The sequence below is a fragment of the Glycomyces sp. NPDC046736 genome (assembly GCF_040645615.1).
Classification (GTDB): Bacteria; Actinomycetota; Actinomycetes; order Mycobacteriales; family Micromonosporaceae; genus Glycomyces.
Genome location: NZ_JBEYYO010000013.1, coordinates 54,265 through 111,030, shown reverse-complemented (window position 1 = coordinate 111,030; position 56,766 = coordinate 54,265). Strand labels below are relative to the sequence as shown.

Sequence of the window (56,766 nt, the reverse complement as noted above, 5' to 3'; positions counted from 1 at the left end):
GCTCATGTCGGCGCTGGCCGAGGCCGCCCCGGCGGGTCTGATCGACACCACGCCCGGCGTGCGGTCCCTCCATTTGCACGTCGACCCCGACGTACTCCCGATCCGGGCGCTCACGGGCCTGTTGGTGGAGTTGGAGGCGGATCTGCCCGACATCGAGGACATGGTGGTGCCCTCGCGTCAGGTGCGGTTGCCGATCTCGTGGAACGACGCGGTCGTCGATGAGGCGATCGCCCGCTATACGACCAATGTGCGCGACGACGCGCTGTTCAATCCTTCGAACATCGAGTTCATCCGCCGCATCAACGGGCTCGACCGGATCGAGGACGTCGCCGAGCTGGCCACGGCCGCCGAGTGGCTCGTGCTGGGCTTGGGCGATGTGTATCTGGGCGCTCCGGCGGCGGTGCCGATCGATCCGAGGCACCGCCTGGTCACCACGAAGTACAACCCGGCGAGGACATGGACGGCCGAGGGGACCGTAGGTATCGGCGGGTCGTACATGTGCATCTACGGAATGGATTCACCCGGCGGGTACCAGCTGGTGGGGCGGACGGCGCCGATCTGGTCAGGGCTGCGGGACCTGCCCTCGTTCAAAGACGACCTTCCGTGGCTGCTGCGGTTCTTCGACCGGGTGGTGTTCGAGCGCGTCACCGAGGACGAGCTGGCCGAGCGGCGCCGCGAGCTCGCGGCCGGGCGGGCCGAGATCGACATCCGCGAGGGCGAGTTCGCGTTCGCCGACTACCGGCGGCTGCTGCGCGACAACGCGTCCGAGATCGAGGCGTTCCGTACCCGCCAAGCCGCCGCGTTCGAGGCCGAACGCGCCCGCTGGGCCGCGGCCGGGGAGTTCGACCGCGACCACACCGAACCGGCCCCGCACGGCGACGCCACGGTCCCGCTCGCTCCCGGTGAGGTACTGGTGGAGGCGCCGATGGCCGCGAGCGTGTGGCGCCTGGACGTCAGCGAAGGCGACACGGTCACCGCCGGGGACACGGTGGTGGTCTTGGAGGCGATGAAACTGGAGATGCCGGTAGCCTGCCCTGCGTCCGGGACGGTGGCGCGCGTGCTCGCCGCGCCCGGCGACCAGGTCGCCCCCGGCGCGCCGCTGCTGGTCATCGGCGGCACCAAGTGAACGAGGCGAGGAGCACTGTGAGCGCAGCATCCATACGGACCCGAGTCGAGGCCGCCTATGCGCGGATCGCCGAAGTGGCCCGGCCGGAGATCTGGATCGCCCTGCGCGACAAGACACATGTCCTGGCCGAGGCGGGCCGCACCGATCCGAGCCTGCCGCTCGCGGGGCTGCTGTTCGCCGTCAAGGACAACATCGACCTCGGCCCCAGCCCGGAGGGGGAGCGGTTCGCGACCACGGCGGCCTGCCCCTCCTACGCGTACACCCCCGAAAGCAGCGCCTCAGCGGTCGTCCGGCTCCAGGAAGCGGGCGCGATCTGCATCGGGAAGACCAACCTCGACCAGTTCGCGACCGGCTTGGTCGGCACCCGCAGCCCCTACGGGGCCGTCCGGTCCGCCGCCGACCCCGACCTGATCTCCGGCGGGTCCTCATCCGGTTCGGCCGTGGCCGTCGCCTTGGGGATCGTGGACTTCGCGCTCGGCACCGACACCGCCGGGTCGGGACGCGTTCCCGCGGCCCTGGGCGGCATCGTGGGATTGAAAGCGACCCTCGGGGTGATCCCGGTCGACGGGGTCGTGCCCGCCTCGCCTTCCTACGACTGCCTGACCGTGTTCGCGCCCGACCTCGCGCTCGCGGCCGAGACGATGCGCGTCATGTCCCCACCGACCTCAGCAGACCCGGCCTGGCGGCCCTGGCCCGCCCACCTCCACCTCGCCGCGCCGCCGCGCCCGCGCCTGGCCGTCCCGATCGAGGCGAACCTGGCCGCCCTCGACCCCGACTTCACACCACTGTGGACCAAAGCGCTGGAAGCGTTCGCCGCCGCCGGCGCCGACCTCGTCCCCTTCGATGCCAGGCCGCTCCTGGACGCCGCACTCCTGCTCTACGAGGGCGCGCTCCTGGCCGAACGCTACGCCGCGTTCGGCGCCCACCTCGACACCCTCCCGGCCGACGCCGACCCCACCGTCGCCGCGATCGTCAGAGCCGCAGGCAAATTCAGCGGCGCCGACCTCGCCTTCGACCAGCAGCGCCTGCGCGCAGCCCGCACCAAAGCGGCCGCACTCCTGGCCGACTTCGACGCCCTGGTGCTCCCCACCGCGCCCCGCCACCCCACGATCGCCGAAGTCGGGGCCGACCCGATCGGCCTCAACGCCCTCATGGGCACCTACACCAACTTCGTGAACCTCCTCGACATGGCCGCCGTCGCCGTCCCCGCCGGACGAGCGGGCACCAAGCACTTCGGCGTCTCGGTCATCACCCCCGCCTTCGCCGACCAAGTCGCGATCGACCTCGCCGCCCGCTACCTCGGCGTCCCCGCCCCCCTGTTCGCCCCCGCCGATACCGAACTGGTCGTCTTCGGCGCCCACATGAAAGGCATGCCCCTCAACCGCCAACTCACCGACCTCGGCGCCCGCTACGACGGCGAGATCACCACCGCGGCGGCCTACCGCATGTACGCCCTCGACACCACCGTCCCCAAACCCTTCCTCGTCCGCGACGAACGCGGCACGAACCTGCCCGGCGAACGCTGGCTCCTCTCCCGGGCCGCCCTCGGCACCTTCCTCCATGCGCTCCCCGCCCCCATGACCCTCGGCCCCCTCGAACTGGCCGACGGCACCTGGACCACCGGCTTCACCGCCAACACACCGACCGGAGTCGACATCACCGAGGAAGGCGGCTGGCGGGCCCACGTGGGGTGAGCGTCGGGGGTGCGTGGCAGGATCGCGGCATGGATTTCCCCGTGTTGCACTCGCATCTGGTCGCTGAGGCCGCCCGTTTCAAGTCCGCCGTATTGGCCGCCGATCCGAAGGCGGTGGTGCCGTGCTGCCCGGATTGGGACGTGACGGGTCTGGTCGACCATGTGGTGGAGGTGTACGACGACAAGGTGGCGTCGATGCGGCTGTTGCGGGAACCGGTCGAAGCGGATCTGCCGGTGCGCCAGGGAGATGTCGAGGCGCGTTTCGATGACGCCCTGGCCGAGCTGCTCGGCGAGTTCGCGGCCCGGGGTCCGGAGACGCTGTCGTACACGTGGTACGGGCCGGATCAGACGACCGGTTTCTGGATTCGTCGCATGGCGCAGGAGACATTGATCCACCGAGTGGACGCCGAGCAAGCCGCCGGACTGCCGGTGACGGTCGCGGATGGGGCGCTGGCCGCCGATGGCGTGGACGAGTTCTTCGAAGTCATGATGGCCTGGGGGAGTCGGGCCTACCGCGAATGGGTGGGCGGGGTCCTGGAAGCCAACGACGGCCTGTCGATCGGATTTGCGACCGAGGGCCGGGCATGGACCGTGTCAGTGACCCCTGAAGGCATTGATGTGACCGACGGCCTCACTTCGAAGGCGCGGGCGACCGTGTCTGGTTCGGCGCATGAGGTGCTGCTTTGGTTGTGGCGGCGGACCTCGGTCGAGGCGGTGACCGTCGAGGGCGACAAGGCTGCGGCCGTAGCGTTCTACGACATGGCCGACACCTTCGCCCAATAGCAGGCGACGAGTTCGGGCCCGCAGCACAGCTGCGGGCCCGGACTCGTTGTGCGCCTAGGCGATGCGGATGGTGTTCCAGCTCATCGGCGGCAACTCGACCGTGATGAGACCTTCCTTCACCGTCACTTCCTTGTTGACGGCGGGGGTGACGCGCTCGGGCTCGGCGAGGGTGTTCTTCGCGTGCGGGTCGGCGTCGGTCAATGTCGAGACCGCCACATCGGTGAACGCGGGCAGCGTCGCCGCGTCGATCTCCAGCGAAAGCGGGGATTCGAGGTCGCGGTTGACCGCGAACACCGTGATCGTGCCGTCCTCGTTCGCCACGGCCACCGAGTGCAGCGCCGGCACCTCCCCGTACTTCGCGGTGTCCAGCACCGGAGCGTCCGCGTTGACGCCCAGGACGGTCCCGCGGCCGTGCGCCGAGGCCTCGGCGAAGGGATAGAACGTGGTCTGGCGCCAAGCCGGGCCGCCCGGTTCGGTCATGATCGGGGCGATCACGTTGACCAATTGGGCGAGGCAGGCGGCGGTGACCCGGTCGCAGCGGCGCAGCAGCGTGATCAGCAGCGACCCGAACACCACGGCGTCCATCGCCGAGTAGACGTCTTCGAGCTGGCGGGGTGCGACCGGCCACGGCTCAGCCTGCTCCGGTGCGGGCGCGTCCTGATACCAGACGTTCCACTCGTCGAAGGCGATGTTGATCTTCTTGTCGCTCTTGAGCTTCGCGCCCACGGCGTCGGCGGTGGCGATCACGCCGTCGATGAACAGCTCCATGTCCTGGGCGCTGGCCATGAACGAGGCCAGGTCGCCGCCGTGGGGCTGGTAGTAGGCGTGGGCGGAGATGTAGTCGACCGATTCGTAGGACTGGGCGAGGACTTCGGCCTCCCAGGCACCGAAGGTGGGCATGGCGCGGGAAGAGGAGCCGCAGGCGACGAGGTCGAGGCCGGGGTCGATCATGCGCATGGCGCGGGCCGTCTGGTCGGCGATGCGGCCGTACTCGGTGGCGGTGCGCTGGCCGATCTGCCAGGGGCCGTCCATCTCGTTGCCCAGGCACCACAGCTTGATGTCGAAGGGCTCGGCGTGGCCGTGGGAGCGGCGCAGGTCCGACCAATGGGTGCCGCCGGGGTGGTTGGCGTATTCGAGGAGGTCGAGGGCCTCTTCGAGGCCTCGGGTTCCGAGGTTGAGGGCCATGTTGGGTTCGACGCCGACGGTGCGGCAGAAGGTGATGAACTCGCCGAGTCCGAACTGGTTGGTCTCGGTGGTGCGCCAGGCGAGGTCGAGGCGGCGGGGACGGTCCTGTTTGGGGCCGATGCCGTCTTCCCAGCGGTGCCCGGAGACGTAGTTGCCGCCGGGGTAGCGGATCATCGTGGGGCCGAGTTCGGCGATGAGGTCGAGGACGTCGCCGCGCAGGCCCTCGGGGGTGGCGGTGGGGTGGTCGGGTTCGTAGATGCCGGTGTAGACGCAGCGGCCGAGGTGTTCGACGAAGGAGCCGAAGAGGCGGTCGGGGACTTCGGCGACAGTGAAGCGGGGGTCGAATTCGATGCGTGCGCGGTGGTGGTCGGCCATGATCGCCTCCGGAAAAACTCGATGTGAACGGTCACTTGAGCCCTCGTGGGCCCGGTGCGCGCTGACGCTACCAGAGCCCTCCGCGGCTCCCACCAGGGGACTTTACCGTTACAGTGATCGGTGTATCAAGCGGTCGACGCCCGCGCCACCAGCTCGGGCTGGAACACCACGTTGCGATGCGTGTGCCCCTGGCCCTCACTGATCTCATCGAACAGCAGCTGCGCGGCCGTGCGGCCCAGTTGCGCCCGGGGCTGGCGCACCGACGACAGCGGCACCGCCGCCGCGGCGGCGAAGTCGATGTCGTCGTAACCGACGATCGCGCATTCCTGGGGCACCTTCACCCCGTGCATCGTCAGCCCTTGCAGCGCGCCAAGGGCCACCAGATCGTTCGCGCAGAACACCGCCGTAGGCCGCTCGGGGCGCGCCAGCATCGCCTCGACCGCCTCCCGGCCGGCCGCCACGTTCAGCCCCGGGGTCGCCAGCACCTCCAGGTCCACACCGGACTCCTCGCAGACCTGTCGGCACCCGGCCAGACGATCGGCCACCTGCGGAATCGACGCCGGACCCCCCACGAAAGCGATCCGCCGATGCCCGCGCTCAGCCAGATGCGCGGCCGCCAGGCGCCCGCCGTGCACGTCGTCCACCGCCACCGAGCAGTACGGGTGCCGTCCCGCCCCCCGGTCGACCAGCACCACCGGAATGTCATGCCCGGCAAGGCGTTCGATCCACGACGCCGACGAATCGTCCACCGGCGTGATCAACAGGCCCAGCACCCGCTGCTCCTCCAGGATCTCCAGATGCCGCCGCTCGCGGCCCACATCCTCACCCGAATCGCACACGGTCACCACGCCCCCGGCCGATTCGATCAGCGGCTCGGCCCCGCGCACCACATCGGTGAAGAACGGGTTCGCCACGTCCAGCACCACCACCGCGACGTTGCGCGAACGCCCCGCCCGCAACTGCCGCGCCGAATCATTGCGCACATACCCCAACTCGGCGATCGCGGCCAGCACCCGCGCCCGCGTCTCCTCGGCCACCGCATCGGGCCGATTGAGCACATTCGAGACCGTGCCCACCGACACGCCCGCCGCGCGGGCCACATCCTTCATGCTGGTAGTGCTCATCGTCACCTCACGAAGTCTATCGGGAACACCAGGGGCGGTGGGGCCCTCCGAAATCGGTTTGAAACGGTTCAACACCGGAGGGCGAACCAGAGGAGCATATACCGAACCGTGTTCGAAAAAGATGGTGGCCGCACCTTGACAACCGCGTACTCCACGTTCTAACTTATCGAAACCTACTCATGAAACGATTCAAAAACGTGGTGGCAACACACCGCGTCCCCGCCTCAGGAGGCACCTACGTGACGACGGCACCACAGGCAGGACCGCCGCACACCCGCGTGTGCTTCACGCTCCGCGTCAAACCCGAACGCATCGCCGAATACCGCGAGCGGCACGCCCAGGTCTGGCCCGACATGCTCACCGCCCTCCAGGACGCCGGATGGCGCAACTACTCGCTGTTCCTGGCAGACGACGGCCTCCTCGTCGGCTACCTGGAGACCGACGACTTCGACGCCGCCCGCGCCCGCATGGCCGATACCGAGGTCAACACCCGCTGGCAAGCGGAGATGGCGCCGTTCTTCGAAGACGAGACGTCCGCCGACGATGCGTTCCGCGTCCTGCCCGAAGTGTTCAACCTGGAGACCCAACTGGCCGCCGCTGCCGAAGGAGCCCGCCGATGAGCGCCACCCACGTCAAGCGCGTCCTCGCCGCACAGAGCATCGAACTGCCCTCCTGGGCGTTCGGCAACTCCGGCACCCGCTTCAAGGTCTTCCCCCAGCCCGGCGTCCCCCGCGACCCCTTCGAGAAACTCGCCGACGCCGCCCAAGTCCACCGCCACACCGGCGCCGCCGGCACCGTCGCCCTCCACATCCCCTGGGACAAGGTCGACGACTACGCCGCCCTCACCTCCCGCGCCGAGGACCTCGGCATCGGCATCGGCACCATCAACGCCAACACCTTCCAAGACGACGACTACCGGCTCGGGTCCGTGTGCCACCCCGACCCGGCCGTGCGGCGCAAAGCCACCGACCACCTGCTCGAATGCGTCGACATCATGGACGCCACCGGCTCTGCCGACCTCAAACTCTGGTTCGCCGACGGCACCAACTACCCCGGCCAAGACTCCATCACCGCCCGCCAGGACCGCCTCGCCGCCGTCCTCGACGAGGTCTACGCCCGCCTGGGCGAGGGCCAGAGGCTCCTTTTGGAGTACAAGCTGTTCGAGCCGGCGTTCTACACCACCGACGTCCCCGACTGGGGCACCGCCTACGCCCACACCCTCCGCTTGGGCCCCAAGGCAAAGGTCGTCATCGACACCGGCCACCACGCGCCGGGCACCAACATCGAGTTCATCGTCGCGGTCCTCCTGCGGGAAGGGAAACTCGGCGGGTTCGACTTCAACTCGCGGTTCTACGCCGACGACGACCTCATGGTCGGCGCCGCCGACCCGTTCCAACTCTTCCGCATCCTCTGCGAACTCGCCTCCCACGACGCGCTCGAGCCAGGTTCAGGCATCGCCTACATGCTCGACCAGTGCCACAACATCGAAGCGAAGATCCCCGGCCAGATCAGGTCGGTCATGAACGTCCAAGAAGCCACCGCCAAAGCACTCCTGGTCGACCGCGACGCCCTCGCCAAGGCCCAAGCCGCAGGCGACGTGCTCGGCGCGAACGCCGTCCTCATGGACGCCTACAACACCGACGTCCGCCCCCTCCTGGCCGAACTGCGCGAAGAACAAGGACTCGATCCCGACCCGATGCGCGCCTACGCGGCCTCGGGCTACACCGAACACGTCACCGCCGACCGCCTGGGCGGCACCGCCGCCGGATGGGGGGCCTAGATGACCAGCGCCGAACTCATCGCCCGGTCCAACCGGCTCGGTGCCGACAAGCGGAACACGAACTTCGCCGGCGGGAACACCTCCGCCAAAGGCACCGGCACCGATCCGGTGACCGGCGAGGACGTCGAACTGTTGTGGGTCAAGGGCTCCGGCGGGGACCTGGGGACGCTCACCGAGCAAGGCTTGGCGGTGCTGCGCCTGGACCGGTTGCGGGCCATGGCCGGCGCCTATCCGGGGGTCGATACCGAAGACGAGATGGTCGGCCGGTTCGACTACTGCCTGCACGGGCGGGGCGGGGCCGCGCCGTCGATCGATACGGCCATGCACGGCCTGGTCGAGGCGGCGCATGTGGATCATCTGCATCCGGATTCGGGGATCGCGTTCGCGACCGCGGCTGATGGGCCGGCGTTGACTGAAGCGTGTTTCGCAGGCCGGGTGGTGTGGGTGGATTGGCGCCGTCCCGGATTCCAGTTGGGGTTGGACATCGCGGCGGTACAGGCGGCGAACCCGCAGGCCATCGGGTGCATTCTCGGCGGTCACGGGATCACCGCATGGGGTGCGACGTCTGATGAGTGCGAGGCGAACTCGCTGGAGATCATCCGTGGCTGTGCGGCGTATATCGCCGAGCATGGGAAGGCGGCGCCGTTCGGTGCTGCCGTCGCCGAGCAGGCCCCGCTCGATGCGGGGGATCGGGTCGCGCGTGCGGCGGCGCTGGGGCCGGTGATCCGGGGGCTGGCGTCGACCGATCGGCGCCAGGTCGGGCACTTCACCGATGACCCTGCGGTGCTTGAGTTTCTGTCCTCGGAGCGGTTGTTCGATCTGGCCGCGTTGGGCACGTCGTGTCCCGATCATTTCCTGCGCACCAAGGTCCGGCCTCTTGTCGTGCGTACGTCGCCTGGGGCGCCATTGCCGGAGGTTATCGCTCACCTCAAGGAGGCGCACGCGGCCTACCGGGCCGACTATCAGGCCTATTACGAGCGCTACGCCGAGGCCGATTCGCCGGCGATGCGCGGCGCCGACCCGGCGATCGTCCTCGTCCCCGGGGTCGGGATGTTCTCCTTCGGGCAGAACAAGCAGACCGCGCGCGTCGCGGGCGAGTTCTATGTGAACGCGATCAACGTGATGCGCGGCGCCGAGGCGCTCTCGACCTATACGCCGATCGACGAGTCCGAGAAGTTCCGCATCGAGTACTGGTCCCTTGAAGAGGCGAAACTCCAACGCATGCCGGCGCCGAAGGCCCTGGCCGGGCGCATCGCGTTCGTGACCGGCGCGGCTGGTGGGATCGGGAAGGCGACTGCCGCGCGGCTGGCGAGCGAGGGCGCGTGTGTGGTGATCGCCGACCTCGACGAGGCGAAAGCCGAGGCGGCTGCGGCGGAGATCGGCGGGGCCGATGTGGCGCTCGGGGTGGCGTGTGATGTCACCGATGAGGCTTCGATCAAGGAAGCGTTGGCGGCGGCGGTGGTGGCCTTCGGCGGCGTCGACCTGGTGGTGAACAACGCGGGGTTGTCGTTGTCGAAGCCGCTCTTGGAGACCACGGCCGCGGATTGGGATCTCCAGCATGACGTGATGGCGAAGGGTTCGTTCCTGGTCTCGCGTGAGGCCGCGCAGGTCATGGTCGATCAGGGCCTGGGTGGGGACATCGTCTACATCGCTTCGAAGAACTCGGTGTTCGCCGGTCCGAACAACATCGCGTACTCGGCGACGAAGGCCGATCAGGCGCATCAGGTGCGCCTGCTCGCCGCTGAGCTCGGGGCGCACGGGATTCGTGTCAACGGCGTGAACCCGGACGGGGTGGTGCGCGGGTCGGGGATCTTCGCCGGTGGCTGGGGCGCTGAGAGGGCCGCCGTCTACGGGGTCGAGGAGTCCGAGCTGGGTCGGTATTACGCGGGCCGGACGCTCCTGGGACGCGAGGTGCTGCCCTCGTCGGTCGCCGATGCGGTGTTCGCGCTGGTCGGCCCGGATCTGGGGCTGACCACCGGGGTGCACATTCCGGTGGATTCGGGCAATCCTCAGGGGTTCTTGCGATGAGTGTGGTGGCTGCGGTCGATCTGGGGGCGTCGTCGGGACGGGTCATGGCCGCGCGCGTCCACGACGGCCGCGTTGATCTGGTGCAGGTGGCGCGGTTTGCGAACCGGGCGGTGCCGGTACGGGGGCGCTTGTACTGGGACGTGCTCGGCCTATGGTCAGGCATCCTCGACGGCTTGCGGGCCGTGGGGGATGCGGTGTCGGTCGGGGTGGATTCGTGGGCGGTCGACTACGGGCTCCTCGACGCCGAAGGGCACCTGATCGCCAACCCGGTGTCCTACCGGGACGCCCGCAACAGCGCCGCGCGCAAGGAGTTCCTGGCCGAGCATGACGAACAGGCGTTGTTCGCGCGCACCGGGATCCAGTCGCAGCCGTTCAACACCGTGTTCCAACTCGCCGCCGAAAGTCCCGAGACTCTCACGGCGGCGAAGCGTCTGCTGCTGATGCCGGACCTGTGCTCCTACTGGCTGTCGGGAGTCATGGCCTGGGAGGCCACCAACGCCTCCACCACCGGCCTGGTCGACCTCCAGACGCACACGTGGATACCCGGCCTCGCCCCCGACCTGCTCGGGCCGATCACGGCCACCGGTGCCATCCTCGGCCCGGTCCTGCCCGAGATCACCGCCGCCACCGGCCTGGCCCCGAACACGAACGTCGTCGCGACGGCCAGCCACGACACCGCCGCCGCCATCGCCGCCATTCCCTACCAGCACACCGCCAGCGCGTTCATCTCCTGTGGGACTTGGTCGCTGGTCGGTATCGAACGCGATACGCCGGTCACCGGTGAGGCGGCGCGTGAGGCGGGGTATACGAATGAGCGTGGCGCTGACGGGTCGGTGCGGTTTCTGCGGAACGTGGCCGGGCTGTGGCTGCTGAGTGAATCGTTCAATGCCTGGCGGGCCCAGGGTCTGGACGTGGATTTGGGGGAGGTGCTCGACCGGGCTGCGAAGCTGCCGCCTTTGGTGTCGGTGGTCGATCCCGATGACGCCCGGTTCGCGGGGCCGGGGGACATGCCCGAGCGCATTCGCGGCTTCTGCGTCGAGACCGGTCAGCCGGTTCCTGAAAGTCCGGTCGAGGTCGCGGCGTGCGTGGTGGATTCGCTCGCTTTGGCGCATCGGCGGGCGATCGAAGGCCTTGAGCGTCTCACCGACATCGCGGTTTCGGCGGTGCATCTGGTCGGTGGGGGAGCGAACAACCACTTGTTGTGCCAGCGCACCGCTGATGCGACTGGCCTGTCGGTTTGGGCTGGGCCCGATGAGGCCACGGCGCTGGGCAATGCGCTGGTTCAGGCCCAGGCGGTCGGGCTCGTCGCGCCAGGGAGCGAGGCCCGGCATGCGGTGGCGCGGGCTTCGGCGCGGCCGAGACTTCACACTCCCCAAGGGTCTCAGGGCCCGTGGGTTGCGGCCGCTGCGCGGTTGCATTCGAACTGAATCGCATATATCCAGCCCGCTTCGGTGGGACCCCTCAATCAAGAAGGAGCAATCAACGATGATCCGCCACTCTTCCGGTTTCCGGCGACGTTCCCTCCTCGCCGGTGCCTCCGGCGCCGCCGTCATGGCGGCCGCTGCCGCGTGCGGGGGCGACGGTCCCGCGGGCACGGCCGACGACCCGATCGAGATCAGTTTCGAATGGTGGGGCGACGGGGCGCGCGCCGAGATCACTCAGCAGGCCGTCGACTTGTTCGAGGAGAAGAATGTGGGTGTGAAGGTCCGCACGAACTTCGCGGACTTCCCGACCTACTGGGAGTCGATGACCACGCGCATGGCCGCGAAGGACCTGCCCGACGTGCTCAACATGGACTACTCGCGGCTGCTGCAGTTCGGTGGCAACGGGCTGCTGCTGCCGCTCGAAGGGGTGGTCGACACCTCTGACTTCATCGAGGGTTTCCTCGACACGGGGCATGTGAACGGTGAGCTCGTGGCCGTGCCGATCGCGGGCAACACGCTCGGGCTGATCCATCGCGACGACTGGTGGGGCGATGCCGGCGTCACCCTCGAGGCCGGTTACACGTGGGAGGACTACCACCGGTCGATCGCGACCGTCTCGGCGACGCTCGATGAGGGCAAGTGGGGTGGCGGGGACTACGCGGGCCAGTACCACTTCATGGAGTTGTGGCTGCGCCAGCAGGGTGGCAGCTTCTACACCGAGGACGGCAAGGCCCTCAACTTCGATCAGGACACGCTGGTGGCCTGGTGGTCGATGACGCAGGACTTGCAGGCGGCCGGGGATGTCCCGCCGATCGACGTGTCCTCTCAGTGGGCTCCGGAGAACGGGTTCGTCCTCGACGCGGTCGGTGCCGACCTCGGTTGGGACAATTTCCTGGCCTGGTATTCGCCGACGGTGGCCGAGAACGGCGGGACGTTGGCGCTGGCGGCGCCGCCGACGCTGGATCCGACCAATCTCGGGCTGTATTTGAAGCCGTCGATGCAGTTGTGCGTCTCTGCGACCACGAAGTATCCCGAGCAGTCGGGGAAGCTCATCGACTTCCTGCTCACCGATCCCGAGGCGATCGCGATCCTCGGTACCAACCGGGGCGTCCCGGCTACCAATGTCGGGCGTGACAATGTCGAGATCGATGCGATCGCGCAGCAGGTCCTGGACTATGAGGCGAGTGTGGAGCAGTACCTGACCGCGCCGCCTCCGCCGCCGCCTGCGGCGACCGGCGGCATCGAGGTGAAGTTCGGCGAGATCTACGAGCAGGTCCTGTTCGGCGAGCTCGCGCCCGATGCGGCTGCCGCTACGTTCTTCACCGAGGCCGAGACCCTCTTGGCCGCCGAGCAATAACGAAGGAAACTGCCGTGTCAGCGTCATCTCCCACCACCGCGCCGAGCCTGGGCCGGGCCGGTGCGGCCGACGCGCCACCGCAGCGCCCGAGCCGAGGGGCGGCCAAGCGCCGCTCCTCGGCCGTGCGCGGCGGTGAGCGCCTGGTCGGTTACACCTTCATGGTCCCTTGGCTCATCGGCACCGCGGTATTGACGATCGGGCCCATGGCTTGGTCGCTGTATCTGTCGTTCACCGACTACCACCTCATCCGGGGCGGTAGTTGGGTCGGGGCGGCCAATTACACCGCGATCTTCTCTGACCCGATGTTCGCTCGCGCGGTCAAGGTCACCGTCGTGTACGTCTTGGTCGCCGTTCCGGTCAAACTCGTCGCTTCGCTGTTGGTCGCGATGTTGTTGTCGCAGCAGCGGCGGGGTATGGGGTTCTATCGGGCCGCGTTCTACATGCCGTCGCTCATCGCCATGAGCGTGGGTGTCGCTTTGATCTGGAAGGCCTTGTTCAGTAACGATGGGGCTCAGGATCGGTTGATGAGTGCGTTCGGTTGGGAGGGCGGGGGTTTCCTGGGGAACCCTTCGGTGTCGATTCTCATGCTCGTGCTGCTGGCCGTTTGGAGTTTCGGTGCGCCGATGGTGATCTTCTTGGCCGGGCTCATGCAGGTCCCGCAGGAGCTTTATGAGGCGGCTGATGTCGACGGCGCCAGCAAGTGGAAGAAATTCGTCCACATCACGTTGCCGATGCTGTCCCCGGTGATCTTCTTCAACGTCCTGATGGAAACCGTCGGTGCCTTCCAATTGTTCGGCCCCGCCTACATCATCGGCGGCGAAGCCGGTACCCCGGCTTGGTCGACCCTGTTCTACACCGTCCGCATCTACACCCTCGCGTTCACCGACTTCCGCATGGGCTACGCCTCGGCCTACGCCTGGCTGCTCGTCGTAGCCGTCGGCATCGTCACCGTCATCATGTTCCGCGCCGCCCGCGGACTCGTCTTCTACGCCGGAGAGGACCAACGATGAGCGCCGAACTCACCGCCCCACTGGCCCCGAGCAAGAGGCCCGCCACGCGGGTCAGATCACTCGTGTGGCACCTGTCCATGCTCGCCGTCCTCGCCGTCGTGCTCTACCCCCTGCTGTGGGTCGTCGCCGCCTCCCTCAAAGGCAACGCCGACATCATCACCGACACCGCGCTGTGGCCCCAGCAGGTCACCTGGGAGCACTTCGCGGGCGCCTTCGAGGGCCTGGCCGGCATCCCGCTGTGGCGGTTCTTCTGGAACTCCTTCCTCATCGCGGCCCTGTCGGTCATCGGCACCGTCGCCTCCTCGGCGATCACCGCCTACGCCTTGGCCCGGCTCAAGTTCCCCGGCCGCACCCTCATGCTCGGCATCGTCATCGCCACGCTCCTGCTGCCCGGCCAGGTCATGCTCATCCCGCAATACCTGATCTTCTCCGAACTGGGCCTGACCAACACCTATGTGCCACTGGTCATCGGCAAGTTCCTCGCCCTCGACGCGTTCTTCGTGTTCTTGTTCATGCAGTTCCTGCGCGGCATCCCGCGTGAACTCGACCAGGCCGCGACCATCGACGGGGCCGGGCACTTCCGGATCTTCTTCTCCATCCTGCTGCCGCTGCTGCGCCCGGCGATCGTGACCTCCTCGATCTTCACGTTCATCTGGTCGTGGAACGACTTCATGGGACCCCTGATCTACCTCTACGACATGGAGAAATTCCCCCTGCCGCGCCTCCTGCAGTCCTACGCCAACTCCGAAGGCGTCGCCAACTACGGCGGCATGATGGCCATGACGCTCCTGTCGCTGGTCCCGGTGGTCCTGTTCTTCCTGGTCTTCCAGAAGTTCCTCATCAAAGGGATCGCCACCTCCGGAGTCAAAGGCTGATGGCCACCGCCGCCGGGGACCGGCGCCGGGCATTCGGCGAAGGGTTCGCGCTCTTCGCCGAATGCCTCCTGGTCGGCACCTGGATCACCCTCGCCGCACTTCCCGTAGTGACGATCCCGGCCGCATTCGCCGCCGCCACCAAGCACCTCAACGCCCACACCAACGGCGAAGCGGCATCATGGCGGCTGTTCTGGAGCGACTACCGCACCGCGTGGCGCAGCGCCTGGCCGGTCGGCCTCGCCCTCATCGGCGCCGCAGCGCTCCTGGCGGTCAACCTGACCGTCCTCGCCCAAGAAAGCGTCCCCTACCGGCCCGGATTCGCCCTGGCGACGTTCCTCGTCGCCGCCCTCGCCGCCACCGTCCTCCTCAGAGCCTGCGCCGCCTGGACACCGGCAACGAAGTGGCGCACCAACTTCAGCCAAGCACTGGCCGACACCAGAGAAGACCCCTCGGGGACCGGGATCCTCCTAGGAGGCCTGATCGTGTTCGCGGCCAGCGCGTGGGCACTGTGGCTGTTGATCGTGCCGATGGCCGGATGCCTCGCCGGCGCCGCCGCCGCGGTCCACCGAAGGCGCCTCGACCGAAAGGAGTAGCCCCACACCGGTCAAGCGGTACTTGCGAAGGACTGCAGTTCCTTCCAGCGACGGTCATCGATCCTTGCTAGCGTGTGCGTAACAACCCCCGCGCACGGAGGTACCGCATGACCGACACGCCCACCACCCGCACCCGGCCGACCTCGGTAGCCATCGCCGTCTGGCTCCAGATCCTCCTGGGTCTGTTCCTGATCGCCCAGACCATCGTCGGCATGATCTATGGTCCCGACTCCCAAGCCGCCGCCGAAGCCGAACTCGAAAGCCAAGGCTTCGCCTGGTCGGACCTGCCCGAGGGCTTCACGTTCGAACAACCGCCCGCCCTGGCCTACACCCAGATCGGCATCGGCGTCCTCGTCGTCCTCCTGGCCCTCCTCGTCGGCGCCGGAAAACGACCCGCCCGCATCATCACCTGGGTCGTCCAACCCATCGTCCTCATCTGCGGCGGCTTCCTCGCCTACTCCCAGCTCTTCGCCTCCGCCGAATCCATCGACGCCGCCATCGACGCCTCCGGCGGACCCGACGGCATCGACACCACCGCGCTCCTCGACGCCGTGAACGGCGCCTACCCCGCCTGGACCGCCGTCATCTCCTACGGCTTCATCGCCCTGGGCGTCCTGGGCTCGATCGCGATCATCATCCTGCTCGCCGTCCCCTCCGCCAACGCCTACTTCCGCAAGAGCGCACCCGAAGCACCCTTCATCCCCGGCGCACCACCGGCATAACACCCAACGCAGCGCCCGAAACCAACCCGGGCCGGCCCGTCGGGCCGGCCCGGGTTGTTTCCCATCACGTTTTCGCGCACCCCGCACACCCGCACCGCACTCCTCACAGGAACCGCGCCCCTCGCCCCCAGCTCGCCAAACCACCACCGGAGAGGCCCACCCGGGCCCGCCCGGGCCCCGATTTCCGCGACACGCGTGTCGGCACCTCCGGTTAGAATCGCGATACACCCACCGCACCTGTCCGCCTACCGACGCATGGACCGCTCGCCGCACCGGCGAGCGAGAGGAGACCGACCCCAAGGCCCCGGCCACACCTGGGCCGGTGAGAGGAACGCCTTGAGCAAGTCAGCAGCAGCGCCGCCCCAAGGATGGGGCGTCTGGACGTGGCCGAACCTGGTCACCGCCATCCGCCTGCTCGGCATCCCGCTGTTCTGCTACCTCCTGCTGGGCACCCAGTACTACTGGCAGGCCGCCCTCGTCCTCGCCGTCGGCGGCGGCACCGACTGGGTCGACGGCCAAATGGCCCGCCGCATGAACCAAGTCTCCAAACTCGGCCGCCTCCTCGACCCCTTCGTCGACCGCCTCTACATCCTCACCGCCCTCCTCACCCTCACCTACATCGGCCTCCTGCCCTGGCTGTTCACCCTCGCCGTCCTCGCCCGCGAAGCGCTCCTGGTCTCCATCGTCATCACCTTGCGCTGGCACGGCTTCGCCCCACCCCAAGTCCACTTCCTCGGCAAAGCCGCCACCACCGTCGTCTTCACCTCATTCCCCGTCCTGGTCATCGCCGGACTCGTCTCCGCCGCCGACGTCTGGGCCAAACCCCTCGGCTGGGCCCTGGCCTGGTGGGGCCTGGGCCTGTACTGGCTCGCCGCCCTCGTCTACCTACGCCAAGCCGCCGGCCTCATCCGCACCGGCAACACCCACACCCCCATCACCGCATGACACCGGCCCCACCCCTCGCCGGTCACCCCGCTGTGGCCCCGCCGCACGAGCCCCGGCGCCGGGCGATACGGTCATGATCGTCCGACCCGCCGAGTGGCGGGTGTCCTTAGAGAGGAGCGCCAGGTGAATCCGGAGCAACTGCGTTACACCGCGGAGCACGAGTGGGTCGAGGAGAAAGACGGCAACGTCGTCCGCATCGGCATCACCGACTTCGCCCAGAACGCACTCGGCGACGTCGTATACGTCCAGCTCCCGGAGGCAGGAACCCAGGTGCGGGCCGGTGACGTGGTCGGCGAAGTCGAGTCGACCAAGAGCGTCTCCGACGTGTACGCTCCCTTGACCGGTAAGATTCTTGCGTGCAATGACGAATTGTCGGAATCCCCGGAACTGGTGAACAGCGACCCCTACGCAGCGGGCTGGATGTTCGACATCGAAGTCGAGGACGCCGGCTCGCTCGCCGCTTTGCTCGACGCCGGAGCGTATGCGAAGCTTACGGAGTGACCAGAGGGTCCAGACTTGCAGAAGGTGGCAATCCATGACGCGTTCGAATGACGAGTTCCCTCCGCCGGATGTGACGGCCACGATGAACCTGTCCGCCCTCCAAGAGGGCGGCGAGGTCGACGCGGAACTCAACTCCGCCCGCCTGGCCGACTCACTGCCCGCAGGCACCGCACTGCTGGTCGTCCGCAGAGGCCCGAACGCCGGCGCGCGCTTTTTGTTGAACACCGAGGTGACCACGTCCGGACGTCACCCCGACTCCGACATCTTCCTCGACGACGTGACCGTCTCGCGGCGCCACGCCGAATTCCACCGCGACGCGGCCGGATTCACCGTCCGCGACGTCGGCAGCCTCAACGGCACCTACGTCAACCGCGAACGAGTCGAAACCGCAGGCCTGGGCAACGGCGACGAAGTCCAGATCGGCAAATTCCGCCTCGTGTTCATCGCCGGACCCAAACCCGCCGCATAAACGGCGAGCCGAGGTCGGCACGCACGAGCGGCGCGAAGCGCCGACGAGTAGGCTGAAGAGACTCAGGACCCGCCCGGGACTGCCCGCGGCGGGTCCTCGTTCAATCGGGTGCGAACCGTTGGAGGCGAACCGGTGCGGATGATGACCGTAGTCGGAGTCCGCGTGGAACTGCCGAGCAACCAACCGGTCGTCCTGCTCAAGGAGACCGACGGCCACCGCTACCTGCCCATCTGGATCGGCACCGTCGAAGCCGCGGCCATCGCCTACCAGCAACAGGACGTCCAACTCTCCCGCCCCCTCACCCACGACCTCATGCGGGACCTCCTCGACGCCCTCGACGTCCCCCTCACCGCCGTCGAGATCACCGAACTGCGGGACACCGTCTACTTCGCCGAACTCGTCCTCGACGGCACCACCCGCGTCTCCTCCCGCTCCTCCGACGCCATCGCCCTCGCCCTGCGCACCGACGCCCCCATCTGGTGCGCCGACGCCGTCCTCGACGAAGCCGGCGTCGTCCTCCCCGACACCCAAGAAGACGAAGTCGAGAAGTTCCGCGAATTCCTCGAAGACGTCACCCCCGAAGACTTCGACGAAACCCGCTAAGCCCCCGCTTGACCAGCCACAACCGGCTCGAAGTTTTCTCTCGTTCCGGCCATCGTGGACCCGCCGTGCCGCTACGCTCACCTTCGTGAACACCATCGGCAGGCGGGGAGGACGCGATGGACGCCCACAGTGAACCAACCGGACGACTCACCGTCCCCCCCAGCCAGATCCGCGGCTGGAGAGGCACCGCCGCCTGCCGCGTCGTCGGCATCACCTACCGCCAACTCGACTACTGGGCCCGCACCGGCCTGGTCGAACCCAGCATCCGACCCGCCTCCGGATCAGGATCCAACCGCCTCTACTCCTTCCGCGACATCATCGTCCTCAAGGTCATCAAACGACTCCTCGACGCCGGCGTCTCCCTCCAGAACATCCGCAAAGCCGTCGAAGCGCTCCGCTCCCGCGGCGTCAAAGACCTCGCCGAGATCACCCTCATGTCCGACGGCACCACCGTCTACGAATGCCGCTCCGCCGGCGAAGTCATCGACCTCCTGCGCGGAGGCCAAGGCGTCTTCGGCATCGCCGTCCGCACCACCGTCACCGAAGTCATGGGCCGCCTGGCCACCCTCCCCGGCGAAGCCCCGGTCAAAGCACCCACCCAACTGCATGCGGCCAAAACACAGGCCCCAGGCCACACCACAGGCGTGCCCGGTAGCAGACGCACCGCATCCTGACCTACCATGGCCCCAGAGCCGGAAAGACTGGTGGGAGAGTCCGCGCAGCCCGCGCCGCCCGAAAGCGGCACAGGCCCGGCGCGGCACCGAAGGGGCAAGTCTCTCTCCGAACCTCTCAGGTAGCAGGACCACCCGTCAATGGCCGCTCTGAAACCGGGCACCCGGTGACAGATGAGGGATGCGTTCACGCACCGTCTGTCCCCGGAGGTTGTTTCCGTTGTCCTTCTCTGACCGCCACATCGGCACCAGCGCCGCCGACCAGGACGCCATGCTCAAGGCCGTGGGCCAACCGAGCCTCGAAGCGCTCATGGACGCCTGCATGCCCGAACTCATCCGCTCCCGCGACGGCCTCGCACTCCCCGCGGCCGTCTCCGAGACCGAAGCGCAAGCAGAACTCAAAGCCCTCGCCGATTCGAACCGGCCGCACCGCTCGATGATCGGCCTGGGCTACCACGGCACCCACACCCCCGCCGTCATCCGCCGCAACATCCTCGAGAACCCGTCCTGGTACACCGCGTACACGCCCTACCAGGCCGAGATCAGCCAAGGCCGCCTCGAAGCGCTCCTGAACTTCCAGACCACCGTCGCCGACCTCACCGGCCTGCCCGTCGCCGGAGCGAGCCTCCTCGACGAGGCCACCGCCGCCGCCGAAGCGATGCTCCTGGCCCGCCGGTCCGCCAAACGAGGCGCCGGCGACACCTTCGCCGTCGACGTGCGAATCCTGCCCCAGACCCTCGCCGTGCTCCAGACCCGCGCCGAACCGGTCGGCATCGACCTCACCGTGCTCGACCTCGCCGCAGCGCCGGTCCCCGAAGGCGCCTTCGGCGTCCTCCTCCAATACCCCGGCGCAGGCGGCGACGTCCTCGACTGGACCGCCGTCACCACCGCCGCCCACGCCCAAGGCGCGACCGTCGCCGTCGCGGCCGACCTCCTCGCCTTGACGCTCCTGGTCGCCCCCGGCGAGTTCGGCGCCGATATCGCCGTCGGCTCCACCCAGCGCCTCGGTATGCCGATGGGCTTCGGCGGCCCCCACGCCGGATACATGGCCGTCCGCGAATCGCTCCAACGGCAACTGCCCGGCCGCCTGGTCGGCGTCTCACGCGACTCGGCCGACCAGCCCGCGTTGCGCCTCGCGCTCCAAGCCCGCGAACAGCACATCCGCCGCGAAAAGGCCACCAGCAACATCTGCACCGCACAAGTCCTGCCCGCCGTGATCGCCTCCTCCTTCGCCGTGTGGCACGGCCCCGAAGGCCTCAAAGCCATCGCCGAGCACGCCGCCTCCCAGGCCGCGCGCCTGGCCGCGTCCCTCACCGCAGGCGGCATCGACGTGGCCGAAGCAGTCCGGTTCGACACCGTCACCGCGCGCGTGCCCGGCCGGGCCGCCGCGATCGTCGCCAAAGCCGCCGAACACGGCGTCAACCTCCGCGCCGTCGACGCCGACCGAGTCGGCGTCGCCTGCGACGAGACCACCACCGAAGCCGACCTCGAAGCGGTCTGCGCGGCCTTCGGCGTCGCCCTCGCCAGCCCGGTCGACATCGCGATCCCCGAGCACCTGCGGCGCACCTCGGCGTACCTGACGCACCCGGTGTTCGCCGCCCACCGCTCCGAGACGGCCATGATGCGCTACCTCAAACGCCTCGCCGACAAGGACTACGGCCTCGACCGCGGCATGATCCCGCTCGGGTCATGCACCATGAAACTCAACGCCGCCGCCGAGATGGAACCGATCTCCTGGCCCGCGTTCGCCGACGTCCACCCCCTCGCACCCGAAGACCAGACCCAAGGCTGGCGGACGCTGATCACACAGCTCGAAGGCTGGCTCGCCGACGTGTGCGGCTACGCCGCCGTCTCCGTCCAACCCAACGCCGGCTCCCAAGGCGAACTCGCCGGACTCCTGGCCATCCGCGCCTGGCAAGCCGACCGCGGCCAAGCCGCACGCGACGTCTGCCTCATCCCCGCCAGCGCGCACGGCACCAACGCCGCCTCGGCGGTCCTGGCCGGGATGCGGGTGGTCGTGGTGGCGTGCGACGAGGCCGGGAACGTCGACGTGGCCGACCTGGACGCGAAGATCGCCGCTCACGCGGATCGGTTGGCGGCGTTGATGGTCACGTATCCGTCGACGCACGGGGTGTACGAGTCGACGATCGTCGAGGTGTGCGCGAAGGTGCACGACGCGGGCGGTCAGGTGTACGTGGACGGCGCGAACCTGAACGCGCTGCTGGGGTGGGCCAAGCCCGGGCGGTTCGGGGCGGACGTGTCGCACCTGAACCTGCACAAGACGTTCTGCATCCCGCACGGCGGCGGCGGCCCGGGTGTGGGTCCGGTGGCCGTCGCCGAGCACTTGGTGCCGTTCCTGCCTTCGGATCCGTCGGCGGTGGACGGGCCGGTCGGTCCGGTGTCGCAGGCACGGTGGGGTTCGGCGGGGATCTTGCAGATTCCGTGGATGTACCTGCGGATGATGGGTTCGGCCGGGGTGACGGCGGCGACGGCGTCGGCGGTGCTGGCGGCGAACTACGTGGCCGCGCGGCTGCGTGAGCACTTCCCGGTCCTGTACACCGGTGAGCACGGTCTGGTGGCGCACGAGTGCATCCTGGATCTGCGGGAGTTGACCCGGGAGTCGGGGGTGACGGTCGAGGACGTGGCGAAGCGGTTGATCGACTACGGGTTCCACGCGCCGACGATGTCGTTCCCGGTGGCCGGGACGTTGATGGTCGAGCCGACCGAGTCGGAGGACTTGGCGGAGTTGGACCGGTTCTGCGAGGCGATGATCGCGATCCGCGCCGAGATCGACGAGGTCGCCTCGGGCGCGGTGGCGGTGGAGGCCTCGGCGTTGCGCGCGGCCCCGCACACCGCTGTCGTGGCGACCGGTGACGAATGGGACCGGGCGTACTCGCGGTCGGTCGCGGCCTGGCCGGCGGGGGTCGGTGCCGCCAAGTACTGGCCGCCGGTGGGCCGGATCGACAATGCGTGGGGCGACCGGAACCTGGCGTGCACGTGCCCGCCGATCGAGGCGTTCGGGGAGTAGCAGGCCGGGCCCCCCGGGGGTGTGGTTGGAGAGGCTCGTTCACTACTGTGGGCGGGCCTCGTTTTCGCTGGTTCTAGACTGGCGGGCGACGATCCCCCCAGGAGTGAAACATGGTTTTCGGTAGTACGCACAAGGTGAAGTCGCACCGGACGGGGCGTCGCCGCAAGAAGGGCGGTGCGCGGATGCCGGTGGCGCCGTGGATCGTGATCACTCTGGTGTGCGTCCTGGTCGCTTCGGGTTTGACCTGGGGTTTCGTGTCGTTGTTGCGGTCGGGTTGCTCGGGGATGTTCCGGGTGACGGTGGCGGCGGCGCCGAGTGTGTCCTCGACGGTGGAGGACGCGGCGCAGGACTGGGAGGCGACCGGCCCCCAGATCGACGGGCAGTGCGTGGGCATCGAGGTGACACAGGTGTCCTCGGCGGAGGCGTCGCGGGGGATCACCGTGGACTGGGACCGGAAGTCGCTGGGGGCGCTGCCGATCGCGTGGGTCCCCGATTCGCAGGCGTGGGCCGATTGGGTCGGGTCGAGCGAGTCGACGTCCGGGTACGTGTCCTCCGAGCCGGTGGTGCTGGGGCAGGCGTCGTCGGTGCTGGCGGTGCCGGAGACGACGGCGACGGAGCTGGGCTGGCTGGGGGGCCAGCCGCCGACGTGGGCTGAGGTGCTGGACGCGGCGTCGAGCGGGGCGATCTCTCTGGCGGCGGCGAATCCGCGGACGTCGACCGAGGGCCTGGTGGCGATGTTGAACGCGTCGTCGGACGGGGCCGGGGGGTTCTCGGAGACGGCCGCGGCGGCGTATTCGGCGGCGGTCGAGTCCGGTTCGGTGGCCGATTCGGCTTCGGAGCAGTTCGCGGCGGCCGCCGAGGCGGGGGATCCGACGCGGGTGGTGACGGCGTTGGACCACCAGGTGCTGGCCTACAACGCGACCAGTGGCGCGGAGGTGCCGATGGCGCCGATCGTGCCCAGCGGGCAGACCGTGGGCGCGGTGGCGACGTATGTGGTGCTCGGCGGGGCCGACTGGGTGTCGGGTTCGGATGCGAAGATCGCGTCCTGGTTCGGGGACTATCTGTCGTCGGCGGTCGATTCGGGGGAGTTCGCCGACCCGGAGGTGACGGCGGTCGAGGACCCGGCGGCGGCGCTGGCGCAGACCTCGCCGGAGACGGTGGGGGCGGCGGTCAGGTCGTGGCAGAGCGGCCGCGAGAACATGAACGTGCTGTTCTTGATCGACCGGTCCTCGGCGGTGAGCGAGGAGTCGGTCGAGTACGAGGGCGGTCCGGTCTCGGCCGCCGATGCGGCGATCCGGGTCGCCATCGCCACGATCGGGGAGATGGAGTCGACGTATCAGGCCGGGTTCTGGGAGTACGGGGTCGGGGCCGGGGACGGCGAGTACTACCGGGCGGTCAGCGAGCAGATGGAGATGTCGGACGAGAACGCGGACGAATTGACCCAGGACCTGTACGACTTCTCGACGAACGCCACGTACGAGGGCGGTTCGCCGCTGTACGACTCGCTGGTCGCGGCGTACGCGTATTTGAGCGAGCACGCGGTCGAGGGCTCGGTGAACGTGGTGGTGGTGTTGACGAACGTGGCCCAGGACGAGGTGAGTCCGCCGACGGTCGAGGACACCGCCGCCGAGCTCGCGTCGATGGCGGGGAAGGCCACGGTGTACACCGTCGGGTTCGGGGACACCGATCCGGAGCGGTTGACGATGCTGGCCGAGGCCACCGGCGGGGCGTTCGTGCCCGCGCCGTCCGAGGGCGGGGTCTTGGAGTCGATCGGGGCGCCGTGACCGGTGAACTGGGCCACGCCGTATAGGTGGTCGGCTCGCGTTTCGGCGACACTTGACGGATGTCGATCTTCACGGGCGTCGTGCCGGACCCGCCGGGTGTCCCGGCGCTCTGCCGCGGGCGCCTGGTCGAGGTCGACCGGCTCGAATGGCGCGTCGGCGACGGCGGCGACCCCGCGGCGCTGGCCGCCGCGTTCGCAGCGAAGCACACCGGGCCGCACGAGGCGGGCCGCTGCGGTGTGGCGGTGCTGCTGTCGGCGGCCGCGGGCGCGGCCATGATCGGCGGCGCGAGCGGCGCCCCCACTCCCGCACCGGCCGTCCCCGACCTGGCCCTGGTCGCCTACGGGCACGGCCCCGAACGCCCCCGGCCCGCACTCGGGGCGTTCGAAGTCGGACCCTGGAAGGCCTCGTGGCCCGCCGCCGACCACGCGAAAGCGGTCGTGGCCGTCCAGGAGGCGATCGCCCGCGGCCAGGTCTACGTCGCCAACGTCGTGGGCCACCGCTCCGCGCCCTGGAAGGGCGATGCGGCCGCGCTCGCCGCCGCCGTCGCCGCCGTCCCCGGCTCGACCTGGGGCGGGGTCCTCGCCGGCGAGGACTGGCTCGTGGCCTCCGGCTCGCCCGAATGCTTCCTCACCATCGAAGGCGACCGGGCCGCGACCTACCCGGTCAAGGGCACCGCCCCGGCCACCATCGAGGGCCGGACCGAACTGCTGGAGTCGGTGAAGGAACGCGCCGAGCACGTCATGATCGTCGACTTGGGACGCAACGACCTCGCCCAAGTCGCCGTACCCGGCACGGTCGCCGTCGAGCGGCTCTTCGGCCTCAACCGGTGGGCCGACCTGTGGCAGGCCGAGTCGACCGTGACCGCACGCCTGGAACCGGGGACGGATCTCGCGGGGATCCTGCGGGCCATGTGCCCGCCCGGGTCGGTCACCGGCACCCCGAAACTGGCCGTGCTCGACCTCGTCGGCGGGCTCGAACCGGTCGGCCGCGGTCCCGCCATGGGCGCGTTCGGGTTCGCCACCGCCGATGCGCTCCGCCTCGGCGTCACGATCAGGACCGTGGCCCTCGACTCAGGGCGCGCCCACCTGTGGGCCGGCGGCGGCATCACCTGGCGCTCGGATCCCGAAACCGAAGTGGCCGAAGCCGAAGCGAAAGCCCGGGCCGTCACCGGGGCGCTCGCGGCGTAACGAGGGGCGGGCGGCGCGCCAGATCGCCAGCGTCTGCTCCTTCGCCGACTCCCGCAGCGCGTCAGGCCATTCGGCCCGGTACAGGCGCAAGCGCGGCGTGGGCGAGTCGAGCTCGACCACGCAGCCGAGCGCCATGGGCGGATCGGGATGCACGCGTTGCAGCCACACGGTCCCGGTATTGCCGTCGTCGCCGCTCACTTGAATAGTGCGATGCTCCAATTGGAACTGCCCTAGAATTTTCGGCTCGCTCATGCCCGAGTCCTCACCGTTCTTGTCCCACCGATTAAGGCGCGCGGCAGTTCGTGTCAGCGTTCGACCGCGGGCCCGCATCAATCTTTGCCACCTCTGCGCAGTCGTGTCAATACCCGACAGGGCACCTGGCCGGGTGAACCGGGATCGGTGCCTCCACTGCGGAACCGCGCCGAGGCCGCCCGGGATCGCTCGCGGGTCCCGTGCGGGTGTGCAAAGCTGGGAGGCGTGAGCGACGACGAGGAATTCCGCAGCATTGCCGAAGCCGCCTTCGACCTGGCCCGCGCCGGGGAGGGCGAACGGCTCCTCCGCTTCGTCGAAGCGGGCCTGCCGGTCGACCTCGTCAACGGCTCAGGCGACTCCCTGCTCATGCTCGCGGCCTACCACGGCCACGCCGAGACCGTCCGGGCCCTGCTCGAAGCCGGGGCCGATGTGGACCGTCGCAACGACCGCGACCAGTCCCCGCTGGCCGGAGCGGTCTTCAAGGACTTCCGCGACGTGGTCGCGGTGCTCTTGAAGGCCGGGGCCGACCCCGACGCGGGCACGCCCTCGGCCCGGCAGATCGCCGCCATGTTCGACCGCCCGCTCGGCCCGGCCTGACTCAGACCGACCGCATCCCCTCGGGGAGGCGCCCCCAGGCGTGCAGGTCGGTCAAGTGCGCTTCCAGGACCGCCGCGAACGCGGCCGCGGCCTTGGTCAGCGGCGCGTCCTTCCTCGCCGCCAGAGCGATCGTGCGCGAGGCCCCCGGCGGGGCCAGCGGCGTGGCCCGCAGCCCCGGATGCTCGGCGGCGATCATCGCCGGCAGCAGCGCGATCCCCAGCCCGGCCTCCACAAGAGAGGCGACGGCGTCGGTCGCGCCGCCGTCGACCCCCGTTCGGGGCGTGAACCCGGCCTTCTCGCACGTGGTGATCGTCAAATCACGCAGGTCGTAGCCGTGCGCGGGCAGCACGAACGCCTGCTCCCGCAACTGCGGCAGTCCGATGTAGGCCTGGCGGGTCAGCGGCGGCAGATGCGCCGCCGAAGCGACCACGAGCGCCTCGGCCAGCAGCGGCTGCGAAGCCAGGCCCGCCGCCCCGGCCGGGGTCTCACCGATCGTGAACGCCAAGTCGAGGTCCCCGGCGGCGAGCCGGTCGGCCAGCGGCCCCGACCCGTCCTCGGTGAGCGTCACCCGCACCCCCGGATGCGCCTCCAGATAGCGGGTGAGCAGCGGCGCGATCAGCCACGAGCACAGGCTCGGGGTCGCGCCCAGGCGCAGGTGCCCCGCGCGCACCGCGAGCACGTCGTCGACGTCGGCGCGCGCGGCGGCATGGGCGGCGGTGATGCGCCGCGCGTGCGGCAGCAGGGTCTGCCCTGCGTCGGTCAACTCGATCCGCCCCCGCGTACGGGTGAGCAGCGGGGCCCCGAGCTCGGTTTCGAGCGCGTGGATCTGCTTGCTCAATGACGGTTGTGTCACACCGAGAAATTCAGCCGCCTGAGTGAAATGCCGGGTTTGTGCCACGGCCAGGAAGGCATCGAGCTGCTGCGGACGCATGACGATAACGTATCGGCATGAAAAGGGTCCCGTCCATGAATTGGACCCGTGACGCCTGTCGCGTCTAGTGTCTGGTCGTGTCTACGGATTTGCGAAAGCGCACTGATGCGCGCCCGGTCAAACGGGCCCACACCCCCCTGCCGCCCTGGCGCTCCAACATCGGTCTCAAGATCGTCATGGCCGTCTCCGGCATCCTGCTGGTCCTCTTCCTCATCGCCCACATGGCCGGGAACCTGCACATCTTCGAAGGCCGCGAGGAGATGAACGCCTACGCCGCCGGACTGCGCGACTTCGGCGCCCCGCTCCTGCCGCACGAGAGCCTCCTGTGGGTCATGCGGATCGGCCTCCTCGCCGCGATCGGCGCCCACATCGCGTCCTCCATCATCGTCACCCACCGCTCCATCCACGCCCGCCCGGTGCGGTACGCGTCCAAGAAGCCCGCCAAGGGCGAGTCGCGCCACGCCGTGGCCACGATGCGCTGGGGCGCGGTCGTCGTCTTCTTCTTCGTGATCTGGCACCTGCTGGACCTGACGTGGCGCACCGTCAACCCGGTCAAGGACATCCACGACGCCTACGGAGCCGTGGTCGCCACGTTCGACCCCGAGCGCTGGCCGGTCACCGTGTTCTACCTCCTGGCGCTCGTCGCGCTGGGCTTCCACCTGCGGCACGGCATCTGGTCTGCGGTGCAGACCATCGCCGGGCCGAGCACCAAATGGCGCAAGCGGACCCAGGCCATCGCCTTGGCCGTGGCCGTCCTCATCGTGGCCGGGTTCGCGATCGTGCCCCTGGCCGTCACTTTCGGACTGGTGAGCTGACATGAGCATGGACTTCTACCGCGAAGGCGAGGCCATCGCGGACACCAAGGCCCCTTCGGGGCCCATCAGTGAGCGCTGGGAGCAGCGCCGCTTCTCCGGGCGGCTGGTCAACCCGGCCAACCGCCGCAAGCTCCGCGTCATCGTCGTCGGCACCGGCCTGGCCGGCGCCAGCGCGGCGGCGACGCTGGGCGAGCTGGGCTACCGGGTGGCGAACTACTGCTTCCAGGACTCGGCGCGGCGGGCGCACTCGATCGCGGCCCAGGGCGGGATCAACGCGGCGAAGAACTACCGCAACGACGGCGACAGCGTGCACCGGCTGTTCTACGACACGGTCAAGGGCGGGGACTTCCGCTCGCGGGAGTCGAACGTGCACCGCCTGGCGGAGGTCTCGACCGAGATCATCGACCAGTGCGTGGCCCAGGGCGTGCCCTTCGCCCGCGAGTACGGGGGTCTGCTCGACAACCGCTCGTTCGGCGGGGCGCAGGTCTCGCGCACGTTCTACGCGCGGGGCCAGACCGGGCAGCAGCTGCTGCTGGGCGCCTACCAGGCGTTGCAGCGTCAGGTCGCGGCCGGGACGGTGGACCTGCACACGCGGCACGAGATGCTGGAGTTGATCATCGCCGACGGGAAGGCCCGCGGGATCGTGGTGCGCGACCTGGTCACCGGTGAGGTCTCGACCGAGATCGCCGACGCGGTGGTGCTGGCGACCGGCGGGTACGGGAACGTGTTCTTCCTGTCGACGAACGCGAAGGGCTGCAACGTCACCGCGTCGTGGCGGGCGCACCGCAAGGGCGCGTACTTCGCGAACCCGTGCTACACCCAGATCCACCCGACGTGCATTCCGCAGTCCGGGGAGCACCAGTCGAAGCTGACGCTCATGTCGGAGTCGCTGCGCAACGACGGCCGGGTGTGGGTGCCCAAGGTCGGCGGCGACGAGCGCGCGCCGGCGGACATCCCCGAGGACGAGCGCGACTACTACCTGGAGCGCCGCTACCCGGCGTTCGGGAACCTGGTGCCGCGCGACATCGCCTCGCGCGCGGCGAAGGTCGTGTGCGACGAGGGCCGCGGCGTGGGCCCGGGGGGCCTGGGCGTGTACCTGGACTTCGCTGACGCGATCGGGCGGCTCGGCAAGGACGCCGTCCAGGCGAAATACGGCAACCTGTTCGACATGTACGAGCGGATCACCGGCGAGAACCCGTACGAGCGGCCGATGCGGATCTACCCGGCGGTGCACTACACGATGGGCGGCCTGTGGGTCGACTACGACCTGTCGTCGAACATCCCGGGCCTGTTCGTGACCGGTGAGGCGAACTTCTCCGACCACGGCGCGAACCGCCTGGGCGCCTCGGCGCTCATGCAGGGGCTCTCCGACGGGTACTTCGTGCTGCCGAACACGATCTCGGACTACCTGGCCGACGGGCCGTTCGAGAAGCTCGACGAGGACCACGAGGCGGTGGTGGCCGCCCGCAAGGAGGTCGACGACCGGGTCGAGTTCTTCCTGCGCAACAACGGCGACCGCACGGTGGACTCCTTCCACCGCGAGCTGGGCAAGATCATGTGGGAGTACTGCGGGATGGAGCGCAGTGACGAGGGCCTGCGCAAGGCCATCGGGCTCATCCGCGACCTCAAGGCCGAGTTCTACAAGCGCGTCAAGGTCACCGGGCACGCCGAGCAGCTCAACCAGGAGCTGGAGAAGGCCGGTCGCGTGGCCGACTTCTTCGAGCTGGGCGAGCTGATGTGCATCGACGCGCTGCACCGCACCGAGTCGTGCGGCGGGCACTTCCGCGCCGAGTCCCAGACCGAGGAGGGCGAGGCCAAGCGCGACGACGAGCACTTCTCGTACGTCGCGGCCTGGGAGTTCGGGGGCGAGGAGCCCGTTCTCCACAAGGAAGCCCTCGAATTCGAGTACGTCAAGCCCACCCAACGGAGCTACAAGTGAAGCTGTCTCTGCGAATCTGGCGCCAGCCCGACGCCGACACCAAGGGCCGCATGGTGTCCTACGAGATCGACGAGATCTCCGAGGACGCGTCGTTCTTGGAGATGCTCGACATGCTCAACGAGCGTCTCATCTCCGACGGGGCCGACCCGGTGGCGTTCGACCACGACTGCCGCGAGGGGATCTGCGGGGCGTGCTCGCTGGTCATCGACGGCCAGGCCCACGGCCCGCAGGCCGCGACCACGACCTGCCAGCTGCACATGAGGAAGTTCAAGGACGGCGACACGATCGACGTGGAGCCGTGGCGGGCCGGGGCGTTCCCGGTCGTGAAGGACCTCGTGGTCGACCGCTCGGCGTTCGACCGGATCATCCAGGCCGGCGGCTACATCTCGGCGCCGACCGGGACGGCTCCGGACGCGCACGCGGTGCCGATCCCGAAGCAGGACGCCGACGCGGCGTTCTCGGCGGCGGCGTGCATCGGCTGCGGCGCGTGCGTGGCGGCCTGCCCGAACGGGTCGGGGATGCTGTTCATGGCCGCGAAAGTGGCGCATCTGGGGTTGACCCCGCAGGGTCAGCCTGAGCGCCACACGCGGGTGCTCGGCATGGTCGCCGAACACGACGCTTCCGGTTTCGGCGGCTGCACCAACACAGGCGAATGCTCGGCAGCATGCCCGAAGGAGATCGGCCTGGACGTGATCGGCCAGCTCAACCGTGACTTCCGCAGGGCCGCCGTCCGCGCGGCGTAGGCACGAGCGAAGGGCCCTCCGACTCGCGTCGGAGGGCCCTTTGCTTTCTCCTGCCCCGCGTGAGCGGGGAGACCCCAAGGGGAGTTCGATCCACGTGAGTGGAACTATGCCGCCCCATGTAAACAACGACTCGGACGCCATATGGTCGCGCCTGATAACGGTGACACGCATCTCTATTCTTTGATTCGCAGTTGCCGAGCTTGCAACTGACGCTGCGTCAGCCTCTACCGTCGAAGACCCGAGCTTCACCGACACCTACGACGAAGTCGCCCCCGGCTTCGCCGCATTCCTGGGCGTACCTTCCCTACTGCCGCGCACACCAATCGTGTGTATGATCGTGCGCATGACGCGACACAACATCAATATTGACGACGGTGTGTGGCAGATCGCCGCCGCATCGGGGAACGCGAGCGCTTATATCGAGCAGGCCGTGAAGGCCCGGTACCTCCAGGAACTCGAAGACGCCGCCGGGGCCGTGATGGCAGCGTTGCCACCCAACGAAATCGAAGACTGGATGGCGTGGGGCAACACGATCGTGGGCGACGAGGAAGGGCGCACATGATCCCTTCCCCAGGCCAGGTCTACCGGCGGATCGACCGGCCCGATGCGTTGGTCGTGGTGCTCTCATCTCAAGAGAGCAATCGTCGCAGCAGGTGGGTGACCGTGTGCATGTACAGCCTCACCGGCTTGGTCGGAGACCTTGAGGATTCGAAGCCGCTGCACAGCCTCGTGCCCGCGCCGGGATTCGTCACCTGGCCGATCCATCAGTCCGTGCCCATCACTTCCCTTACCGAGCCGCTGGGCGAGGTCGAGACCGCGGCACTGACCGCCGCCCGCTTCGCCATGGAGGCTCGCTTCGCCGATTGAGTCGCCGATAGGCTCGGGCTCATGCGTGTTCCTCAATGGGTGTATCGGGTGTACGCCGAGCGGTTGCGGCGGCGGTTGCGCGGTGGGGCGTTGCCTCGGCATGTGGCCGTGGCCATGGACGGGAACCGGCGGTGGGCTCGGGCGCAGGGGTTCGACGATCCTGGGATCGGGCATCGGTTCGGGGCCGAGCATCTTCAGGAGCTGCTCGAATGGTGCTCGTGGATCGGGATCGACCACGTGACCGTCTACGTCGCCTCGGTCGACAACCTCACCAAGCGCGGCGGCGGTGAGGTCGCGCATCTGATGGACATGGTCGAGGAGATTGTGGCCGAGCGGCTGCTGCGACCGGGGAACCGGTGGCGCCTGCACATCGCCGGGAGGCTCGACTGCCTCCCCGACTCGACCGCCCACGCGCTCAAGACCGCCGTCGAGGCGACCGCTGACCGCGAGGGCGGGCACTTGACCGTCGCGATCGGCTACGACGGGCAGACCGAGATCGTCGACGCCGTCCGGTCCCTCCTCGAACACGAAGCGGCGCAAGGGACCGAACTCGGCGAGCTCGCCGAGCGGCTCACGGCCGAGGACATCGGCGCGCACCGCTACACCGCCGACCTGCCCGACCCGGACCTGATCATCCGCACCAGCGGGGAACGGCGACTCTCCAGCTTCCTACTGTGGCAGTCGGCGCGGGCCGAGCTCTATTTCTGCGACGTGTACTGGCCGGGGTTCCGCAGGGTCGACTTCCTGCGGGCGTTGCGGGACTTCGCCGCACGGCGCCGCGCTTCGTAAGTTGACCCAGTGTCAAGCGGCCCAGGCGAGGTCGATCTTCTTTTCCGGGTCGGCGGGCATGAAGGCGTGCATTCCGGCCGGGCCGGTGACCAGGGCGGTGAAACCGTCCGGGCCCGCCGCGAAGCGGCGCTCGGCCCCGGCGGGGACGATGATCGTGTCGCCCGCGGTGAGGGTCGCGGACTCGGTCTCGACGGTGACCTCCACTGATCCGGCGATGAGGCTCCAGACCTGGTCGGCGTCGATCCCGTGGACCGGGCCGGGCGCACCGGGGGCGGCCTCGACCTTCCACACCGGCTGGGCGGCTTCGCCGAGCGTGGGGGAGGCGAGCGTGGTCATGACGGCCGCAGGGGTTTCGGTGCGGCGGGTTTCGGTGGCGCGGACGATGCGCATGAGCGGACTCCTAGAATGGACAACATGGTTCACCATATAGTAAACCTGGTTGTCGATCATGGGTGAGGCGACCCCGGGCTACGAGCTCCCGCTGCGACTGTTCGCCGCGTTCCGCGCCGCCATCGACGAGGTCCACACCGAACTCGCCGAGCACGGCCACCCGGACGTGCGGCCCATGCACGGCTTCGTGTTCCAGGCCATCGGCGTCGAAGGGACCACCGCCGTCGAGCTCGGCCGCCGCCTCGGCGTCTCCAAGCAGGCCGCCGGGAAGACCGTGGCCGGACTCGAGAAGCTCGGCTACGTCGAACGCGTCGCCGACCCCGGCGACGCCCGCCGCAAACTCGTGCGCCTCACCGATCGCGGCATCGACGTCCTGGTCCAGTCCGCGCGCGTCTTCGACCGCGTCCGCACCCAGTGGGCCGCCGCGATCGGGCCCGAACGCCTCGACCGGCTCGAAGCCGACCTCGGCGCCCTCGCCCCCGGCGAGCTGTTCCGCCTCGACGCCCCTGGCTGGTTCGGCCCCGACCGGTAGGTCAGCGCGGCAACGCCCGGGAGGCCCGCGAAACGGCATGACCGATCAGCCGATGCCTCAGCGCAGCAACGCCTCGATCGCCTCGGCCACACCGTCATCGGCGTTGGAAGCGCACGAGTCCGACGCGGCCGCAGCGGCCTCGGGGTGCGCGTTCGCGACCGCGAACGACCGGCCCGCCCACGCCAGCATCGGCACGTCGTTCGGCGCGTCTCCGAACGCGACCACCTCCGCCGCACCGACCCCGCGCTCGGCGCACCAGGCCGCCAGCGCCGTCGCTTTGTCGACCCCGGCGGCGCTGACTTCGAGCAGGCCCGCGCCGCCTGAATGCGACACCGACACCCCGGGCAGGTCCACGGTGCGACCGGCCGCGAGTACCGCGTCCGGGGTCGCGCCGGGGACGTGCGCGAGGAGCTTCACGATCGGGTCGGCCGCCTCGAGGACCACTTCGAAGGACTCGTGGAAGATCCGGTAGTCGCCGACGGAGTCGATTTTCGCGTAGCCGGGTTCGGCGTGGAGGGCCGATCCGGTCTCGACGGCGAACCGTGCCTCGGGCAGGGCCGCGCGCAGGGTCTTCGCGGTCACCGCTGCGGTCTCGGCCGTCAAGGCCCGCGCGCCGAGCACGACTCGACTTCCCGGGTCGTAGACGAGGGCACCGTTGGCGCAGATCGCGGCGTCGAGCCTGGCGGCGAGGTCGGGCCATTCGGTGAAGACCCGCGGGGGCCGGGCGGTGGCGGCGACGACGGCGATGCCGACTGCGCGGGCGGCGTCGAGGGCTGCGCGGGTGCGGTCGGTGAGGGCCTGGCCGGGGCCGAGGAGGGTCCCGTCGAGGTCTGCGGCGATGACCTTCGGCGGTCTCATCTGGCGATGGCGGCGGTGGCGCTGAGGCGGACGGTGCCGTCGGGGCCGGCGCTGGCTTCGATGCGGGCGCGCACGCCGAGGGCGTCGCCCATGTCGACGATGATGCGGCCGCCGAGGCCCGCGGCGAGGCAGGCGGTGCCGTTGGCGTTGGCGATGTCTTCGGGGACGCCGATGGAGGGGGCGAACATGCGGGCGCAGTGGCGGCCGGGGGTCGCTTGTGGTGCGTGGACGTAGGCGCCGAGGAGTCCGGCTGCGGCGCAGGCGTCTTTGAGGGCGTCGCGGTCGGGTTTGAGTTCGGCGAGGGCGGCGGGGTCGGGGAGGGGGACGAGAAGTCGTTCGCGGGCGACGCCGGCGATGCGGACGCCGGGGTGGTCGGCGTCGAGGCCGAGGGCGGTGAGGATCGGGCCCGGGGTCTCGGCGTCGCGGAAGGCGACGGGGCCGGGGTCGAAGAAGACGCGGGTCTGAGTGCCCTCGGGGTGGGCGGTGGCGGTGAAGGCGCGGCGGGAGGTGCGCAGGCGCAGGGTGGTGACGAGGTCGCCGGTGTCGGCGCCTTGGGCGATGACGGCGATCGCGGCGGCGGTGGCGTGGCCGCAGGCGGGCAGTTCGCCTGTGGCGGTGAAGAAGCGGAGGCGGTGTTCGCCGTCGTGGTCGGCGATGAACACGGCGTGGGAGGCGCCGTGGGCGGCGGGGAGGGCGGAGCGTTCGGCGTCGGTGTAGTCGCCGTCGGTGAGGACGGCGGTGGGGTTGCCACCGCGGCCGTCGCGGGTGCAGGCGTTGACGATGGTGGGGGTGTTCATCGGCGGTCCTGGGGGGTGTGGAGGTCGATGAAGCGGTCCGCGGCGGCGACGAGGGGCGCGTGGCCGGCGGCGGCGTGTCGGGAGTGGAGGCGTTCGCGCAGGTCGGCGAGGGCCGTGGCGAGGTCGTCCATGATGGGTCCGGTCTTGCCGGTGGTGGTAAGCGCCATGAGCATGGCGAGCCAGGACGGGCCGTGGTCGCGGAAGTTCAAGTGGAGGTTCCTTTCGGCCTGCCGGTCGGCGGCGTGCAGTAGGTAGTGGACTTCGGTGGCGATGCGCCAGGCGAGGCCCGGGTGCATCGGGGCGAGTGTATCCACTGTCTGCGAGGCGGCGTGGAGTGCGACTGCGGCGAAGCCGAGGTCGCAGCGGGCCGCGGCGGTGGCGGCGGCGCCGCGGTCTGCGGGGTCGGGGCACAGGCGGGCGATGAGGGCGGTGTCGGGGAACAGGCCCATGCTCTGGGCGGCGTCGAGGGCGCTGCGGAAGGTGAGTGCTGGTGCGCCGGTGAGGGGTTCGGTGCCGGGGAAGCGTTCGGCGAGGAGTCCGGCGGCGCCTCGGGCGGGGCCGGTGCGGCCCGCGGCGTGGTGGAGTCCGGCGGCGAGGCGCAGGCAGTCGCGCAGGAGCGCGTCGTGGCCGCCGGTGGCGATGAGCATGCGGGCGGCCTGGTCGGCGGCGCCGACGGCGAGGTCGGGGTCGGCGGCGCGGGCGTAGACGCGGGCGGCGCGGGCGAGTGCGGTGGCGAGGTGGGCGAAGCCGGGGCTGGCCGGATCGTGGGGGTCGGTGTCGTCGAGGAGGCTGAGGGCGGTGTCGGTTTCGGTCGCGGCGGTGAGGAGCCTGCCGGCTCTGGTCGCGGTGTCGGCGAGGTCGAGGTGGATATCGGCGCGGTCGGCGGGGGTGAGGTCGAGGGGGCCGGCGACGTGGACGCGTTCGATGTGGGCGGTGAAGGCGGCGGCGTGCTCGCCCAGGCGGGTGTGGGAGGCGCCTCGTTCGGCGAGCATGGCGGTGTAGTCGGTGCGGGCGAGGTGGTCGTCGGGGTGGACGGCGAGGCAGCCGCGGTATTCGGCGGCCGCGGCGGCGTAGACGGCGAGCGCGCCCTGGTGGTTGTCGGCGGCGGCGAGTTTCGCGGCGTCGCGGTGGGTCCGCCGGGCATGACGCCGGTTGGGCATACGGACTCCTCGGCTGGGGGTCGGCCGGGCGGGCGGGGCCGGGACGGAGGTCCTCCCGCTTCGGGCCCTTCATCGTAAACGGTCGACCGAGATGAGGGATCCGCCGTTCAGTCGATGCAGACCTGTTGGGGGCCGGGGTGTGCGAGGAACCGGTCGTGGGAGATCTCCCAGCCGTAGGCGCCGGCGTTGGCGAACACGAGCCGGTCGCCGACGCTGATCGCCGCGGTTCGCTGGCCGCCGTTGAGGATGTCGCGGGGGGTGCAGAGCTCCCCGCACACCCTAAGGTCCACATCGGACCAGACGGGGCCGGTGCGGGGACCGGGGACGACGCGGAACGGGTGGTCGTAGCCCCACGCGGCGGGCAGGCGGAAGTGGTGGGTGCCGCCGCGCACCAGCGCGAAGGCCTGCCCGCGGACGGTCTTGAGGTCGAGGACTTCGGCGACGTACCACCCGGCGGGCGCGGCGAGGTAGCGGCCGGGTTCGATGACGAGCTCGGCCCCGGCCGGGTCGAGCCCGGCCAGGCCTTCGGCGAGGGCGTCGAGATCAATCTCGGGGCCGCGCGGGTCGGCGCCGAGCCCGCCGCCGACGTTGACGTACCGCAGGTCGAACCGGCCCCGCGCGGCCTGGTGGGACCAGGCGAGGGCCTCGCGCACATGCGCGGCGTAGGCGGCTGCGTCGAGGCAGTTGGAGACGGCGTGGAGGTGGAATCCGGCCAAGTCCAAACCGAGCGCCAGCGCGTGCGCCACCGCGCCGGGGAGGTCGCCGGTGTCGATGCCGAACGGGGTGGGCGTACCGGTCATCTGGTGGGTGCCCGGGAGCGCCCGGGAGCCGTTGACGCGCAGCGCGACCGGGCCGGTGTATCCGGCGGCGGCGAGGCCGTCGAGTTCGCGCAGGCTCTCGGCGTGGACGTGCACGGGCGCCGCGCTGTTCGCGGCGGCGGCGAGGTCGGCGGGGGTCTTGGCGGGGCCGGAGAACGCGAGGCGGGCCGCGCCCTGGGCGGCGGCCAGTTCACCTCCCGAGGCGCATTCGATGCCGTCGGCCAGTGCCTTTGCGGCGGTGAGGATGCCGGGGTTGGCGCAGGCTTTCATCGCGTAGAGGATCGTCCAGTCCCCGAGCGCCGCGCGCAGGCGCGTCAGGCGGGCGGCGAAGACGCGCGGGTCGTAGATCCAGGCGCTGGCCGGGGAATCGAGGGCCGCGACGGCGGTGTCGACGCTGTTCACGTGCGGCTCCCGAGTGGGTTGTGGACGGTGGTCTCGATCTCGGTGCCGGGGTGCAGGCGCATGGTCAGGAGGGCTTTGGTGGGCAGGCGCGGGGCGAGGTAGGCGTCGCGGTCGGCTGCGGGCAGGTCGAGTCCGGCGATGCGGTCGGCGAGGTCGGCCCAGAACGCTGCGGGGTCGATGCCGCAGTCGCGGGCCAGGACGGCAACGAGGGCCGCGAGGTGGTTCTGGAACAGCGTGTAGGCGACTTTGGAGCGGACCTGGTCGAGGCTGGCGGCGTTGACCGGGCTTTCGGGCGGCAGTTCGAGGTGGACGGGGATCGAGGGGGTGTGCAGGCGCGCGCCGCCGAGGTCGCGGGTGATGGCCAGGACCGGGTCGTGGCCGTCCATGGCCACGAGGCTGTTCTGGAGGTGCGCTTCGAGGCCGATGCCGATGGCGGCCTTGGCGAGCACGGGAGGGACGACGAGGTCGGCGTAGGCGCGCAGCCACGCGTCGGGGTTCCCCGACCAGTGGGCGTATTCGGCGGCGAGGCTCGTGCCGGTGACCGGTGAGGTCGCGGCGAGCGCGGTCGCGGGGACGCAGACGGTCCCGGCGGGGGTGACGGTGGCGAGCGGGGCGCGGGCGATGGCGGTGAGGTCGCGGCGGCCGGGCAGCCAGGCGCCGGCGGTGTCGGCGAGGAATCGGTGGCCTTCGCCGCCGAGGCCGGTGAGGTGTTCATTGAGGTAGGGGGCGAGCAGCGCGGTGGCGGGGGAGATGTCGCGGCGGGTGGAGGTGATGTGGACGCCGAGGGCGAGTTTGAGGAAGCCGGGTTCGCGGGCCCCGGCGAGGGTGCGGATGGCGGCGGTGGGCCAGGCCGGGACGGTCGCGTCCAGGACGGTCAGGCGGCCGGTGTCGAACAGGTCGCGGTAGGCGGGCAGGACGCGGTGTTCGAGCTGCCAGGGGTGGACGGGCAGGACCGGGTCGGGCAGGTCGAGGCCCGCGAGCATCGGGTGGGTGCGGAAGTCGGTGCCCGAGCGGGCCAGGACTCCGGCGCGGTCGGCGATCAATCGCACCTGGATCGGGGCGGGGGTCTCCAGGTCGTAGCGTTCGCGGTCGGTCTGGTTCCAGCCCAGGCGGGTGCGCGCGCAAGGGTGGAGTTGGTGCCCGGCTGTGGCGAGGGTCTCCAAGGGACGGGCGATGGCGTCGGGGCCCGCGGTGCACGCGGCGATGAGGGTCGCCAGGCTGGAGTGCCCGGCGCGGGTGGCGTAGGCGGCGAGGTGGCGGTTGCGCACCGCCGCGCGGGTGCGGGCGAGGGCGAGTCCGGCCACGGCGGAGTCGAGTTCGGCGGCGAGCTCGGGGGGGACGGCGGTGCCGAGGATCGTTTCGAGCGCGCGCACCGGGTCGCCTGCGGGTGGTGCGGGTTCGGCGATGTCGAAGTCGGTCTCGGGGCCGGTGCCGCGGCTGCGGTATCCGCCCAGGTCCTCGCGCCATGCGGCGGCGGCGACGTGCGCGGCGAGGGCCGCGGCGGCGCTGGTCACCGGGCCGCCAGAGGGTTGTCGACGCGGATCCACAGGTCGTCGGTGGGATGGTCGGCCAGGCGCATCGCGGTGGTGGCCTTGAGCGGCCACGGCTCGCGCAGGACGGCGTCGGCGATCTCGGCGGGCAGGCCCTGGCCGCGCACGTCGCTCGCCACGACCGACCACCACTGGGCCGGTTCGGTGTCGGTCCAGTCGGCGAGTGCGGTGACGATCGCGGTCATGGTGGTCGGGAGCAGGGCCGCGAGGAGTTTCGTCAAGCGCGCCTCGGGGTCGGGTTCGGGGAGGTCGCCGACGATGTGGGGCCACTGGGCGGGTGGGACGCGGATGCCGCCGAAGTCGCGGTAGACCAGGCCGGTCGGTGTGTCGCCGGTGAAGGAGGCGAGGGTGTTCTGGCCGTGGGCTTCGAGGGCGACGCCGGTGGCGGCGTACAGGCGCAGGGGTGCGAGCGCGACGTGGACGAGGGCGGGCCACCACGATTCGAGGTCGTTCCCGGCGAGGGTGGCGGCGATCGGGCGGCCGGTGGCCGGGCACGGTTCGGCGAGCGCGGCGAGCGGGACGGCCCTGGGGTGGCCCAGGAGGTGCGGGGCGGTGCGCACGATCGCCGACAGGTGCGCAAGCGGCGTGCCGTCGGCGCTGCGGGCCCAGATCGCGTATTCGGGCAGGAGCGTGATGCCGTGCTTCGCTGCGACCGGGGCGAGGCGCTCGGACAGGACCGGGCCGTTGGCGGCTGCGGCCGCCGAGACGTGGCGGACCGCTGAGGTCAGTTGCAGGTCGACGGCGGTCTTGATGTGGCTGGGGCCGATCGAGACGGTGCGGACGCTCATGAGCGGCGCGGCCGCCCACGTGAAATCCGGTTCGCCGAGGCCGTATCGCCGGGCCTGCCAGGGGTGGACGGGGAGGCGGCGGCGCGGGTCGTCCCTCCCGGTGCCGTCGAGGCCTTCGACGGCGTAGGCGCCGAGGTCGAAGCGGGAGCGGTGCTCGGGGGCCCAGGCGCGGATCTGGTCGTCGGTCCATTCCCCGCGCGAGCGGGCGAGCGGGTGCACGGGGTGGCCCAGGAGGACGGCCTGTTCGAACCACACCGACGGGTCCCGGTGCGCCGCAGCGGCGGCGGCCCACAGGTCTGCGGGGTGGGGCTGGGCGGCGTCGAGGGCGAGCGCGGTGCCGCGTACGGCGGCGGCGATCTCGGCGGTGAAACGCTCGGCGTGCGGGGAGGCGGCCGCGAGCGAGGCGGCGATCTCGGCGGCGCTGTCGCCTGTGGCCCGGCCCGGCACGGGTTCGCGCGCGGCGGCGAGTCGAAGCCGGTCGGCGACGATCGCATCGGCGCGGGCGGTGGCGTTCACAGCCTGCACTGTACTGGCGCGAGCCGCTCTTGTGGAGGGTGCGATTGCTCACGAAACACCCGCTCACGCTGCGACAGCGCCCCTGGGGCGCGCCACGCGTATGAAGAGCTGAAGGTCGAATGCCGTCCCTAGCCCCCACCCACCCAGAGGGGACTACGCCGCCGATGCTTCCGCACGGGTACGACAGAAAACGGCCCTCAGCGCGAGGATGTCACCCGTTCGTGTCAACGGCGGCGCGTGCGTGGGCACTAGGGGGTGTGTGCGAACTCCCGGCGTGGCGGTATCGGAGTCCGTTCGTTCACTGGGCTCATTGACGGCTCGCAGGCGTCGCCGAGGCCGCGGAAGAGCGTGCGAACACCGGTGTTGTGTTCGGGAGGCCGACAACGAAGCGAGCGGGCGACTGGGCCGGACAGCGACCCGCGAGGGTTGGTCAACCCCGCCTAAGCCCGCACCGCGGGACTGCGGTCGTCGGTGCGCGGGGCGGGGACCGTCACCAGGCGCATCCGCAAGGTCTGGAGCACGGGGAGGTCGTAGACCGGGCCGCCTGATGCGAGCCACAGGCCGATGTCGGCCGCGGCCTGGCCGACCGCGACGTCGTGGACCGCGGCGGTCTCGCCCTCGCGGGCGGTTTCGGGGAGCACCGGCCACAGGACCCAACCCTGGACGTGCGCCGCAGGCACCGCCTGCGCCAAAGCGGCGACCGCCTCGGGCAGGTCGACCGAGTCCACATCGGCGCTGTCGCGCCCGACCGGCGCGCACAGCAGCGCGATCCGGTCGCCGCACACGATCGCGTGCGGCACCCGCGAGAACTCGGTCGCCGGGAGCGACACGAACAGCCGCGCCGCAGGCAGGTTCGTGAGCACTTCCCGCAGCAGCTTCCCAGTAGGCCGGTCGGCCCTCGGTCTCGTCCCGGCCGGGCCGAACGCGTTGAACTGGCGCAAGGCCCCGCCGACCGAGCGGCGCAGCGCCAGCGTCCACCGCATCCGCCGCACCGTCCAGGCCAGAGCGGCCCCCGACAGCACGAACACGCCCAGGTACCAGCCCCATGCCGTTCCCGGTCCCGGCAGCCACACCGCCGCCGCGGCGAACAGGAACGCGAGCACCAATCGCCCGGTCGGCCGGTTCGGGGCCACCTCGGGCCGGGACCGGAAGGCCCGCGAGGTCTGCACGCACACGATCATGACCACCGCCAAGGCGACCGGGATCGACATGGCGCGCAGCAGCAGCGAAGCGTCAGTGGCCAAAGCGGCGGCGCAGAACGAGAGGCCCGCTACGGCCCACACCAGCGCCACGGCCGCGCTGGCACCGCCGGCGATCCACGAGGACGGCCGGTGCACGGGCCTTTGTCGGCGCAGCCGGGCGTGCCAGGGGACGGCGACGAGCGCGCCTTCGGTGGGGAAGGCGGCGGCCTGCGGCTGCGGTGCGGGGGCGACGTTCCAGCCGCGGACCTTGCGGTGCGAGGGTCGCGCGGCGGCCTTGCCGTAGCGGCGGGCGGCGCGGCGCCCGAAGCGCAGCAGGTCATATTCGCGGCGAAGGCCCTGGTGGGAGAGGATCTCCCAGGCACCTTGGACGCGGTGGAACTCGGCTTCGTCGCCGCCGCGGTCGGGGTGGGTCTCGCGCAGGCGGCGGCGGTAGGCGGCTTGGATCTCGGGTCTGGGTGCCTGCGGGCTCACCCCGAGAACGCGGTAGTGGTCTGGTTCGTTCACCACGCGGCTCCCGGTCGGTCGTGCGGGGACGGGCCTGGGCCCGGCGAGGGGGAATCGGGCGTCGGACTCGACGGTAATGCAGCCAATCTACCGCCGGTTCGCCCTTTTCGGTGCCGTGAGGTCCGAGATTTTCCCCGGGCGGGGCCGGGTCCTTCGCGCCATAGGCCTTTGTGGAGTGTCAAGGTGCGTGCGTTGCCCGCACTGGCCTGCGGGTTTCGTTCATGTTCGAGCGCAACGCAGGCCAGGGGTGGCGCGCAGGCCGTTCGGTCGCTTTCGACGCCCGAGGGTGCGGGCAGGCGACATCGGACAGTGCACACCTTGCATAGTCACTTGTCGATGCTTTATGTCGATGCGCGCGGGCGGCGTGCCGGGGCCGGCCCGCGTGGTCAGCCCTGCCAGAAGCGGGCGAGCGCCGAGGCGGCGGGGTCGTCGATGTCGGCGAGCGCGTACTCGTTGGCTTCGACGGCGTTGACCCACGGTTCGGCTTCGGCCGAGCCGAGCACGTCGAGGTCGACCCAGGGGTAGCCGTCGACCGGTTCGGGGACGTCGAGGTCGAGTTCGGGCGGGAAGCTCGGCGGGTTGTCCGCTTCGTCGAGGAGCAGGTCCTCGTACGTTGCGGCGTAGGCGGACTCGTCGCCCGCAGCGTCGTCGTCGGTACCTTCGCCGCTGTAGTCGTCGTCGAAGTCGTCGAGGTCGGCCTCAGCTTCGGGCTCGAACTCGGATTCGGCGTCGGCGAAGGTGAACGCGTCGAGGTCGTCGTCGCCGGGAACCTCGTCTGATTCGAAGTCGTCCAAGTCGGGGGCGCCTGCGTCTTCGAGGTCTTCGGGGAGGTCGCCGAAGTCGCCTTCGCCTGCCTGGGGTTCGAACGGGTCGAAATCATCCATCGGAGTCCTCCTCGCCTGGGACGAGTGAGCGGGCCTTGACCAGCACCTCGTCGAGCTGTTTGACCTTGGTGGCCATCGAGTCGCGGCGCTGCTTGAGCGCGGCCTGCTTCTTGGCGCGGGCGGCCTGGTCGGCTTTCGCGGCGTTCTCGGCCGCGGAGATGCGGGCGTCGAACTCGGCCGCGCGGCGCTCCAGGGCGTCGTCGAGGGTGGAGTTGAACACGAACTCGACCTCGGTGAACCGGAAGCTGATCTCCTCGTTGAGGTTCGCGCGCGCTTCGGCGATGATCCGCTGGATCCACTGCTTGGCGGCTTGGCGGTTGCCTTGGATCTTGCGGCGGTACAGCAGGAACGCGGCGGCGGCGAGGCCGACGCCGATGCCGGAGGCCGACAGGGCGATCGCGCCGGCGGTTCCGGCGACGGCGGTGAGGCCGATCGCGCCGGCGCCCATCGAGACCACGCGTCCGGCCATCATGGCCACACCGGCCGAGGACGCGACCAGGAGCGCGCCGTCGTTGGCCGCGTCGCGGCGGGCTCGGCCCGAGGCGGCGGTGCGCAGGCCCGCGGAGATCGCGTTGGTGGCCTGGCGCAGTTCGTCGTCGTTGAAGACCTGGCGAAGGACGCGTTCGGCCAGGAGCACGAACCGCTGGTGGAGTTCGCCCGAAAGCCTGGCGGCGATGCCTTGGAGGGCGATGTCGACGCGGTGGGGGAGCGATTCGAGGGCGGCCTTGTTGGCCTTCTCGACTTCGTCGAGCAGGGCCTCTTCGAGTTCTTGCAGGTGGGTGCGCAGGCGGCCTTGGACTTCGATCTTGGCCCGTTGGGTCTCCACGCGCAGGGCGAGGTTCGCCTTCTTCGTCTCGGTGCGCCGCAGGGCCAGGGCCTGCTTCTTCTCTTCTTTGAGGCGGTTGGCGGCCTCGGGGTCGGGGTCGTAGGCCTTCATGTCCTCGGCCGCGGAGACGGCCAGGCGCTGGAACTCGGTGCGCACCGCGCGGACCACGTTCGCTGCGACGAGCGCTTTCCCGGCGGTGGCGACCTTGACCAGGGCCCGCTGCATCTTCCCGATGCCCGATTCCTTGGCCAGGGCCTGGCGGGTCGGGCCCTGGGAGGCGAGGGCGTGTTCGGCGAGCATCGCCGAGACCGGGTAGTGGGGGGCGTTGCGGAAGCGGGGGGCGTGGGCTTCGATGAGGGACCGGTTCTCGTCCATGACCGTGCGCCACCCGGGGTAGGTGTCGGTCTTGGTGAGCGCGAACACTACGAAGTTGACGCGTTTGGACGCTTCGGTGAGGAAGTCCAGTTCGGTCTTGGCCATCGGGCTGGACGCGTCGGTGACCATGATCAGGCAGGTGGCGCGGCCGACCGCTTCGAGCGCGATCTGGGCGTGGTCGGGGTCGAGGCCCCCGGTCCCAGGAGTGTCCACGATCGACATGTGCTTGAGGAGCGCCGAGGGGTGGCCCACGAGCATGCGCCTAGGCGGGACCATCCCGGGGGGCATGGTGCCGAGCCTGGTGGCCCAGTTGCGCAGGTCGCCCACGCCCAGCAGCATCGGGTCGGACGCGCCGGGCTGCCAGGCGCGCACCGAGGCCTGGTCGGCCCACGCGAACTCCAGGTAGGCCGTGGTCGCCACCTGGGCGTCCACAGGGGACAATCCGGGCATCCCGAGCAGGGCGTTGACCAGGGAGGACTTGCCGCGTTTGGTTTCGCCGACGACGACGGCGACGGGCTTGTCGGGCTGCCAGCGCGCGACCTCGTCGACTTCGGCGGCGGCCTTGGCGTCCACGGTCCGAAGCGAGGCGTTGCCGGCCTTGGCGGCCTTGGCGCACAGTTTGTGGATCTGCACGGCCGGGTTGGGTTTGGCGGCGGCCTTCTTGGCGGGCGCGGCGCTGGCGGGGGCGGCGGTGTCGGTCATGCCCGCACCTGCCCGCGGTAGACGGTGACGATGGGGTGGCGCAGGAGGCGGCCGCGGTCGGAGTAGCCGGGGGTCTCGGTGCGGGCGATGATGCCGTCGTCGGCGGGGGTCTTGGCCGCGACGGTGGCGCCGGCTTCGTGGACGGCGGGGTCGAACCGCTGCCCGGTGGCGTCGACCTGGGTGATGCCCACGCGGGTGAACGCGCCGTCGAGGTGCTGGGCCAGCGCCGGGGAGGTGGCGCGGTCCCGCATCCAGATGCAGGCGTCGACCAGGACGGTGCGGTCGGCGCTGACTTGGGCGGCGAGTGCGGGTTCGGCGAGTTGCTGGACCGGGATGGTGCCGGTCGCGGGGGTCAGGGCGGCCGCCTCGGTCGGGGGCGGGGTGAGGGACCGGCCGGTGAGGACGGTGATGGCGGCGGCGATGACGACCGACCCGGCCGCGACGGCCAGGGTCGTCGGATCGAACCCGCCGGTGAGGAACACCGCGCCGAGGGCCGCGGCGGCGAGGCCGACCAGGGCCCCCACCAGCGGTCCGCCGAGTCGAGTCGTCACGTTGCTCTCCTTATGTCGTTCAAGGCTGTCGAAGGTCTCATCCGAGCCGCTGGGCAAGCAGGTGGAATCCACGATGCACCACGTTCGCCACCCGGGCTTGGGACGGGGTGGCGCCGCCGTTGGCGAAGGCCCGCCAGCGGGCGGCGGCTTCGATCGCGGATCGGCGCAGTTGCGGCCGGGGGGCGTCGGGCAGGCCCAGGACGACCCCGGCGTCGTCGGTCAGGGCCAGGCGGGCCACTTCGGCTTCCATGGCCTCGGGCAGGGCGACCTGTCCGGTGGTGACCTGCGCTGCGGCCTCCAACAGCGGCAGGCGGTGGTATTCGGGGCGGGCGACGATGGATTCGACGGCGCCGCGCAGGAGGTCGCGGTCGGCGGCGGGCCCGGAGGCGGCGGCGGCGTCGAGGCGGCCGAGGGCCCAGCCGGCTTTGATGACGTCGGCGCGGACGCCGAAGATCTGGTGGAGGGTGGTGCGCAGGCGGGGGAACCCGGAGGCGGCGAAGAGGATGCGGACCAGTTCGCCGGTGGCCAGGTGCGGGTTGGCGTCGAGGTGGGCGATCGCGAAGTGGATGCCGTACAGGTCGAGGCGCTCGAGGAGGCGTTTGCGCTGGTGCTGGTCGACCGGGCCTTCGGTGGACAGGAACAGTCCAGCCGAGGCGAGCATGAGGGCGCGTTTGGCCTCGTCGAGTCCGGCGAGGGTCCGCAGGGCTTCGCAGTCGGCGGCGGTGAGGAGACCGGCTTCGGCGGTCTCGGCGAGCAGGCCCACGACGGGGACGACGTCGCAGACGGCGCGGCGCAGGACCGCGGCCTGGTCGGCGGCGATGGGTCCGGCGACGGGCCAGGGGTCCTGGCCGGGGCCGGGGGCGAGTTTGTCGGCCTTGTTGTACAGGCCCAGAGCGTTCATGGGGGAGCTGGACAGCTGTTGGGAGGCTTTGGCGAACGCTTCGAGCGCTTCGACGTCGTCGGCGCGGACCTGCTGGGTGAACACGTAGATGATCGCCTCGGCCGATTCGACGGCGGCTTTGGAGTCGTCGTCGACGTCTTCGGCGATGGGGGCGGCGAAGAGCATCTCGCGGGCGGCGTCGGAGATGTCGGTGTTGACCGACTGGAGGCCGGGGGTGTCGACGACGGTGAGGTCCCGCAGGCGGTCGGAGGAGAGCTGGACGTCGATCATGGCGGCCTCGTCGGCCGGGATCGGCAGCGAGGTGGGGATCATGCCGTTGGCGTCGAGGGGCACGGCGTGCTTGGAGCCATTGCGGGCGATGACGTCGACGCGGTCGGCCGGGCCGTACCTGAACTGGGTGACCACGCGGGTGCATTCACCGGCGGCGGTGGGGGCGACGCGGCGCCCGATCAAAGCGTTGACGAGTGTCGACTTTCCGGCTTTCAACCGCCCGGCGACGGCGACGCGCAGCGGCTGCCCGAGCCGGGCGGCCACGTCCTCGACCACGGGGCGAGAGGCGCTGCTGACCTTGCCTGCCAGGTCCTCGCACATGCCCGCCACACTCGTGGTGAGTTGCCCTGCCACCATGCTCCCGCGTCCGCCCTCTCGTCAGTCCTGGGTGTCGGCCTCGCCGACGCCGGTCTGCGGTATCGAACTATCCGCAATATCATGAGAGGCGTCGGCCCTCGGTCGACACAGACGACGATACAAACCTCGATCCCCCGACCGCCTCCCCCATTCGTGCCACAGCGTTAGGAGCCCCCTTGGCAGCCCCGCCGCCCACCCCCGGTCCGGCCCGGTCCGCCGCAGCCGCCATGCCTGCCGCGGACAGGGACGAGGCGTTGCGCGCCATCGCGGGCGCGCTCGCGGGCCCGGGGCTGGTGGTCGTCACCGGCCCGCCCGGGTGCGGGCGCACCAGGCTGTTGGAGCGGCTCGCGCGGGCCTCGAAGCGGCCGGTGCACGCCGGCGGCGGCCTGGCGATGCTCTCCGGTGCACCGGCGCTGGCGTTGGAGCGGGCCACGCGGGCGCGGATGCCCGCCGACGATCTGCCGTTGCTGGCCGAGGCGGTGTTCTCGCGGACACGCGGGGGCCTGTTGGTCATCGACGATTTGCAGTGGTGCGACGGTGCGACGTTGGCAGTGCTGCCGGTGCTGGCCGAGCGGTTGCCGGTGGCGGTGGCGCTGCGGACCCCGAACCGGCTCGGCGCCGAGGCGCTTGAGCGGTTGTTCGCCCACGCGACGGTCGTGCCGGTGCCGCCGTTGACCGACGAGGAGGCCGCGCGGCTGGTCGCCGAGGCGGCCCCTGCGATGCCGCCGACGCGTGTGGCCGCGCTGGCCGCCCGGGCGGGGGGCAATCCGCTCGCGTTGTCGTCACTGGCGCGGCGTGCCTCGGCTGATCCCGACGATCTGGGGCCGTCCGAACCGGGGGACCCTGCCGCGGCCGCGGCGGCGGCGATCAGTGACCTGCCGCGCGCGGGGCGTACGGCGTTGGCCGCTTTGGGTCTGCTGGGGCGTCCGGCGCACCCGACGCTGCTGGGCGAAGGCGCGGCGGTGCTCACCGAAGCAGGGCTCGCGGTCGCCGAAGGGGCGCATCTGCGTCCGGCTTCGCCGTGGATGGCCGAAGTCGCCGCGGGGCTGCTCGACGGGGAGGCGCGCCGGTCGATGCACGAGCGGCTGGCCGATGCCACGGTCGGGGTCGAGTCGGCCCGGCACGCCGCAGCGGCCGGACAAGCCGACCGGGCCCTGGCCACCGCGCTGCACGCGGCCGGTCGCGGCGGCCCCCAAGCCCGCGCCGAAGCGCTGCTCTTGGCCGCTGACCTGGACGCGACGCACACGGTCGCGGCGGCGCGGGCCGCGCTCGAAGCGGGCCGCACCCGCGCGGCCCTGGCGGTCCTGGACCGGTCCGGGGCCCTGGGCGGCGAGGCCGCGATCGTCCGGGCCTGGGCGTTGCTGGCCGTCGGCGAGGCCGCGCACGCCCGCGAGGTCCTGCACGGTGCCCCTGAAGGGCCCGAGACCGACCAGTTGCGGCTGCTGTGCGCCCCCGCGAGTGAACGCGAGGCGCTCGCGATGGAGTTGCGGGCCCTGTACGGGCCGACCGACCACCCCGGGCTGGCCGCCGCCCTGGCCGGGGACGACCCGGACGCTCTGGCAGCGGCCGAGACCCTCGCGCGCGCGGCGGGCGACCACACCACGGCGGCGTGGTGCGCGTGGACCCGCGTGATCGCTTTGGCGGACGCGGCGCGGCTGGTCGAGGCCGAAGCGGTCGCGCACGAGGCGGCCGACCGGGCCGGCGCCGAAGGCGCGTATTCGTGGCAGACGCGGTTCCTCGCCGCGGCGGCCTGGTGCCTGGTCCTGTCCGGCACGGGCTTGGACAACGTGATCGCCGCGGCGCAGTCCCTGGCCGATCACGCGCTCCCGGCGGTGGCCGACACGCTCATCGACGCGGCGATCGCCCTGGCCGAGGCCGACACGGGGGCGCTCGGGGCCGCGCGGGCCCGGCTCGCGAAGCTCCACGACGCGCCCGCCGCGCTCGACGGGCTCGTGGCGTGGCTCGAACACGAGACCGCGTGGCTCGACGGGCAGCCCGGGCCCGAGGCCCCCGAGGTCAGGCCCGGCCTGGTCGGCGGGCTCGCGCACATCACGGGCCGGTGGATCGCCTACGACACCGGGACCGAGCCGGTGACGGCCGAGGCCGCGCCGTGGCCGGTGCCGGTGGCCACGACGCTGTCGGCGTGGGACAAGGCCGCCCCGGGCCCGTTCGCGCAGGCCGCTTCGGCGTGGGACGGTCTGGCCGCGCGCGAGCAGGTCCGGTGCCTGTTGGCGCTGGCGGTGCATTCGGGTGAGGCGCGGGCGGCGGTCGCGGCTTTGGAGGCGGCGGAGCGGATCGCCGACGAGCACGGGTTGATCGTGCTGGCCGGGCGGGCGCGGCGGGGGCTGCGCAAGCACGATGTGCGCCGCGACCGACGTTCGGCGCGCGGGGGCGGCGGGTTGACCGACCGTGAGAGCGAAGTGCTGCGGCATGTGGCCTCGGGGCATCCGTCGCGGCGGATCGCCGAGATCCTGGGGATCACCGCCGAGACGGTGGAGACGCATATCCGTTCGGGGATGCGCAAGCTCGGGGCGAAGACGCGCACCGAGGCGGCGGTGCTGCTGTCGTCGGCGACGGTCGGTGAGGCGTCATGAGCGAGCAGGTGCCGTTGCATGTGGTCGCGGCCGCAGCCGAGGCCGACGCGATCGTGCGGCGCTGCGCGGCGGCGGGCTGGTCGGCGCATCGGGGGTTCGCTCTGTTGGAGCCGGCGTGGGATCTGGCCGAGCGGCGCCTGGTGTGCCACGGGTCGGTGGGCGATGAGCACACCGCGTCGCAGGCGGTCCTGGCGGCCGCGCGCGGCGCGGGCGTCGTGGCGGTCGCGGCCGGGCCGCTGGCGCTGAGCCTGGCCGCTGACTTGAAACGGGTCGGGCCCTTGGGGTTGACGCCGGGGAAGACCGAGGCGGCCGACGGCCTCGACCTCGATGCCGAGCAGCGGGCGCTGTTGGCGCGGCTTGCGGCCGGTTCGACGATCGCGGCGGCGGCCGAGGCGGAGTTCGTGTCGCTTCGGACGGCGAACCGGCGCATCGCCGGGGCCCGGGCTTCATTGGGGGTCAAGACCACGCGCGAGGCGGTCATGATCTACATCAAGCACGGCCGCGACTGACCCGGTTCGCGCACCCGCGGAGCGTTCGCGGTCGAAGCCGCGTCTCCTCACGGTCAACATGATCGGCATCGCGGGCGCAATGGTCAGCGCTGTGCGATCGTCTCGCGCAGGACGCGCACCGTTTTGGGGCCGACGCCGTGCAAGGCGGTGAGTTCGGCGTCGGTCATGGCCTCGACTTGGTCGAGCGTGGTGATCCCGGCGTCGGCGAGCGCGCGGGTGGCCGGGCGGCCGATGCCTCGCGGCAAGTCGCCGACCTCGCCTGCTCGAGCGTTCGCCGCCGCGTTCGCGGCCTCGACCATTGCAAGGGGAGCGGCGGCGAGCCAGGCGCGACGCAGCCAGTAGTTCAGCGCCTGCCCGTCGATGGCGCCGATCGGGACACGCACCCCGCCTTCGGCGGCCTCGGCCCCGGTGACCTGCGCGATCATGTCGGCCGCTTCGGTCTCGGGCAGGCGCAGCAGCACGCGCGATTCGGCGTCGAGACCTGCGAAACCAGTACCGTCGACGCTCCACTCGCGCAGCCCGTCAACTTCACCCAAGGCAGCCCCGGGCAGTGTGGCGGCGGTCTTGCGCAGCTGCGCGGCGGTGGTCATGCGACCACTGTGGCATACGGGCCCGACATTCCGGACCGGGTACGACGGCGGGGCGCGCCGCGGCGCGCCCCGGGCCGTGTGGCGTTATTTCAGTTCGGCGAGACGGGCTTCGGCCTCGTCGAGCTGGCGGCGCAGCCGGGCGGCCTCCTCGGCCGCTTCGGAGCGGATCTTCTCGACCACTTCGGCCACGACCGCGGTGACCTCGTCGGCTTCGGCGGCCTGGCACATCGCCAGAGCGGCCGAGTGGGCGACCTTGGCGCCCTTGACGACGGTGCGGGCGCCGCGGGCGGCGGCCACGGCCCATTCGCCGTCCTCATAGGTCAAGGTGACCGTGAGTTCGGGGTGCTTGGCGGCACTGGCCCGCGGCCGGGCCGCTTTCTTCTTGGCGGGGGCCGGTGGGGCCTCCGGTGCGGGCGCTTCGGGTGTGCTCACTGGTGTCCTCTCACTCGCGGTGGGTTTGGGCTTGGGTTCGGGCTCGTCGGGGAGCAGCCCGGGGCCGGTGGGCGCTTGCGGTGCGCTGCGCTGGCGGGGGGCGCGGCGGGCGCCCTCGCCGGGGGCGGGCAGGCGCAGTTCGGCCGCGGAGAACGGCAGTTCGTCCGATCCGAAGGCGACGGTCACGAAATCGTCGACGCCCGCGGGGTCGAGGGCGACGACTTTCCCATTGCGTCCGGCGATCTGCCCGGCGGCGTCGGTGAACACCACTTTGGGTTTCTTTCCTTGCGCCAGCACCGCTTCCAGATGAGCGATGTCGGCACTCGACAATGACATCGGAGGCTCCTTCACTTGTATTGGGAGGCACGGCGGGCCGGTGAGGCGGCCGGTGCGTGCATCTTCCAATACCTACCCTGCGGGTACGACACCACCCTGCACCGAAGTCGCCCGGCGCGCGTTCGGGCCCGAACACGGTGTCGTCGCACCGGGCGAATATCGGCTGCGGTTCAGGCCCGCGCCATGTCGGGTTCCCTCCCGCGCCCACCTCGGTGTTTACGCTCCGGTCATGAGAGTCGCACTCGTCACTGAGTCCTTCCCACCCCAGGTCAACGGTGTCGCCCGGTCCGTGGCACGCGCCGCGGCGCATCTGGCCGCACGCGGGATCGAACCGGTCGTCATCGCCCCCGCCCCAGGGCCGGGGCCCCGCCCGGTCTTCGACTGGCCCGTCGTCCACGTCCCCTCGGTGCGCCTGCCCGCCTACAAGCACTTCCGGGCCGGGCTGGCCACGCGGGCCCTCGACGAGGCCCTGGACGCCCACCAGCCCGACATCGTGCACCTGGCCAGCCCCTTCGGGTACACCGCACGGGCCGCGACCTGGGCCGAGCGGCGCGGCGTCCCGGCCGTGGCCGTATGGCAGACCGACCTGCCCTCCTACACCCGCGCCTACCACCTGACCGCGTTCGAGCAGCTCGTGTGGCACCGCCTGCGCTCGATCCACTCCCGGGCCGCGGTCAACCTCGCACTGTCCGAATGCACCGGCCGGGCCCTGGCCGCGCAAGGCATCGGCGGCGTCGCGGTCCTGCCCCACGGCGTCGACACCGACCGGTTCCACCCGAAGTTCCGCGACCAGACCCTGCACGAGGCGCTGGCCCCGGACGGGGAGCTCGTCGTGGGCTACGTGGGCCGCCTGGCCCGCGAGAAGCAACTCCACTGGCTCACCGGCCTGGCCGCGCTGCCGGAGATCCGCCTCGTGATCGTCGGGGACGGCCCCAGGCGACGGGCCCTGGAGCGGCTCTTGCCGCAGGCGGCGTTCCTCGGATCGCTCGGCGGCGACGACCTGTCACGCCTGTACGCGTCCTTGGACCTGTTCGTCCACACCGGGCCCTTCGAGACGTTCGGGCAGACCATCCAGGAAGCGCACGCCTCAGCGGTGCCGGTGGTCGCCGTCGACGCCGGAGGCGCGGCCGAACTGGTCGACCCCGGCGTCGACGGGACCCATTTCCCCACCGGGGACCCCGAGGCGCTGGCCCAGACCGTAGCCGCGCTCGCTGCCCGCCGCGATGTCCTGCGCGAGTGGGGCGAACGGGGCCGCCGGAAGGTCCTGGTCCGCACCTGGGAAGCCGAAGGGGACGCGCTCATCGCCCACTATGAGCGGGCGCTGGCGATGGGGCCGGTGCGACCGCGCGCCACCGCCCCCACGGTTTGAGATAGGAAAGGATCGTCGCACCCAGGTAGATCGCCGAGGACACGATCGGCGCGGCGATGATCTGCGAGTCGAGGGCCGCAAGCGTCGACCCGTCGAGCGACGCGGCGGTCGCGGCGAGCCCGGGCCGCAGCGCGAACACCGTGGCACAGAACGCGATCGCCGTGGCGACCAACTTGACCAAGACCCACACGTAGGACGGACCCCAGCGGGTGCCGAGCATGAGCACGATCCCGGTGGCCAGAGCGGTCGCGCCGATCGGGATCGCGATGGTCCCGGCCAGACGAGCGGCGGCCGTGGCCGCGGCGAACTGCGCGGCCGGGTCGCTCGTGGTGAAAGCCCAGAAGCCGAGCACGATCAGCGAGGCGCTGAGCCCGAGCCAGGCGACCGACGAGGCCACGTGGGCGATGACGAAGCCCCGGTAGGCGGGGCGGCGAAGCTTGCTCATGCCCCCACGGTCGCGCCCAGAGGCACGAGGACACATCGGCGCGGCAGCGTATCCGCCCCTACGCCCAGACGCGGAGGTCAGATCGGTTCGGCCGACACAGCAGCGGTCGACCTCCTGGCCCACCGCAGGCCCACCAGCGGGAAGACCAGGACCGAGAGCATCGCGGCCCCGACCATCGCGGCGGCCACCGACTCCGAGACCAGGTCGCGTTCGACCGCCGTGGCAGCGGCGATCACCACGATCGGCAGCTCGGTGGCCGCGAACGCCGACAGGACCCTCCGCCGCCTTGAGTCCAAGACCCGGGCGAACACCATGTAAGTCGTGGCGCCGCGCACGATCGCGAACGCGGCCAAGAACACCGGAATCAACGCCAGCGCCACCGGGGACCCCAGCAACTCGTCCAGGTCGTACGTCACTCCGGTGTAGACGAAGAACACCGGGACGACCGCACCGAACCCGATCCCGTCGAGTTTGGACTGCACGAGGTGCTCCTCGCGTTCGTTGAGCGCCGACAGCAGCACCTGCATGCACACCCCGGCCGCGAAAGCGCCGAGCGCGATGTCGACGCCGATCTCTGCGGCCAACAGGACCGCGCCGAGCAAGATCAATACCGACAGCCGCACCGCCAACTGCGCACTGGTCCCCAAGGTCGCCGACAGCAAGTGCGAGACGCGGGCCGAGCGGCGCAGGGACCCGAACACCGCCGCGGCCACGGCGAGCCCGGCGACGGCGATGACGAACGTGGCGCGCCCCGAATGCGCGCCTTCGGAATAGAGCAGGGCCAGCAACGCGATCGGCGCGAACTCGCCGACCGCGCCCACGGCCATCAGATGCGGGCCCACCGGGCCGGTCAGCAGCCCCGAATCGCGCGCGATCGGCAGGATCGTCCCCAGCGCCGTCGAGCACAACCCGATCGCCAAGATCAGCAGCGCCGCCCCCGCACCGGCCAGCAGCAGCGCCAGCGCCGCCACGGCGAAGGACACGAGCCACCCGATCGAGGCCAGCGCGATCGGCTTCCCGCGCACCGACCGGAAGTCGATCTCGTACCCGGCCAGGAAGAACAGCATCGCCAGCCCGAGCTGCGACACCGTCGCGAACATCTCGTTGGGCCACACCAGGCCCAGGATCTGCGGCCCGATCACGATCCCGAGCACGATCTCGACCACGACGCTCGGCAGCTTGATCCACCGCTCCAACCGGTCCACCAGCAACGGCGCCGCCACCGCCGCCGAAGCGAGCACCACGATCTGCACCGACAGATCCCCGTCCAACACCGCGTCCACCGCCGGAGCCTAACGGCAGAACCGCACGTCACACGCCATAACGGGGCTTAACCCCACCCCCGATCGGGGGAGCAGCGCACTACCGGCGAGTAACCCCCAGACGTACGCTCGAACCATGGCAACGGCAACCACCACGGCACCCGCACCCATCGCCAAACCCGTCCTGCGCGGCTGGCTCCACCTCGCCGCCTTCCCCACCGCCATCCTCGCCGGACTCCTCCTCGTCGCCACCGCACCCACCCCGACCGCCCGCCTGACCACCGCGGTCTACATCGCCGCCTCCGCCGCCCTGTTCGGCATCTCCGCGCTCTACCACCGCACCAACCTCACCGCGCGCGCCACCGGACTGCTCAAACGCCTCGACCACGCCAACATCTACCTCATCATCGCCGGCACCTACACCCCGATCGCCACCCTCGCCCTCGAAGGCACCGCCCGCACCGCGCTCCTGACCGTCGTCTGGACCGGCGCCGCCGCGGGCATCGCCTTCCGCACCCTATGGATCGGCGCCCCGCGCTGGCTGTACACGCCGCTGTACATCATCCTGGGCTGGGCCGCGGTGTTCGTGCTGCCGCAGCTGGTCGAAGGCGCGGGGCTGGCCGCGACGGTCCTGATCTTCGCCGGGGGCGTCCTGTACACGATCGGCGGCATCGTCTACGCGCTCAAGCGCCCCAATCCGTCGGTGCGCTGGTTCGGGTTCCACGAGGTCTTCCACGCGTTCACGCTCGCGGCCTACGTGGCCCAGTTCGTGGCGGTCGCCCTGGTCGTGCACGGGGCCTGACGGTTACGATCGGGGCACCCGAGGCAGGGAGGCCCCGATGAGCGACAGGCAGGCCCGCGGCGTCGACCGCCAGATCCAGGAGGCCGAGGCGCGCGGCGAGTTCCAGAACCTCCCCGGGGCCGGGAAGCCGATCCCGGGACTGGACCGGCCGCTGCACGAGGACTGGTGGCTGCACCAGCACGCCGCCCGCGAGCGCATCGGCGCCGACGCTCTCCCGCCCGCACTGCGTTTGAGCCGCGAGGTCGACGACCTTCCCGAGACGCTCAACGCCCTGGGTACCGAGGCGGCGGTGCGCGAGGCGGTCGATGAGTTGAACGGGCGCATCCGCAAGGCATTGATCGGGCCGATCGAGGGGCCGCCGCTGCGGTTCGGGCTGCTCGACGTCGAGGCGGCGGTGGCCGCGTGGCGCGAGCGGCGCGGCTGAGCGAGGCGAACCACACGACTTGACAGTGTCAAGCCCTTCCAGGCATCATGAACTTGACACTGTCAAGACACGTTCGGAAGGCCCGTCAATGGCCCCCATCATCACGCTCACCGCCGTCACCCTCCTCGCCCGCCTCGCAGGGTTCCTCGGCGCAGAGCCACTCGACGCCTGGCAGACCAGCCTGCGCATCGGCCTCGCCGCCATGTTCGCCCTCACCGGCGCCGTCCACTTCGCACCCAGATTCCGCATCGACATGATCCGCATGGTCCCCAAGCGCCTCCCCGCACCGGCCGCGCTCGTCACCGCCACCGGCCTCCTGGAGATCGCCGGGGCTATAGGACTCCTGATCCCCGCCACCGCACCGGCCGCCGCCATCTGCCTCGCACTGCTCCTGGTCGCCATGTACCCGGCCAACCATTCGGCAGCCAAGCGCGGCATCACCCTCGCCGGCAAGCCACCCACCCCCATCGCCGTACGCCTGCCCGAGCAGGCCCTGTTCATCGCGCTGGCGATCCTCGCCTCGCTCTGAACCGCACGCCGAAGGCCCCGAACCGGTCTCGGTTCGGGGCCTTCGGTCTCGCTCAGACGGGCCTGCCGAGGGTCAAGTACGCGAATCCCCAGGGGCCGCGGTGGCCGCGCAGCCACCAGGCGCGGTGCTGGTCGGCGCCCGCGCGGATCTCGTCGGCCTTCGGGTGGCCGGGGTTGGCGAGCAGCCAGGTCTCCTTGTCGCGCAGGAACCCCGACTCGAAGTCGTCGATCTCGGAGCGCTCGACCGCTTCGACGCGCAGCGGCCGGAACCCGGTCGCGAACGCGGCGTCGACCAGGTCGGGCAGCTCCAGCCAGTCGGCCGCGGTCGTCTCGGGCCACATGCCGGCCAGGTCGGCCTCGGTGGGCTCACGTTCCCAGATCCCGTCGCCGAACAGCAGCACCCCGCCCGGGTTGACCAGCGGGAACAGTGCCTCCAGGGCCTCGGCGGCGGTGCCGAACACATGAGCGGCGCCGACGCAGACCACCACGTCGGCAGGCTCGGTCCACGCCTCGCCCTGGTACTCCACGAACTCGACCCGGTCGGCGATGCCGCGCTCAGCGGCGCCGGCGCGGCCGCGTTCGAGCAGCTCTTGGTCGGCGTCGATCCCGTAGGCCTTCGCGTCGGGCGCGGCCTGGGTGACGCGCTGGATCAGCTCGCCCCAGCCGCAGCCGATGTCGACGATGGTGCGGGGTGCGGTCGCGGCCAGTTCGGCGGCCTGGCGGTCGAGGCGCCAGGGCGCGATGGGGGAGTTGGTGTCCAGGAAGCCGAAGCGCGAGGGCCGGTCATGAGAAGTCACCGCGCCACCCTAACGACGCCCCTTTTGGCCCGCAACCGGATTGCTACCGTTGGCTCCATGATCACCGTCCACGCCATCGTCCATGCCGCCCCTGAGCAC

General features: G+C 70.8%; 55 protein-coding genes and 1 riboswitch (2 of these 56 cut by a window edge). Of the genes, 35 read left to right on the top strand and 20 right to left on the bottom strand.

The window, feature by feature from the left end:
- The 3 genes in view from uca to AB0B28_RS14520 are tightly spaced (at most 29 nt apart) and all read left to right on the top strand, a layout consistent with a single transcriptional unit that may run on beyond the window.
- Nucleotides 1-1,126: the 3' end of an urea carboxylase gene (gene uca / locus AB0B28_RS14530; protein WP_360120871.1), read on the top strand. It extends 2,450 nt beyond the left edge of the window; the window shows 1,126 of its 3,576 coding nt (coding positions 2,451-3,576); its start codon lies beyond the left edge, outside the window; its stop codon occupies nt 1,124-1,126.
- Entirely contained in the window at nt 1,123-2,820 is a 1,698-nt protein-coding gene (gene atzF, locus AB0B28_RS14525; protein WP_360120869.1) for an allophanate hydrolase, read from the top strand. Before uca ends, atzF begins: the two co-directional genes overlap by 4 nt.
- A gap of 29 nt (nt 2,821-2,849) precedes the next feature.
- Nucleotides 2,850-3,602, top strand: a complete 753-nt coding sequence (locus tag AB0B28_RS14520) for a maleylpyruvate isomerase family mycothiol-dependent enzyme (RefSeq protein WP_360120867.1) — start codon at nt 2,850-2,852, stop codon at nt 3,600-3,602.
- Nucleotides 3,603-3,656: 54 nt separating this feature from the next.
- On the opposite strand, the gene AB0B28_RS14515 is transcribed toward AB0B28_RS14520, so the two are convergent.
- Together AB0B28_RS14515 and AB0B28_RS14510 are read right to left on the bottom strand one after the other, a co-directional pair.
- The gene (locus tag AB0B28_RS14515) at nt 3,657-5,162 is read right to left on the bottom strand and encodes an alpha-N-arabinofuranosidase (protein WP_360120865.1); all 1,506 of its coding nucleotides are present in this window, start codon (nt 5,160-5,162) and stop codon (nt 3,657-3,659) included.
- 125 nt (nt 5,163-5,287) lie between these two features.
- Nucleotides 5,288-6,286, bottom strand: coding sequence for a LacI family DNA-binding transcriptional regulator (locus tag AB0B28_RS14510; RefSeq protein ID WP_360120863.1), 999 nt, complete (start codon nt 6,284-6,286; stop codon nt 5,288-5,290).
- A 278-nt stretch (nt 6,287-6,564) separates the two neighbouring features.
- Between AB0B28_RS14510 and AB0B28_RS14505 the strand changes: the two genes are divergently transcribed.
- From AB0B28_RS14505 to AB0B28_RS14420, 18 genes are all read left to right on the top strand, one after another.
- On the top strand, nt 6,565-6,906 hold the full coding sequence (locus AB0B28_RS14505; protein WP_360120960.1) for an L-rhamnose mutarotase: 342 nt from the start codon (nt 6,565-6,567) through the stop codon (nt 6,904-6,906).
- Nucleotides 6,903-8,066: an L-rhamnose isomerase gene (rhaI, locus tag AB0B28_RS14500; RefSeq protein ID WP_360120861.1), complete on the top strand. Its 1,164-nt coding sequence runs from the start codon at nt 6,903-6,905 to the stop codon at nt 8,064-8,066. Before AB0B28_RS14505 ends, rhaI begins: the two co-directional genes overlap by 4 nt.
- On the top strand, nt 8,067-10,094 hold the full coding sequence (locus AB0B28_RS14495; protein WP_360120859.1) for a bifunctional aldolase/short-chain dehydrogenase: 2,028 nt from the start codon (nt 8,067-8,069) through the stop codon (nt 10,092-10,094).
- On the top strand, nt 10,091-11,521 hold the full coding sequence (locus AB0B28_RS14490) for a rhamnulokinase family protein (protein ID WP_360120857.1): 1,431 nt from the start codon (nt 10,091-10,093) through the stop codon (nt 11,519-11,521). Before AB0B28_RS14495 ends, AB0B28_RS14490 begins: the two co-directional genes overlap by 4 nt.
- 58 nt (nt 11,522-11,579) lie before the next feature.
- A complete protein-coding gene (locus AB0B28_RS14485) occupies nt 11,580-12,875 on the top strand; it encodes an extracellular solute-binding protein (RefSeq protein ID WP_360120855.1) in 1,296 nt (431 codons plus the stop codon).
- A gap of 14 nt (nt 12,876-12,889) precedes the next feature.
- Nucleotides 12,890-13,885 (top strand): sugar ABC transporter permease, encoded by a 996-nt coding sequence (locus tag AB0B28_RS14480; protein ID WP_360120853.1) that lies wholly within the window; start codon nt 12,890-12,892, stop codon nt 13,883-13,885.
- Nucleotides 13,882-14,760, top strand: a complete 879-nt coding sequence (locus tag AB0B28_RS14475; RefSeq protein WP_360120851.1) for a carbohydrate ABC transporter permease — start codon at nt 13,882-13,884, stop codon at nt 14,758-14,760. Before AB0B28_RS14480 ends, AB0B28_RS14475 begins: the two co-directional genes overlap by 4 nt.
- Nucleotides 14,760-15,353: a DUF624 domain-containing protein gene (locus tag AB0B28_RS14470; RefSeq protein WP_360120849.1), complete on the top strand. Its 594-nt coding sequence runs from the start codon at nt 14,760-14,762 to the stop codon at nt 15,351-15,353. Before AB0B28_RS14475 ends, AB0B28_RS14470 begins: the two co-directional genes overlap by 1 nt.
- Before the next feature lie 107 nt (nt 15,354-15,460).
- Nucleotides 15,461-16,075, top strand: coding sequence for a hypothetical protein (locus AB0B28_RS14465; RefSeq protein ID WP_360120847.1), 615 nt, complete (start codon nt 15,461-15,463; stop codon nt 16,073-16,075).
- A gap of 336 nt (nt 16,076-16,411) precedes the next feature.
- Nucleotides 16,412-17,020, top strand: coding sequence for a CDP-alcohol phosphatidyltransferase family protein (locus AB0B28_RS14460; RefSeq protein WP_360120845.1), 609 nt, complete (start codon nt 16,412-16,414; stop codon nt 17,018-17,020).
- Between the two features lie 123 nt (nt 17,021-17,143).
- Nucleotides 17,144-17,521 (top strand): glycine cleavage system protein GcvH, encoded by a 378-nt coding sequence (gene gcvH / locus AB0B28_RS14455; RefSeq protein WP_360120843.1) that lies wholly within the window; start codon nt 17,144-17,146, stop codon nt 17,519-17,521.
- 34 nt (nt 17,522-17,555) lie between these two features.
- Nucleotides 17,556-17,990, top strand: coding sequence for an FHA domain-containing protein (locus tag AB0B28_RS14450; protein ID WP_360120841.1), 435 nt, complete (start codon nt 17,556-17,558; stop codon nt 17,988-17,990).
- 132 nt (nt 17,991-18,122) lie between these two features.
- A complete protein-coding gene (locus AB0B28_RS14445) occupies nt 18,123-18,593 on the top strand; it encodes a bifunctional nuclease family protein (protein WP_360120958.1) in 471 nt (156 codons plus the stop codon).
- Between the two features lie 116 nt (nt 18,594-18,709).
- Nucleotides 18,710-19,267, top strand: a complete 558-nt coding sequence (locus tag AB0B28_RS14440; protein WP_360120839.1) for a MerR family transcriptional regulator — start codon at nt 18,710-18,712, stop codon at nt 19,265-19,267.
- Nucleotides 19,268-19,288: 21 nt separating this feature from the next.
- A riboswitch (glycine riboswitch) is annotated at nt 19,289-19,408 on the top strand.
- Nucleotides 19,409-19,445: 37 nt separating this feature from the next.
- Nucleotides 19,446-22,292 carry an aminomethyl-transferring glycine dehydrogenase gene (gene gcvP, locus AB0B28_RS14435; RefSeq protein WP_360120837.1) on the top strand — a complete coding sequence of 949 codons (2,847 nt, stop codon included), beginning with the start codon at nt 19,446-19,448 and terminating at the stop codon, nt 22,290-22,292.
- Nucleotides 22,293-22,402: 110 nt separating this feature from the next.
- Nucleotides 22,403-24,076 carry a hypothetical protein gene (locus AB0B28_RS14430; protein ID WP_360120835.1) on the top strand — a complete coding sequence of 558 codons (1,674 nt, stop codon included), beginning with the start codon at nt 22,403-22,405 and terminating at the stop codon, nt 24,074-24,076.
- 59 nt (nt 24,077-24,135) lie between these two features.
- Complete coding sequence (locus tag AB0B28_RS14425) at nt 24,136-25,263, top strand: chorismate-binding protein (RefSeq protein ID WP_360120833.1); 1,128 nt, start codon at nt 24,136-24,138, stop codon at nt 25,261-25,263.
- A 477-nt stretch (nt 25,264-25,740) separates the two neighbouring features.
- Nucleotides 25,741-26,112 (top strand): ankyrin repeat domain-containing protein, encoded by a 372-nt coding sequence (locus AB0B28_RS14420; protein ID WP_360120831.1) that lies wholly within the window; start codon nt 25,741-25,743, stop codon nt 26,110-26,112.
- Between the two features lies 1 nt (nt 26,113).
- Here AB0B28_RS14420 and AB0B28_RS14415 read toward each other — a convergent pair whose 3' ends face one another.
- Nucleotides 26,114-27,043, bottom strand: coding sequence for a LysR substrate-binding domain-containing protein (locus AB0B28_RS14415; protein WP_360120829.1), 930 nt, complete (start codon nt 27,041-27,043; stop codon nt 26,114-26,116).
- Nucleotides 27,044-27,180: 137 nt separating this feature from the next.
- Here AB0B28_RS14415 and AB0B28_RS14410 point away from each other — a divergent pair, with 137 nt between their 5' ends.
- The 6 genes from AB0B28_RS14410 (at nt 27,181) to uppS (ending at nt 32,196) form a co-directional block, all read left to right on the top strand.
- A complete protein-coding gene (locus AB0B28_RS14410; RefSeq protein WP_360120956.1) occupies nt 27,181-27,858 on the top strand; it encodes a succinate dehydrogenase cytochrome b subunit in 678 nt (225 codons plus the stop codon).
- A gap of 1 nt (nt 27,859) precedes the next feature.
- Nucleotides 27,860-29,797 carry a fumarate reductase/succinate dehydrogenase flavoprotein subunit gene (locus AB0B28_RS14405; RefSeq protein ID WP_360120827.1) on the top strand — a complete coding sequence of 646 codons (1,938 nt, stop codon included), beginning with the start codon at nt 27,860-27,862 and terminating at the stop codon, nt 29,795-29,797.
- Nucleotides 29,794-30,540, top strand: coding sequence for a succinate dehydrogenase/fumarate reductase iron-sulfur subunit (locus tag AB0B28_RS14400; RefSeq protein ID WP_360120825.1), 747 nt, complete (start codon nt 29,794-29,796; stop codon nt 30,538-30,540). Before AB0B28_RS14405 ends, AB0B28_RS14400 begins: the two co-directional genes overlap by 4 nt.
- Before the next feature lie 343 nt (nt 30,541-30,883).
- Complete coding sequence (locus AB0B28_RS14395) at nt 30,884-31,102, top strand: hypothetical protein (protein WP_360120823.1); 219 nt, start codon at nt 30,884-30,886, stop codon at nt 31,100-31,102.
- Nucleotides 31,099-31,407: a hypothetical protein gene (locus AB0B28_RS14390; protein ID WP_360120821.1), complete on the top strand. Its 309-nt coding sequence runs from the start codon at nt 31,099-31,101 to the stop codon at nt 31,405-31,407. The genes AB0B28_RS14395 and AB0B28_RS14390 overlap by 4 nt, the downstream gene beginning before the upstream one ends.
- A 21-nt stretch (nt 31,408-31,428) precedes the next feature.
- Entirely contained in the window at nt 31,429-32,196 is a 768-nt protein-coding gene (gene uppS / locus AB0B28_RS14385) for a polyprenyl diphosphate synthase (protein ID WP_360120819.1), read from the top strand.
- Nucleotides 32,197-32,208: 12 nt separating this feature from the next.
- Here uppS and AB0B28_RS14380 read toward each other — a convergent pair whose 3' ends face one another.
- Nucleotides 32,209-32,586 (bottom strand): cupin domain-containing protein, encoded by a 378-nt coding sequence (locus tag AB0B28_RS14380; RefSeq protein WP_360120817.1) that lies wholly within the window; start codon nt 32,584-32,586, stop codon nt 32,209-32,211.
- A gap of 58 nt (nt 32,587-32,644) precedes the next feature.
- On the opposite strand from AB0B28_RS14380, the gene AB0B28_RS14375 reads away from it, so the two are divergent.
- Entirely contained in the window at nt 32,645-33,118 is a 474-nt protein-coding gene (locus tag AB0B28_RS14375; RefSeq protein WP_360120955.1) for a MarR family transcriptional regulator, read from the top strand.
- A gap of 57 nt (nt 33,119-33,175) precedes the next feature.
- On the opposite strand, the gene AB0B28_RS14370 is transcribed toward AB0B28_RS14375, so the two are convergent.
- From AB0B28_RS14370 to AB0B28_RS14320, 11 genes are all read right to left on the bottom strand, one after another.
- Nucleotides 33,176-33,976, bottom strand: a complete 801-nt coding sequence (locus AB0B28_RS14370; RefSeq protein ID WP_360120815.1) for an HAD family hydrolase — start codon at nt 33,974-33,976, stop codon at nt 33,176-33,178.
- Entirely contained in the window at nt 33,973-34,773 is an 801-nt protein-coding gene (locus tag AB0B28_RS14365) for a PhzF family phenazine biosynthesis isomerase (RefSeq protein WP_360120813.1), read from the bottom strand. Before AB0B28_RS14365 ends, AB0B28_RS14370 begins: the two co-directional genes overlap by 4 nt.
- Nucleotides 34,770-35,933, bottom strand: coding sequence for a hypothetical protein (locus AB0B28_RS14360; RefSeq protein ID WP_360120811.1), 1,164 nt, complete (start codon nt 35,931-35,933; stop codon nt 34,770-34,772). Before AB0B28_RS14360 ends, AB0B28_RS14365 begins: the two co-directional genes overlap by 4 nt.
- 107 nt (nt 35,934-36,040) lie before the next feature.
- A complete protein-coding gene (locus AB0B28_RS14355) occupies nt 36,041-37,153 on the bottom strand; it encodes a type III PLP-dependent enzyme (protein WP_360120809.1) in 1,113 nt (370 codons plus the stop codon).
- Nucleotides 37,150-38,667, bottom strand: a complete 1,518-nt coding sequence (locus AB0B28_RS14350) for an IucA/IucC family protein (RefSeq protein WP_360120807.1) — start codon at nt 38,665-38,667, stop codon at nt 37,150-37,152. Before AB0B28_RS14350 ends, AB0B28_RS14355 begins: the two co-directional genes overlap by 4 nt.
- Entirely contained in the window at nt 38,664-40,007 is a 1,344-nt protein-coding gene (locus tag AB0B28_RS14345) for an IucA/IucC family protein (RefSeq protein WP_360120805.1), read from the bottom strand. Before AB0B28_RS14345 ends, AB0B28_RS14350 begins: the two co-directional genes overlap by 4 nt.
- A 440-nt stretch (nt 40,008-40,447) precedes the next feature.
- Nucleotides 40,448-41,713, bottom strand: a complete 1,266-nt coding sequence (locus AB0B28_RS14340; RefSeq protein ID WP_360120803.1) for a J domain-containing protein — start codon at nt 41,711-41,713, stop codon at nt 40,448-40,450.
- A 386-nt stretch (nt 41,714-42,099) separates the two neighbouring features.
- Nucleotides 42,100-42,597, bottom strand: coding sequence for a hypothetical protein (locus tag AB0B28_RS14335; RefSeq protein WP_360120801.1), 498 nt, complete (start codon nt 42,595-42,597; stop codon nt 42,100-42,102).
- Complete coding sequence (locus AB0B28_RS14330) at nt 42,590-44,500, bottom strand: dynamin family protein (RefSeq protein ID WP_360120800.1); 1,911 nt, start codon at nt 44,498-44,500, stop codon at nt 42,590-42,592. The genes AB0B28_RS14335 and AB0B28_RS14330 overlap by 8 nt, the downstream gene beginning before the upstream one ends.
- The gene (gene grpE / locus AB0B28_RS14325) at nt 44,497-45,051 is read right to left on the bottom strand and encodes a nucleotide exchange factor GrpE (RefSeq protein WP_360120799.1); all 555 of its coding nucleotides are present in this window, start codon (nt 45,049-45,051) and stop codon (nt 44,497-44,499) included. Before grpE ends, AB0B28_RS14330 begins: the two co-directional genes overlap by 4 nt.
- Nucleotides 45,052-45,088: 37 nt before the next feature.
- The gene (locus AB0B28_RS14320) at nt 45,089-46,579 is read right to left on the bottom strand and encodes a dynamin family protein (RefSeq protein ID WP_360120797.1); all 1,491 of its coding nucleotides are present in this window, start codon (nt 46,577-46,579) and stop codon (nt 45,089-45,091) included.
- Between the two features lie 176 nt (nt 46,580-46,755).
- Between AB0B28_RS14320 and AB0B28_RS14315 the strand changes: the two genes are divergently transcribed.
- Nucleotides 46,756-49,173 (top strand): LuxR C-terminal-related transcriptional regulator, encoded by a 2,418-nt coding sequence (locus tag AB0B28_RS14315; protein WP_360120795.1) that lies wholly within the window; start codon nt 46,756-46,758, stop codon nt 49,171-49,173.
- Nucleotides 49,170-49,682, top strand: coding sequence for a LuxR family transcriptional regulator (locus AB0B28_RS14310; RefSeq protein WP_360120793.1), 513 nt, complete (start codon nt 49,170-49,172; stop codon nt 49,680-49,682). The genes AB0B28_RS14315 and AB0B28_RS14310 overlap by 4 nt, the downstream gene beginning before the upstream one ends.
- 83 nt (nt 49,683-49,765) lie before the next feature.
- Here the strand turns inward: AB0B28_RS14310 and AB0B28_RS14305 are convergent, their stop codons facing one another.
- Both AB0B28_RS14305 and AB0B28_RS14300 read right to left on the bottom strand, forming a co-directional pair.
- Nucleotides 49,766-50,272 (bottom strand): helix-hairpin-helix domain-containing protein, encoded by a 507-nt coding sequence (locus AB0B28_RS14305; protein WP_360120791.1) that lies wholly within the window; start codon nt 50,270-50,272, stop codon nt 49,766-49,768.
- Between the two features lie 84 nt (nt 50,273-50,356).
- A complete protein-coding gene (locus AB0B28_RS14300) occupies nt 50,357-51,040 on the bottom strand; it encodes a hypothetical protein (protein ID WP_360120789.1) in 684 nt (227 codons plus the stop codon).
- Between the two features lie 229 nt (nt 51,041-51,269).
- On the opposite strand from AB0B28_RS14300, the gene AB0B28_RS14295 reads away from it, so the two are divergent.
- Nucleotides 51,270-52,409, top strand: coding sequence for a glycosyltransferase family 1 protein (locus tag AB0B28_RS14295; protein WP_360120787.1), 1,140 nt, complete (start codon nt 51,270-51,272; stop codon nt 52,407-52,409).
- Here the strand turns inward: AB0B28_RS14295 and AB0B28_RS14290 are convergent.
- Nucleotides 52,339-52,854 (bottom strand): DUF2269 domain-containing protein, encoded by a 516-nt coding sequence (locus tag AB0B28_RS14290; protein ID WP_360120785.1) that lies wholly within the window; start codon nt 52,852-52,854, stop codon nt 52,339-52,341. The genes AB0B28_RS14295 and AB0B28_RS14290 overlap by 71 nt on opposite strands.
- A gap of 77 nt (nt 52,855-52,931) precedes the next feature.
- On the bottom strand, nt 52,932-54,137 hold the full coding sequence (locus AB0B28_RS14285; RefSeq protein ID WP_360120783.1) for a cation:proton antiporter: 1,206 nt from the start codon (nt 54,135-54,137) through the stop codon (nt 52,932-52,934).
- Between the two features lie 115 nt (nt 54,138-54,252).
- Here AB0B28_RS14285 and AB0B28_RS14280 point away from each other — a divergent pair, with 115 nt between their 5' ends.
- From AB0B28_RS14280 to AB0B28_RS14270, 3 genes are all read left to right on the top strand, one after another.
- Nucleotides 54,253-54,918 carry a hemolysin III family protein gene (locus AB0B28_RS14280; RefSeq protein ID WP_360120781.1) on the top strand — a complete coding sequence of 222 codons (666 nt, stop codon included), beginning with the start codon at nt 54,253-54,255 and terminating at the stop codon, nt 54,916-54,918.
- A 37-nt stretch (nt 54,919-54,955) separates the two neighbouring features.
- The gene (locus AB0B28_RS14275) at nt 54,956-55,342 is read left to right on the top strand and encodes a DUF1992 domain-containing protein (protein ID WP_360120779.1); all 387 of its coding nucleotides are present in this window, start codon (nt 54,956-54,958) and stop codon (nt 55,340-55,342) included.
- Nucleotides 55,343-55,430: 88 nt separating this feature from the next.
- A complete protein-coding gene (locus tag AB0B28_RS14270) occupies nt 55,431-55,871 on the top strand; it encodes a DoxX family protein (RefSeq protein WP_360120778.1) in 441 nt (146 codons plus the stop codon).
- Between the two features lie 52 nt (nt 55,872-55,923).
- On the opposite strand, the gene AB0B28_RS14265 is transcribed toward AB0B28_RS14270, so the two are convergent.
- A complete protein-coding gene (locus tag AB0B28_RS14265; protein WP_360120777.1) occupies nt 55,924-56,667 on the bottom strand; it encodes a class I SAM-dependent methyltransferase in 744 nt (247 codons plus the stop codon).
- Between the two features lie 57 nt (nt 56,668-56,724).
- On the opposite strand from AB0B28_RS14265, the gene AB0B28_RS14260 reads away from it, so the two are divergent.
- Nucleotides 56,725-56,766, top strand: partial view of a putative quinol monooxygenase gene (locus AB0B28_RS14260; RefSeq protein WP_360120775.1) — the beginning only. 258 nt of this gene lie beyond the right edge of the window; the window shows 42 of its 300 coding nt (coding positions 1-42); its start codon is at nt 56,725-56,727; the stop codon falls past the right edge of the window.

Coding starts and splice junctions, on each gene's coding strand:
- AB0B28_RS14375 (WP_360120955.1), top strand. CDS start 32,645: ATGGGTGAGGCGACCCCGGGCTACGAGCTCCCGCTGCGACTGTTCGCC.
- AB0B28_RS14450 (WP_360120841.1), top strand. CDS start 17,556: ATGACGCGTTCGAATGACGAGTTCCCTCCGCCGGATGTGACGGCCACG.
- AB0B28_RS14390 (WP_360120821.1), top strand. CDS start 31,099: ATGATCCCTTCCCCAGGCCAGGTCTACCGGCGGATCGACCGGCCCGAT.
- AB0B28_RS14510 (WP_360120863.1), bottom strand. CDS start 6,286: ATGAGCACTACCAGCATGAAGGATGTGGCCCGCGCGGCGGGCGTGTCG.
- AB0B28_RS14515 (WP_360120865.1), bottom strand. CDS start 5,162: ATGGCCGACCACCACCGCGCACGCATCGAATTCGACCCCCGCTTCACT.
- AB0B28_RS14485 (WP_360120855.1), top strand. CDS start 11,580: ATGATCCGCCACTCTTCCGGTTTCCGGCGACGTTCCCTCCTCGCCGGT.
- AB0B28_RS14520 (WP_360120867.1), top strand. CDS start 2,850: ATGGATTTCCCCGTGTTGCACTCGCATCTGGTCGCTGAGGCCGCCCGT.
- AB0B28_RS14290 (WP_360120785.1), bottom strand. CDS start 52,854: ATGAGCAAGCTTCGCCGCCCCGCCTACCGGGGCTTCGTCATCGCCCAC.
- AB0B28_RS14395 (WP_360120823.1), top strand. CDS start 30,884: ATGACGCGACACAACATCAATATTGACGACGGTGTGTGGCAGATCGCC.
- AB0B28_RS14275 (WP_360120779.1), top strand. CDS start 54,956: ATGAGCGACAGGCAGGCCCGCGGCGTCGACCGCCAGATCCAGGAGGCC.
- uppS (WP_360120819.1), top strand. CDS start 31,429: ATGCGTGTTCCTCAATGGGTGTATCGGGTGTACGCCGAGCGGTTGCGG.
- AB0B28_RS14465 (WP_360120847.1), top strand. CDS start 15,461: ATGACCGACACGCCCACCACCCGCACCCGGCCGACCTCGGTAGCCATC.
- AB0B28_RS14415 (WP_360120829.1), bottom strand. CDS start 27,043: ATGCGTCCGCAGCAGCTCGATGCCTTCCTGGCCGTGGCACAAACCCGG.
- AB0B28_RS14270 (WP_360120778.1), top strand. CDS start 55,431: ATGGCCCCCATCATCACGCTCACCGCCGTCACCCTCCTCGCCCGCCTC.
- AB0B28_RS14330 (WP_360120800.1), bottom strand. CDS start 44,500: ATGACCGACACCGCCGCCCCCGCCAGCGCCGCGCCCGCCAAGAAGGCC.
- AB0B28_RS14360 (WP_360120811.1), bottom strand. CDS start 35,933: ATGCCCAACCGGCGTCATGCCCGGCGGACCCACCGCGACGCCGCGAAA.
- AB0B28_RS14370 (WP_360120815.1), bottom strand. CDS start 33,976: ATGAGACCGCCGAAGGTCATCGCCGCAGACCTCGACGGGACCCTCCTC.
- AB0B28_RS14320 (WP_360120797.1), bottom strand. CDS start 46,579: ATGGTGGCAGGGCAACTCACCACGAGTGTGGCGGGCATGTGCGAGGAC.
- AB0B28_RS14495 (WP_360120859.1), top strand. CDS start 8,067: ATGACCAGCGCCGAACTCATCGCCCGGTCCAACCGGCTCGGTGCCGAC.
- AB0B28_RS14425 (WP_360120833.1), top strand. CDS start 24,136: ATGTCGATCTTCACGGGCGTCGTGCCGGACCCGCCGGGTGTCCCGGCG.
- AB0B28_RS14440 (WP_360120839.1), top strand. CDS start 18,710: ATGGACGCCCACAGTGAACCAACCGGACGACTCACCGTCCCCCCCAGC.
- gcvP (WP_360120837.1), top strand. CDS start 19,446: ATGCGTTCACGCACCGTCTGTCCCCGGAGGTTGTTTCCGTTGTCCTTC.
- AB0B28_RS14365 (WP_360120813.1), bottom strand. CDS start 34,773: ATGAACACCCCCACCATCGTCAACGCCTGCACCCGCGACGGCCGCGGT.
- AB0B28_RS14380 (WP_360120817.1), bottom strand. CDS start 32,586: ATGCGCATCGTCCGCGCCACCGAAACCCGCCGCACCGAAACCCCTGCG.
- AB0B28_RS14280 (WP_360120781.1), top strand. CDS start 54,253: ATGGCAACGGCAACCACCACGGCACCCGCACCCATCGCCAAACCCGTC.
- AB0B28_RS14405 (WP_360120827.1), top strand. CDS start 27,860: ATGAGCATGGACTTCTACCGCGAAGGCGAGGCCATCGCGGACACCAAG.
- rhaI (WP_360120861.1), top strand. CDS start 6,903: ATGAGCGCCACCCACGTCAAGCGCGTCCTCGCCGCACAGAGCATCGAA.
- AB0B28_RS14295 (WP_360120787.1), top strand. CDS start 51,270: ATGAGAGTCGCACTCGTCACTGAGTCCTTCCCACCCCAGGTCAACGGT.
- AB0B28_RS14305 (WP_360120791.1), bottom strand. CDS start 50,272: ATGACCACCGCCGCGCAGCTGCGCAAGACCGCCGCCACACTGCCCGGG.
- AB0B28_RS14335 (WP_360120801.1), bottom strand. CDS start 42,597: ATGGATGATTTCGACCCGTTCGAACCCCAGGCAGGCGAAGGCGACTTC.
- AB0B28_RS14310 (WP_360120793.1), top strand. CDS start 49,170: ATGAGCGAGCAGGTGCCGTTGCATGTGGTCGCGGCCGCAGCCGAGGCC.
- AB0B28_RS14490 (WP_360120857.1), top strand. CDS start 10,091: ATGAGTGTGGTGGCTGCGGTCGATCTGGGGGCGTCGTCGGGACGGGTC.
- AB0B28_RS14470 (WP_360120849.1), top strand. CDS start 14,760: ATGGCCACCGCCGCCGGGGACCGGCGCCGGGCATTCGGCGAAGGGTTC.
- AB0B28_RS14475 (WP_360120851.1), top strand. CDS start 13,882: ATGAGCGCCGAACTCACCGCCCCACTGGCCCCGAGCAAGAGGCCCGCC.
- AB0B28_RS14430 (WP_360120835.1), top strand. CDS start 22,403: ATGGTTTTCGGTAGTACGCACAAGGTGAAGTCGCACCGGACGGGGCGT.
- AB0B28_RS14300 (WP_360120789.1), bottom strand. CDS start 51,040: ATGTCATTGTCGAGTGCCGACATCGCTCATCTGGAAGCGGTGCTGGCG.